This window comes from Thalassovita autumnalis, assembly GCF_001458255.1.
In the GTDB taxonomy this organism is placed as follows: Bacteria; Pseudomonadota; Alphaproteobacteria; order Rhodobacterales; family Rhodobacteraceae; genus Thalassobius; species Thalassobius autumnalis.
Genome location: NZ_CYSB01000035.1, coordinates 1 through 57005, shown reverse-complemented (window position 1 = coordinate 57005; position 57005 = coordinate 1). Strand labels below are relative to the sequence as shown.

Here is a 57005-nt window from a genome sequence, read left to right as displayed (position 1 = left end):
ATGTTGTTGCGCCGTTTCGCCCCGCGGCTTGGCATTATCCTGGCGATGCTGGCCACCGGGGCGCTGATCCATATGTTGCTGGACAGCATTGCGGGTGCAATCCACTGGGGCTGGCCGGTTGCCGGCGCGCCGATCACCCTGGTGGAGGTGCAGCCAACCCACGATCACTGGATCAAATCCTTTCTCAGCCATTGGACGTTCAAAGTGGAAATCGCGATTTGCCTGCTAGCCGCGCTGGTCTGGTGGCGCAGTCGGGCGCAACGCCGGCGCCCTGTCTAAAGACCCAGGCCTGACCAGTTCCGCCTGAGCCACCTTGCCAGAGGAATATGCCGGTCATATAAATTGACCAATTGCATAAAGGTGCCCGATGCCATTTCAGAAAGTTCAGCCCGAAAAACTCTCCACAGCGGTGACGCGACAGATTGAGTTGTTGATTTTGCGTGGGATTTTGCGCCCGGGCGAACGGCTGCCGGCCGAGCGGGAACTGGCAGAGCGGCTGGGCGTGTCGCGCCCGTCCCTGCGTGAGGCAATCTCGGAACTGCAGGACAAGGGCTTGCTCAGCTCCAAGGCGGGTTCAGGGATTTACGTCGCAGACGTGCTGGGCTCTGCCTTCTCAGACGCTTTGGTCAAACTCTTCGCCAACCACGAAGAGGCGGTGTTTGACTACATTTCCTTCCGTCGTGACATGGAAGGTCTGGCTGCAGAACGGGCGGCGCGACTGGCCTCGGACACGGATCTGAAGGTGATCCAGACCGTCTATGACAAGATGGAAGCGGCCCATTCCAAGCGCAACCCGGATGATGAGGCGCAGCTGGACGCCGATTTTCACCTGTCGATCATTGAAGCCAGCCACAACGTGATCATGCTGCATATGATGCGGTCGATGTATCAGCTGCTGCGGGAAGGTGTGTTTTATAACCGCAAGATGATGTTCAAACAGCGCACCACGCGGGACACGCTGTTGATCCAGCACCGCGCGATCAACACGGCTTTGCAGGCGCGTGACGCCGAAGGCGCCCGCGGCGCGGTTGAGGCGCATTTGGATTACGTCCGCACCACCCTGCAGGACCTGAACAAAAGCGAACGAAATGAACGGGTTGCACAGCAGCGGTTTCAGCACGAACAATCCCGCTGAAACCGGCTTAGCGTTGGATCAGCGCCGGGTCAGGAGATCTGGCGAAACCGATCTTCCAGTTGGGTCGCATAAGCAGCGACCCGGGTGTGGAACGTCTTGTTCATCTTGGTGCGCGCCAGCTTCAGCGATTGCAACACCAGACGCGCCGCCAGATTGTTCGCTTCCAGCTCCACATCGATGGAGATGCGGGTCCGCTCAGGAGACATGGCCACCAGATCAACGTCGATCTTGCCCGCCATGCCCTGACCATCGCCGCGGAAACGGATCGCATTGGGGGGATCAAACTCCACCAGGCGCAGTGCCACTTCGCGCAGTTTGCCGCGGTAGTGAAACTTCAGATCCCATTCCATCCCGACGCCGGGCACGCTCAGCATGTCCTGGCGCTGCACTTCGACACCACGGCGCAATGCGGCTGTTTCGAAGCTGGAAAAATCAGTCATCATAGCAAAGACGTGGTCGATGGAGACGTCGACATCTTCTTTGGCGGAAAAATTCATATACTGGCCTGTAGTTAGTCGATTGATCGGATCAAACGTTGGGAGCAATTTGGCGCTATTCCATGCGATCCGCAAGCCAGTTGCGCAATAGGAAATGTGCAATTGCGCCTTTCCGCGCCGGTTTCAGCACCGGATGACGCCCAGCAAATGCCTGCATGATCTCCTCTCTGCTGAACCAACGGGCATCTTCGATCTCATTGGGATCAATGGTGATCTCATCGCTAAGCGCCTGCCCGGCGCAGCCAAACATCAAGGAATTGGGAAAGGCCCAGGGTTGGCTGGCCAGATAGTCAACCGCGCCCACGGTGATGCCGGCCTCTTCCCAAACTTCGCGGCGCACGGCCGCTTCGATGGTTTCGCCCGGCTCAACAAAGCCTGCCAACAGGGAATACATGCCCTCAGGCCAGCCGGGGGAGCGCCCCATCAGAACCTGATTGCCCCGGGTGATCAGCATGATCACCACCGGATCGGTGCGCGGGAAGTGTGAAGCACCACACTTCCCGCAATTGCGTTGCCAGCCTGCCATCGCCATATCGCTGGGCTGACCACATTGGGCACAGAACCGATGGCTGCGGTGCCAGTTGAACAGCGCCCGGGCCGTGGCCACCAGTTCAGCGTCACGCGGGCTCAGCGCGTTCATCACCATCCGCAGTTCAACAAACTGCGCTTCAGGCAGCAAAGGATGCTGTTGGCGCGATGGGTCTGTGAAGGCATTCAACGTCGCATCATCCAGCGCCTCGGGATGCCAGGCCGAAATATCCTGCGCAAAAACCGGACCGGTGTCTTCGATGCCAAGGAAGATCGGCGCGCCCTTGGCCAGCGCCAGCACAGGGTGATCCAGCGGAAGGCGCACCAGCTGTGCCAGGGTGTCAGGTTCCGCGATCAGAGGTTTACCGCGCCAGAGCACCACAACAGTGCCACGCGGGTCTGCCAGCAAATCTGTGACATCCGCGCGCAGCTCTGCCGCGCGGTTTAGGCCTGAGCCACCAAAGGTGACGCTCTCTGCGTTTTTCATAACTGCCCTTCCCACATCCCAAATGGACGCATTTTTGCCGGCGGCATCGGTGCCCTTGGGTTTGCGCGCAGACTAGGCGCTAAGGGTCCGGTGCAAAAGGGCATTTTTTCTATGTCGGGACGGCCCGGCGCACGGCTGCCTGGACCCAGTGTCGGACAGGCGCAAAACTAGACTTTCAATCCACCTTATCCAACCTAAGTTTGCAATTGTCGCTGCCTTGACACCAAGGGTGGTGAAATCTACCCATGGTAGTTGTGCAGGAGTGTTTGAGTGTCCGATTCATTTGTAACCGCACCAATACCCAAGCCCGAAAAGAAGCCCACGGTCGCAGAGGCGCCGACCGGTGAGCTGCGTATTTTGCATACCACAGACCTGCACGGGCAGCTCCATTCCTACGACTACAGCCAGGATAAGACCGGCGTCAATTGTGGCCTGGCGCATCTGACTGACCTGATCCGGCGACAACGCTCTGAGGTTGAACAGAGTTTGCTGTTTGACACGGGGGATTTCCTGCAAGGCAACCTCATCAGTGCACCTGAGGCGCTCAACCGAGTGCCGGCGAACAAACGGCTGCTGGGGGACACTCCGATCGTCGGATTGATGAACCGCATCGGCTATGACGGCGCCACCCTGGGCAATCATGAGTTCGGCATTGGGTTGAGCCTTCTCAAAGGCGTATTGCAGGAGGCGGAGTTTCCCCTGGTCCTCAGCAATCTGCTGCGCGCCGAGGAGGAAGCCGCGCTGCTCACCGAACTGCCACAGGATCTACTGCTGGAGCGACCGATCATCTGCAGCGATGGGATCCCCCGGACCATTCGCATCGGGGTGATCGGACTGGTGCCTGCGCAAACGCCACTGTGGGAATTGCCCAACCACCAACACATGCTGGAGTTTTCCCCTATCATCGCCGCAGCACACGCCCGATCAGAGGCATTGCGGCAGCGCGGCGCGGCGATTGTGATCGTGTTGGCCCACACTGGAATAGCGGCGCCGGGCACCGGGACACCCCCGGACCACAGTGCCTTGGAGATTGCGGCGCTGGAGGCGGTGGATGTGGTCTTGTGCGGGCATCAACACCGGCTCTTCCCAGCGGAGGATTTTGACGATCTTTCTGGGCTCAACCATAGCGCCACCCAGCTGAAGATCGACAGTCGGCGCGGCCGGCTGGCAGGGTGCCCCACGACAATGGCGGGATCCTTTGGCAGCCATCTGGGTCAGATCGATCTGAAGCTAAGCTATGAGCAAAACCGCTGGCATCTGACTGACAGCACATCGCAACTGCTGCCTGCCGAGGAGCCGCCGGTTGAGTTAAAGCCACTATTGGCACCCTACCACAAGGCAGCACGGCAGCATGCCTGCACGCCGCTTGCCCGCATTGATAAGCCGCTACACTCCCATTTCGCACGGTTCACAAATGACCGCAGCGTTCAGTTGCTGGCGCGCGCACAGCTGGCCACCGCCACAGAGCTATTGCAGGGGCGCCCAGAGGCCGCCCTGCCCCTGATCTCTGCCGCGACCTCCTTCCGCACGGGGGGGGCAACGGGGCTGGAGCAGTACCTGAATGTACCTGCGGGACAGCTGGAACAACGCCATCTGGAAGGGCTTTACCCCCACAATGACCTGTTTTGCCTGTCCCGGATCACCGGACGTGACTTGAAGGTCTGGTTAGAAGCAAACGGACGTAATTTCATGCAGATCCAACCGGGGCGTCCAGATCAGCCTTTGCTGGATTACAGCCTGCCTGGCTATCTGTTCGACCACCTGATTGGCCTCAGCTACGCATATGATTTGACGGTGCCCCCCGCCCTGCCTACCGCCTATGCCGCTGACCACCAGATGACACCTAACGCACCCTCTGACCGGGGACGGCTGCAACAGCTGCGCTGGCACGGTCAGGAAATCCTTGATGACCAAGAACTAATCGTCGCTGGCAACAGCTTCCGCCTTGGTGGCGCCGGGGGCATTCCGGGCCTGTCGACATCGCGCTTTGTGCTGCCGCCAACCCTGCCTATGCGTGAGGTTTTGAAAAGGTATCTAACTGCACAGAACCGCAACAAAGTGCCGCCAGAGCCCGAGGACATCTGGCGTATTCTTCCGATCACCGGCACCACCGTGCGGGTGCCCACCGTTGTCGGGGCGCTGCCCCATTTGGAAGATATCAGCCACCTACGCCCCGAAGTGGTGCCCGTTGTCCCGCAGGGCCAGTTTGCCCTGCGGCTGCATCTGTAATCTCCATCACCTGTCACCGCCTCTTGCGCTGCCCAGCGCCGTCGCCTATATCACCCGGTGAGAGGTTGGCGCGGGCGAGCGCCTCGCCAACCCGGTCAGATCCGGAAGGAAGCAGCCGTAACGAGCCCCGCTTGGGTCGTTGTCCAGCCTCTCACCTACCCACCTCTTTTTGCGGCACCTGCGATGGATCCATCAGATCCTGCCGCTATTGCTTGCCCTTGCGCCGAAAACCCGCATGCTGCAGGCCAGTCGAAACCGCCCCTGAAGGATGAGGCCACCCTGTGAGCATCCATAGCCTTGAAGATCTGGGATGGAGCCCGTTTTTCGCCGATCAGCTGACCGCAGATGATTCGGATTTGGTGCCAGTGCGCGCCGCAACGGTGCAGCGCAGCCTGGCCCGCGGCCTTGGCGCCGAGGGTCTGACCCGGTTGATTTTCCCAAATGACATCAGCGCGGCAGATCTGGCCGTGGGCGATTGGCTGCTGATTGAACCCGAAAGCCACATGATCCGCCGGGTGCTGGAGCGTAACTCCAAACTCAGCCGGCGCGCTGCGGGGGTGGAGGCGAAATCGCAACTGTTGGTGGCCAATCTGGACACGCTGTTCATCACCACCTCCTGCAATGAGGATTTCAATCCGGCGCGCATCGAACGGTATCTGGTGCTGGCGCTGGATGCAGATGTCACTCCGGTTCTGGTGCTGACCAAATCTGACCTCACCGATGAGGCCGCGCGTTATCTGGCGGAGGCGCAGGCGATTTCGCCCAAGTTCGCCGATGTCCTGTGCATCAACGCCACGGTCGCCGATGGCGTTGCCACATTGGAACGCTGGTGCGGGACGGGGCAAACGGTGGCTTTTGTTGGTTCCTCCGGGGTGGGGAAATCGACCCTGATCAATTCCTTGACCGAAGCGGCGCAGGCCACCGCTGGTATTCGCGAAACCGATGCCAAGGGTCGGCACACCACCACATCCCGGTCACTGCATTTTGCCAATGCCGGCGGCATGGTCATCGATATGCCGGGCATGCGCGAATTGGGCCTGCACGATGTGGCCGGTGGCATTGCCGAATTGTTTGATGACATCACCGAACTGGCCGCGACCTGCAAGTTCCGCAATTGCGCCCATGTCTCGGAGCCAGGCTGCGCGGTTCTGGCCGCTGTCGACGCCGGCGAGATTTCCGAGGCAAGACTGGACCGCTGGCGCAAGTTGACGGCAGAGGATCAGCTGAATTCGGAAACCATGGGCCAGACCCGGCGCCGCGCCAAGGAAATCACCCGCCAACACAAAGCCACGCTGGAGGCGCAATATCGGATGAAGGGCAAACGCAAGGGCAAGAAACGCTAAGCGTTTCTATGGTTAGAGCTGCCGTGGTTCAGACGCCTTTGGCACCCGGCCGGTGCGCGCCCAAACCATCTGATCGTCGGTTTCAATGGCACAGGGGCGTGTGTGACGCAGCCGTTCCAGCGCGGCATCCGGTTTTTCACCAGCCGCCACCATCAGCCGCATCACCACCATACCCGACCGTCCGCACCCACCTTTGCAATGGACCAGAACACGGCCACCACCGCTCAGCGCAGCAAGGGCGGCTTTGCTGACCTCGGGCCATTTTTCCAAGAACCCGCCATCCGGCAGGCCGAAATCCTCAATCGGCAAATGCACCCAGCGACAGCCTGCATCCTGCATGTCGGCGCCAAGACTGGTCACCTTCGCCGCGACAAACTCCACATCCGTGGTGAGTGAGATCAGCAGCGAAGGTTTCCATTCCTTCAAATGTTCCAGATCCGCGGCATAGTCGCCCCCCTGCCCCGGCAAAGGACAAAGCGCCAGAATGCCGCCGCCCACGGTTAGGGCATGCAAAACAAAATCAGACATGGTTCTTCACATCCCCGGCCATCACAGGCCCCGGCACCCGATTGCGTCACACAAACAGTTCTACCAAATTCCAGTCGACGCAGAAATACGGCCGCCGCCCAAAGCTTCAATTGAGGAAAAGCTTAGGGACAAAGTATCGCGGCGCAAGGATCAAGCCACCAATCCCCGGGGATTCCGGTGGCAACATGGCGTGAATACCACAGGCCACCGGACACTTTGCGCAGCCGGGCTTAACCCAGCCCACCTTCGACCAGCTGACCGGGGTAGCGTTGCCCCCAATCACGCAGGAAGCCCGCCACCTCAGGATCGCCGGCCAAATCAATCGCCTGACGCGGCAGCGCCACCCCATGGGTCAGCGCCATCTCAAGACAGGTGATGTGATCCCGGCTGGCCCGGTTCGGACAGTTCTCAGACCCATGAATGATGGTCGACAGCAAGGTGCCGCCATACCCATTCACATGGCTCAGATCCGGGCTTTGGCTCAGGAAATATCCCATCACCTCGGGCAGACCTTCCCAGCCCGCCAGTTGCACCGGCGGCAGACCTTGCGTATCCGGACGGTCAAACTCCATCCCCAGCGCCACCAGCGCCTGCATATGCGGCAGCTTGCCCTTCAAGCCGACGATATTGTGCAACAGATGGCGGTAGGCCTCTGGCAGCTGCGCCGGGTCGATGTAGCGTCCGTCTGGCACCTCCCCTTTGGCGGCGCGCGCCAATAGATCCTCCAGATCGCTCAACGCGGGGGCGCCGCGGGCTTCCACGGCTGCAGCCAGCGCATCATTGCCAAAGACCCGGCCATAGCCATAGGCCGTGGCCCCCTCGAAGACATCAGCCGGGTCCGCCCCGGCATCCAGCAGGATCTCCACCATCTCACGGTCGCACATGCGCCGGGCCGCCTGATGCAGGGCCGGGATCACCCAAGGTGCCTCCCCCCCGACAGGATCGGGGGCAAATTCGGTCACATCCGCCCCTGCCGCCAGCAACAGGCGCACCGCCTCATGGTCGTTGAAGTCCAGAGCCCGCAGCAGTGCATTGGTGCCTTTCGGGTTGGCCCCGGCGGCCAGTAGCATTTTCAGGCCACGGTGATGGCCCAACTCCACCGAATGGTAGAGGCTCTCGCCATCGTTAGGATCGGCCCCATGATCCAAAAGCCACTGCGCCAGCACCATATTGTCCGCATGCCCCAGCGCCCCGTAGAGCACTGACAGCCCATGCCCATCTGGCCCCGGCAGCGCATCGTTCACATCCGCCCCACCGGCGCGCAGCATCTCCGCAATCTCCAGCATCGCGGCCTCACGCTCGGGCCAGACATGGATCATCTTGGAAAAACACAAGTGCACCATCGGGCTGCGCGGCCCCAGTTGCTTGGTAGCCGCAGCAGGATCGTCCCACAGGGCGGCACGCACCGCCTCCACATCGTAAAGCGCAATCGCACACCCCAAGAGCCCCTCAGCCAGATCCGGCGTCTCCTGCAACAGATGCTGCACCACCACGGTCTGGCCATGGGCCAGCGCCAGCTTCAACCGCTGCTGCCGGGCGGCGCGGTCCAGCCCCATGGTTTCAGCCGCTAGTTTCAACGCGGGCCAGCTGGCAAAGTTCTGTTCGCGCGCAATCACATGCAGATAATCCGCATGGCGCAGCGCCGCACCATCACTGCGGGGGGGATGCACCCGCAGCCGTTCCAACGCATGCGGCACCCCGGCCGCATGATCCTTGCGCAGCCCTTTGGCCGCGCGACGCAACTTGTCCAATGATAGGTTTGTCATCGGCTTCTCCTAAACAGGCCCAGTGGTCGCTCAAACGGGCAGGAAAATCCGAAGATCGGTTTTCGTCATCTCTGAGAGGGAGGCGCAAGCACTTTCCGCGAACCTGGGGGCCGTCCCTGAGCGGCCTTGGCGAGACCCTAACGCGCTGCGCCGCGCAAGACAACCGCCCAGCGCCAGCACCGCAACTTAAGTGAATTTCGCCGATCCGCCAATCCGGTAGACGTGCCCGCCCCCTTCACATACCTTAGCCCGGCAGACGAATCCGCAGGGCGCGTTACCTCCCCTGCGAAGCCCCCGTGAAAGGCCATCATGAGCGACACCGAAACCACCGCCTATCAGGTCCTGGCCCGTAAATATCGCCCGGAAACCTTTGCCGATCTGGTGGGTCAGGATGCGATGGTGCGCACGCTGAAAAACGCTTTTGAGGCGGATCGGATTGCGCAGGCCTTTGTGATGACGGGTATTCGCGGCATCGGCAAAACCACAACCGCGCGGATCATTGCCAAGGGCATGAACTGTATCGGCCCTGATGGCACGGGCGGTCCGACAACCGAACCCTGCGGTCAGTGCGAACATTGCACCGCCATCATGGAAGGCCGCCACGTCGATGTGATGGAGATGGACGCGGCCTCGCGCACCGGGGTGGGCGACATCCGTGAGATCATCGACTCGGTCCATTACCGCGCGGCCTCGGCCCGCTATAAGATCTACATCATCGATGAGGTGCACATGCTGTCGACCAGCGCGTTCAACGCGCTGCTGAAAACGCTGGAAGAACCGCCAGCCCATGTGAAATTCATTTTTGCGACCACCGAGATTCGCAAGGTACCGGTCACCGTGCTCAGCCGGTGCCAACGCTTTGACCTGCGCCGGATTGAACCGGAACAGATGATCGGCCTTTTGCGCAAAATCGCCACGGCGGAAAGCGCTGAAATCAGCGACGATGCGCTGGCCCTGATCACCCGGGCCGCTGAAGGCTCGGCGCGGGATGCGACCTCGCTCCTCGATCAGGCGATCAGCCACGGCGCCGGGGAAACCAACGCCGATCAGGTCCGGGCCATGCTGGGCCTTGCTGACCGTGGCCGGGTGCTGGACCTCTACGATATGATCATGCGTGGTGACGCTGGCGCGGCGCTGGCCGAACTGGGCGCGCAATATGCAGATGGTGCCGACCCGATGGCGGTGCTGCGCGATCTGGCTGAAATCACCCATTGGATCTCGGTGGTGAAGATCACGCCGGAAGCCGCCGAAGACCCCACCGTCAGCCCCGATGAACGCGCCCGTGGTCAGGCCATGGCGGAAAAGCTGCCGATGCGCGCGATGACGCGGATGTGGCAGATGCTGCTGAAGGCCCTGGATGAGGTCGCCAGCGCACCAAACGCCATGATGGCGGCTGAGATGGCGGTCATTCGCCTGACCCATGTCGCCGACCTGCCCAGCCCCGAGGATCTGGTGAAGAAGCTGAAAGATGCAACGCCACCCCCGATGCCCGGTGGTGCGCCGATGGGTCCCGGCGGCGGTGGCGGCTATGCCGGCCAGCCACAAGGTGGCGCGCAGGGCGGCGCAATGACGCAAGCCCAAGGCAGCCCAATGCCACAGGGCGGTGCCCCTATGGGTAGCGGCGGGCCACAGGCAGCGCTGGCGCAGGATGTGCAGGCCGCCTTGGCGCGCTACCCCAGCTTTGAGCATGTTGTCGAGTTGATCCGCGAACACCGCGATATGAAACTGCTGGTGCAGGTGGAAACCTATCTGCGCCTTGCCGCCTATCGCCCCGGTCGGATCGAATATCAGCCCACGCCCGATGCGCCGCAGGATCTGGCCAGCCGTCTGGGTCAGGCGCTGCAGAACTGGACCGGCAGCCGCTGGGCCGTGATCCTCGTCAATGAGGGCGGTGGCGAAACCATTGACGAAAAGCGCAATGCCAAGCTGAACGCCCTGAAGGCCGAAACCGAGGCCCATCCAATGATGCAGGCGATCCGCGCCGCCTTCCCCAAATCGCGCATCACCAAAATCCGCACCCCGGAAGAACTGGCCGCACAGGCGCAGGAAGACGCGCTGCAAGAGGTCGAGGACGAATGGGACCCCTTCGAGGAGGAGTGATCTGATGCCTCCCCGTCAGCGCCGTTTCCTGCAGGTAGATGTGTTTTGTGATGCCCCGGCCAAAGGCAATGGTCTGGCCGTTGTGGTGGATGCGGAGGGCCTCAGCACCCAGCAGATGCAGGATTTCGCCGCCTGGACCAATCTGGCGGAAACCACCTTTCTTCTGCCACCAGAGGATCCCGCCGCCGACTACAAGGTACGGATTTTCACCCCCGCCAAGGAAATGCTCTTTGCCGGCCACCCGACGCTGGGCAGCTGCATCAGCTGGCTGCATTGTGGCGGCGCACCTCAGGTGCCGGGCGTGGTGCGGCAGGAATGCGCCATCGGTCTGGTCGACATTGATGTCAGCGGCCCGCAGCCGGCGTTTGTGGCGCCCTCCACTCAGATTACACCGATGGATTCGGCGGAACGGGACCGTCTGATCGCCGCGATGCAGATTGACCCGTCTTGGGTGAAAAACACCATCTGCCTCAACAACGGCCCGGCCTGGAACCTCTTTGAACTGCACAGTGCCGCGCAGGTGCTGGCGGTTGATGCCAGCCTGACCCGCGCCCCTGATCACGCCGGTCTGTCGCTGATCGGGGCCCATCCCGCAGGGGCGGACTGTGCCTTTGAGGTGCGCAATATCGCCCCCTCCAGCGGCATGTTGGAGGATCCGATCACCGGTTCCCTCAACGCTGCAATCGCCCATTGGCTGGCGGCTGAGGGGCGTCTGCCCACCAAAATGGACCAGCCCATGGTGGTGGCGCAGGGCAGCGCCATCGATCGCCCCGGCCGCATCACCTATGGCCGTGATCCGGACCGCCCCGGTGCGGTGATGATCGGCGGCGCGGTCAATGTGCTGATCGACGGGCAGCTGTACCTCTGACCCGGGGTGGCAGCATAACAGTTTGCCCATCTCCCCCTAAGCCAGCCCACACCCCTGCCGTTGATAGAGGCACGGATAGCCCCAGCTTCTGCCCCACCAAGGGCTTGTCGCAGCGCAGCACAGCCCGTATCTAATGCGGCAACAACACTTCAGGAGAGTCCCCCATGCTGAAAGGTCTCGGCGGTCTTGGTGATATGGCCAAGATGATGAAAAAAGCTCAGGAAATGCAGGGCAAAGTTGCCGAACTGCAGGAAGAGCTGGAAAACATGACCGTCACCGGTGAATCCGGCGCTGGTCTGGTCAAGGCAAGCTGCACCGCCAAAGGTGTGCTGAACGGTCTGGACATCGATCCGTCGATCTTCCACCCGGATGAAAAAGAGGTGGTCGAGGATCTGATCCTGGCCGCCATCAAAGACGCCCAAACCAAAGCCAGCGCCAAGGCGCAGGAAGAAATGTCCAAACTGACCGAAGGTCTGGGCCTGCCGGCGGATGTAAAACTGCCGTTCTGATCCCCTAAGATCAACACCATGCCCCAAGGGTCCGCCGCTGGTGGGCCCTTTTTCATGTCTCAACAAGGGGGGCGCTGCAATCGCCTGTTGTTCTTCTGTTGTTCTCCATCGTATCGTCTGCACATGAGTGATCCTGCCCCCAAAGATATCGACAATCTGATCGAGCTTTTGGCCAAGCTGCCGGGGCTGGGCCCCCGATCAGCCCGCCGTGCCGTGCTGCATATGATCCGCAAACGCGCGCTGCTGCTGACCCCGCTGGCCGACCAGATGCAGCGGGTGGCGGAAACCGCGCGGGAATGCCTGAACTGCGGCAATGTCGGCACCGCAGACATCTGCAACATCTGCGCCGATGAGAAACGCGGCAATGGCATCCTCTGCGTGGTTGAGGATGTCGCCGACCTCTGGGCGATGGAACGCGCCGCCGTGTTCAAAGGGCGGTATCACGTTCTGGGCGGCACCCTGTCCGCGCTGGATGCTGTTGGCCCCGAAGAACTGCGCATTCCGCAATTGCTGGACCGGGTCACCGCCGAAGGCATCGGTGAGGTTATTCTGGCGCTGAACGCCACCGTGGATGGCCAGACCACCGGGCATTACATCGCTGACCAGCTGGAGGGTCAGGTGACCCTCACCTCACTGGCGCAGGGGGTCCCCATCGGCGGGGAGCTGGATTATCTTGACGAAGGCACCATCAGCGCCGCCCTTAACGCACGCCGCCAAATCTAACCGCAGGTCCGCTCACCTAGGCCCGTTTGGTCCATTGACGGCTGGGAAAAAACCTACGGGGGTCATACCCCTCAACAAATTTCACCAGTTCTGCATGCGGCAAGGGCTTGGAGAAGTGGAAACCCTGCAAGACATCGCACCCCAGATGGCGCAGGATCAGAGCATGATCCTCGGTCTCAACCCCTTCGGCAACGATCTTCACATCGATGGTTTTGCCCATCTCCATGATTGAACTCAGCAGGTTGGCGGACTGTTTCGATTTCAGGATCGGCATCACCAGTCGACGGTCAATCTTCATGAAATCAGGCTTAATCTGCATCAGCCCCACGATGGAGGCATGGCCCGAGCCGAAATCATCAATTTCAATCAGATAACCGCGATCCCGGATCTTGTTCAACGCTTCGCGGAACAGGTCGGTCTGATCCTCCAGAAAGACCGACTCCAAAATCTCAAACGCCACCTTGGGCCCGTTTGCTGGCACTTCGCGCAGCTCAATATCATTGGCGAGGGTGCGAATGCGGGCCGCGGTGACGTTGAAAGACACCTTGGGGAAACGCAGGTTGCGCCGCTGCATGTCGCGCGCGACCTTCATACCTTTGCGGAAAATGCACTCATCAATCTCCTCGATGCAGGACATCTGCGCCGCCACCGGCAGGAACACATCCGGCATGACAACGCCCAACTCAGGCGAATGCCAGCGCGCAAGGGCTTCAAAGCCGCAAATCTCACCGGATTGGGCACAGATCTGGGGCTGGAAATAGGGCTCAAACTGCTCCTCCGTCAGGGCGCGCTGCATCAGGATCGAAATCTCACGGTTGAAACACACCGCGTCATGCAGACTGCTGCCGTAGTGCACCACCTGATTGCGGCCGCTCTCTTTGCTTTTGTAAAGCGCGGCGTCGGCACTGCTGATCAGCTCCTCCAGGGGGATCAAGCCATCCAGCGTGGAGGCCACCCCGAAGCTGGCCCCGATCCGCAACGGTTTGCCCTCATAGCTGTGCGGTTCATTGATCTTCTCAAGGATGCGCCGCCCCAGTTTCACCGCCTGATCCGAAGTTGCTCCGGCAGACATCAACACGATAAACTCATCCCCACCAACCCGGGCCGCAATATCGGTCTTGCGGCTGTTTTCCGTTAGGATTTTGGCAATGATCGTCAGGACATAATCGCCTGCGTCATGGCCCATCGTGTCATTGATGTTTTTGAAGTGATCCAGGTCGATCCGCAGCAGGGTGGCATGGGGAACCTCACCTTTGGCGCGCTTTTCCAACTCCTCATTCAGCACCCGACGGTTGGGCAGGCCGGTCAACGGATCATGGCGGGCCAAATGTTCGGTCGCCTTATTCGCGGCGGCCAGATCATCACGTTGCTGACGTTCCATCGTCACATCATGTGAAATCGCCATGAACCCGTAGATCTGGCCATCTTCGCGAGCCAATGGCGTGATGCTGAGCGCAATCCAATAGGGGGTACCGCTTTTGGCATAGTTCAGGATTTCCGCCTTGATCGCCGTGCGCGCCCGCACCGCATGGCTTAGCGCCGCCCGGGTGCCGGGATCGGTATCAGCACCTTGGAGGAAATTGCTTGGCTTGCGCCCACGCACCTCTGAGATTTTGTAGCCTGACAGTGCCTCAAACGATGGGTTGCCCCAGATGATCCGCTGCTCCAGATCGGTCACCAGGATGGCGTCATTGGCATTTTCCGCCACCGCCGCCAATTCTGACAGGTGTTCTTTCTGCTGTTCCAGCGCCTTATGAGGCATCACAATCGTGGCCCGCCCCAACCAGGCAAAGATCGAAAAAGACACCAGCAAGGTGGCGGAGATCGCCGTCATGACGTTGAACAGCAACATGCGCCCGGCCGACGCCGTGGCCTCAACATCCGGGATTGAAACCAGTGACAACTGATCATGTGCCACCGACTCCACCCAATGTCCCAGCGCCTCTTGCTCGGCGACAAACCCCGGATCTGCCGCAGCGACAAAGCTGCGCCGGGTGACATTGTTGGCGGTGAAAACCGCGTCAAAGTCAATATCAACCTCAGCCACCAGCACCCCTTCGGCAAAGCCCCGGTTGAACACGGGCACCGCCATCAACAGATAGGGTGCCTGCGTGTCCTGGATCAGTTTTACCACCGCTGGCGCATATCGGTTCTCGGCTTTGATGGTTTCCTCAAAGGCCGCGATCCATTCCGGCGATTTCACCGCCTCTTTTGGGGCGCCCTGCAGCGTGGCATGGGCCGTCACCTCCTGCAACGCGTCCAGCAGGGTGACAGAAATCAACCCATCGGGGCGCGGCAGCGTTTCGAAGTAATTACTGACGACATCAGCGTTTTCCACATAGCCGATCACCACAGACACAACGTTTTCCTGTGCCGCCACAAACTGTAGCAGCTGCTGATATTGCGCCAGTTCATTGTCAAAGGCCCGGGCTTCTTTTTCAGCCTGATCCTGAATAACCTTGGCTTGGTTGGCCTCCAGAAACGGGGTCGAGGTGAACCAAATGGCCCCGGCGCTGCATAGGATTGTGGCACAGAGCACCATCCCAACAAGGAACCAAAAGCGGTGGCTGACAGACACGCGGTTTCTCCTGCAATTAGGGTATCAATGACGGGTTACGGGGCGTGGATCAGATGGCCCTCGGGCGCAAACCGCGCCATACAAAGATCGCTGCGTCCCAGCGCCTCATGCGCATCGGGGCTGGACACATCATAGGCATCAAAGGGCTTTTCATAGGACCCAAGGATGCCCTCCACCTCAGCCTCCAGGCTTTCCAGTGACAGGCGCACCGCGTCGCGTTTCTGCCCGATCCCGCCGTCCCATGCAGGGGTTTCTGCGGCCTGCGCCACCGCGGCAACAAATATGCGGCCCAGATCATAGCCATGTACAAATCCTGCCGCAGCAGGCACATCCGCCAGTTCAGTCGGTTCCCCCTTGGCATGAGACAGCGCCAGTTGCAGCGCCGCATTGCCGCTCATTTCGCGGGCCAGACCACAGGTCTGCAGCACCTCCAGATCCAAACGGTCGCGGGTGTCCGGCGTGACATGCTGCGCAAATGGCCCGCCCATAATCCCCCAATGGCTGAAGGTCCGGATCGGCTGATCCAGATCGGCCAATACATTCACCACCTGCGCACCATTGTCCCAATCCGCAAGCAAAACAGCGCAGTCAGCACCGCTGCGCCGAACGTCCTCGGCCAGCCGCTTGGCCGTCGCCTGCCCGATCGTCACATCAAAGTAATGGGTCGAGGCCGGGATCATCCCCCGCTGATCCAGCGCCGCCGTCAGGGTTTTGTGATTCGCCCGCCCCCAACCGGTATCAATCAAAATCAGGCTCACCGCCTGACAGCCCGCCTGATCCACCGCGCGCGAAATCAGATAGCCCCCCGCCTTGGTGTCATCCACCGACAGGCGGAACAGCCAGTTTTCACCCCCGCTTTCACCGCGCGTGATAGGCCCGCCCGCGGACCAGGGCAGCAGGAACAACACATCATTTTCATTGATAAAATCGCGGTGCGTCAGATAAGGCGGCGAATGCATACCACCCACCATTGCAATCGCATTGGTGGAGTTCAGGAAATCCTCCATATGGGTGCGCGACCGTTTCACATTGGCCCGGTGATCACGGCGCACCAATTTCAACGTGGTGCCCGCAACCTCATAGCCCGTCTCAGACAGGGCTGAGGCCAAGCCGCTTTCAATCGCCTCCGCCGCATGGGAGGCAATTGAATAATCCGCATCGATATGCACCTCCAGCACCGGCTCAGACGGGGGAACAGGGGCGTTATCGGCGGGGCTCGCGAGGGGCACCAGACTTCCCAAAACACCGATCACGGACATCAACATCAAACGCAGCATGGGCAGGCCTCCTTTTGCCGGATCAGGAAGCCCACGCGCACTTAATGTGGTGTTAATACGGCCAGGTCGAACACCAAGAGTTTTCAGAAATATTGAGGAAAAGCAGCGAGACTTCGGCTGTGAAACATGGTTGATAAACAGCTTAGTCACTGACACGCCGCAGAAATCTCAGGGCCTCACCCGAAGACGGGGCGCCCTCTGCCAACAGGCCCAACCCAACACCGGGAAATAGGTGAAATTTTAGGAACCGCGGGTCTCGGCCACCCAATCCGGCAGCGCCGCACCACGCGCAACAAGGGCGCCCAACCGGCCCAGCTCGTCACTGCATTTGGCACCCCGCCCACTGCCGCCAGTGGCGACGCTGATCCGGTCACTCTGACGTTGCAGCATTGGCTGAATACTGTTGGTGAAGGTTGTGATGCAGGGCGCAATTTTCGTAGACGCGATGGCCAGATCCGGCATCCGCTCCTGCAACCGGGCCAGCAGATGATCGCCAATCTCAGGGTCACCGCCACTGCGGAACCAGGCCCTGCGCTCAGCCTCCCCCGGCAATTCCAGATCCACCGGATCACCGCCGATTTTCAGATAAACGCGGCCATCAGGATAGGCGACCGGCGGCAAGAGGTAGGGATCATTGTCCGGTTCCAGATAGATCAACGGCGGCATCTCGCGCAGGCGATCCTGCTCCGGCGCGGCGACTTCTGCCAGCAACACAGTACGCGCATAGACATGCAGTGGCAGCGGCTCGGGCAGCAACTCATTGGTAAACCCGCCCGCCGCCACCAGAACCTGATCGGCGCTGAGGTGCCCGGCGGTGCTGTCAATCTCCACCCCATCCGCGGTTTCGCGCAGCCCCGTCACCATGGCGGTGATGACATGGGCGCCCAGCTTCTGCGCCGCAACACCCTGCGCCCGCACCATCAGACGCGGGTTGATATGCCCCGCGCCACGCGGCTCAAACAAACCCAACGTGTCTGACGAAAATTGGAAATAAGGGAACCGCCGCTGCAAGGCCTGCCCGCGCAGCGCCTCACAATGAATGTTGTCACGCTGGGCGCCACGTTCCACCGCGCGGATCAGCGGCGTGTGGTCCGGCCCCGCCATCAACAGCCCGGTCTCGGTGAAGAACCCGATGCCGCTGGCGCGCTCAAGCTCACTGTAGCGGGCAATGCTTTCCCGGCTGACCCGGCTCCAGAACGGATAGGGATCCAGCGAACGGGTGATGCGGGCCTCATCATAATGGCTGGCAAAAACGCCCGGGTGGTTGGCGTAATCCTGCGGCTCATCCGGGCCGATCAGCAGCACATCCTCACCCATCAGCGCCAGATGCCGCGCCGCCGCCGCCCCGATCATTCCCTTGCCAATCACCGCGATGACCATCGCCACCTCCCGCGCAACACCACCAAACTCTACGCAGTCAGAGTGGCGAATGCCGCCCCAAATGGAAAGCCCCTCTCAACCGGCGCCTCAGATGCTGCGCGGCGCGCACGGAACAGGGCAACAGGCGCGCGGGCAGACGCGCCGCCCGGCCACCAATCAGCGCGCAAAGAAAAACCCCCACGGGCCGGGCCCGCAGGGGTTTTTGCAATCTTCAAAGACGTGACAGCGCTTAGGGCTGTTCGTCTTCGTCCGATCCGCCGGGGAGGTTGAAGAAGCTATCAGCATCGATGATCTCTTCTTCTTTTTCGTCCTCATCGTCACCGCCAAGGCTAAAGGTCTCCAGACCTTCAATCGCGGTCGGGATCTTCGGCGCTTCTTCTTCCATCGCCAGCGACTGTTCGGTGCTCACCAGCTTGCGGCGCTCATCGTCGCTCATCACGCCACCTTCAGCGGCTTTCTTGGCAACGGCTTTCTGCACCGCCGAATCCAGCTCGGACTGTTTACACAGGCCCAGTGCCACCGGATCCACCGGGGTGATGTTGGCGATGTTCCAATGGGTGCGTTCGCGAATCGCCTGAATGGTCGGCTTGGTGGTACCGACCAGCTTGCTGATCTGACCATCCGACAGTTCGGGGTGGAACTTCACCAGCCAGTAGATCGACGCCGGGCGGTCCTGACGCTTGGACAGCGGAGTGTAGCGCGGGCCACGGCGCTTTTCTTCGCCAACAGCTGCGGCGTTGAACTTCAGCTTCAGCTTGTGCAGCGGGCTTTTCTCTGCCGCATCAATCTCTTCCTGCGTCAGCTGGTTGTTGGCGACCGGGTCAAACCCTTTGACGCCGGGGGCCACATCGCCATCCGCGATGCCCTGAATCTCCAGCTCATGCATGCCGACAAAATCGGCGATCTGCTTGAAGCTGATCGTGGTGTTGTCGATCAGCCAGACAGCGGTGGCTTTGGCCATAATCGGCTTGGACATTGCATGTCTCCTTAACTTACAACTTCCCCGTCGCCTGAAACAGGCTGTCCCGGGACGGAACGGATCACCTTTTAGGGGGAACTTGGCCCCTATATAGTCTTTCAGAGTTGATAAGGAAAGAGAGAATGCATTTGCCCCGCCCACGTCGCAATTCCCGCGTATTTCACCCATTCTTTAAGGGGCTGAGCCGCCTAGCTGGCGCATGCCTTATCGCCCTAACCGCCGCTGCCCCCGCTCAGGCAGAGGGGGAGCGTTCGGGCGTTTTTGACTATTACGTCATGGCGCTCAGCTGGTCGCCGACCTGGTGTGCGCTGGAAGGGGATGCGCGGCAGTCACCGCAATGCGAGGACAACGCCGATCATGGCTGGATCCTGCATGGGCTGTGGCCGCAGTTTCACCGCGGCTGGCCGTCCTACTGCCCCACGACCGCACGCCAGCCGAGCCGCCAGATGACCGCAGGAATGGCCGATATCATGGGCACTTCTGGTCTGGCCTGGCACCAGTGGAAAAAGCACGGCACCTGTTCTGGCCTCTCCGCACGCGCCTATTACGCGCTGTCCCGTCAGGCCTATGGCACAGTGACCCGGCCAGCGGTGTTCCGCAAGTTGGAGAAGACGGTGAAACTGCCCGCGCGTGTGGTGGAGGAGGCCTTCCTGAAAGCCAACCCTGATCTGGAGCCAGACATGGTCACCGTCACCTGCAAATCCAACCGGATTCAGGAGGTGCGGGTCTGTCTGTCCAAAGATCTGGATCCCGTTCCCTGTGGCCGGGATGTGGTGCGCGACTGTCAGATGACAGACGCGCTTTTTGATCCGGTGCGATAAGCGCGGCCTTTGGCCAGCCTTTAGATCGCCAGGTCGTCGGCAGAGGTGCCGGCGGCCAGCGCCGCATTAAACCAATCGGGCCGGCGGCCTTTGCCGGTCCAGGTTTGCGTCGGGTCTGCGGGGTTGCGATATTTCGGGCTGCCTGCCACTTTCATCTTGGGCGCTTTACCGCCAGTCAGCTCAGACAGTGAGTATCCCAATTCCTTGGCTTTTGCTTCCAGCTCAGACAGCGCTTCTTTCTTTTTGCGATCTTCAAAAGTTGCAATTGCTTTTACAACCTTCTTTTCCAGCGATTTCAATTCCGCCAGCGAGAGCGCATCAAAGTCGAATTCAGCGATTGAGATAGTATCAGTCATTTCCAGTACCATTTTTTACGTGGCAAAATCTATGAGAAGTAAAATTGGATAAATCAATTAATGAATAGATAATTCCGCAAAAAAGAACGGGTATCTCGACCTTAGATCGAAATACCCATTTCCGAATTATCGCTGACGCTGCATAACGCTACGTCAATAAAAACATCAAAGATGTCAGATCGTTAAGAAACCTTGAGAACGATCTTACCGATATGACCGCTGGCTTCCATCCGTGCGTGTGCAGCGCTGGCCTCATGCAATGGGAATTCGCTGTCCATCACCGGCGCAATACGACCGGCATTCAATAATGGCCAAACATGTTCGCGCAGGCTATCTGCAATCTTGGCTTTTGCCAGATCACTTTGCGGGCGCAGCGTAGATCCGGTAATAGTCAACCTGCGGGTCATCACCTGTGCAAAATTCAACTCAACCTTCGGACCCTGCAAAAAAGCGATCTGCACCAGCCGTCCGTCATCCGCCAGCGTACGAATATTACGCGGAATATATAGACCGCCGACCATATCCAGGATCAGATCCGCGCCGCCTTCGGCCCGCATCACCTCAACGAAATCTTCATCCTTATAGATGATCGTGCGCTCCGCCCCGAGGGCAGCACAGGCTTTGGCCTTGTCCTGATTGCCCACGGTCACAAAGACCCGGGCACCAAATTCACGTGCCAGCTGAATGGCCGTTGTCCCGATTCCCGAAGACCCACCGTGGATCAAAAACCGCTCCCCGGCCTGTAGCCCGCCACGTTGGAACACGTTGGACCAGACGGTGAAATAGGTTTCGGGCAGGCAGGCCGCCTCTTTCAGCCCCATGCCATCAGGCACCGGCAGACAATGGGCGGCAGGTGTTGCCACATATTCAGCGTAGCCACCACCGGGCAGCAGGGCGCAGACCTGATCGCCGATAGACCAGCCGCTGACACCCGCCCCCAGCGCCACAATCTCGCCCGAGGCCTCCAACCCCGGCAGGTCACTGGCGGTGGGCGGCGGGGCATATTTCCCGGCCCGTTGCAGCGCATCCGGGCGATTCACCCCAGCATAGGCCACCTTGATCACCACCTGCCCCGGCGCCGGCTCTGGCACTGGCCGCTGACAGAGTTTCAACACCTCCGGGCCACCGGCCTCGGTAATCTCCACAGCGCGCATTGGTTCAGCCATGCCGCCCTCCCTCATGTTCATCGGTTATCGATTGTTCAAACTGCCCGGCAGGTCATTTCGCGCACTGCCCGGTGCTTTGATTCGCTCCAGCACCGCCAGCGGCCCCTTCAGCACACCCGACAGCAGCTTGTTGTCCCGCACGCCTGCCTTCAGCTTCTCAAACTGCATCACATTTTCGATGCGGCGCTCCAGAAACTTCCAGCTGGCGGCGTGGTCTTCGCTCTCGTCGCCCAGCCAGTACAGCAATGTGCTGCTGTAAACGCCCGACAGCGTCGCGCGTTTGGTGTACCAATTCACATCGTCCGAATTGTCACCCAGTGCCGTCCAGATGTGATCCACCGTGCCCCAGACCAGCCGGGTGCCCTCCGCCGCGTGATGCGGCAGGGCAAACAGGGTCATGCCACGGCGCACAAGTTCTTTATCTTCAACCACTTCCAGCCGGAACCGCACCGCAGCGGCGATCCGATCGCGAAACCGCATCTCGCCCAGATCTGCCCCGGCCAGCCGGTCCAGCATCAGGGCATCGCCCCTGTGATGATAGGCCACCGCAAGATCCAGCGCCCCGCGCGGACACAGGGCATTGGCCACAACGGGGTTCACATCCACATCCGCCAGCGCCGCCTCCCAGGTCACCTCAGTCCAGCCATCAAAAGGCACATGCATCAATGCCGCATCCAGCAGCAGATCCTTTGGGTCAGGCATTTCAGAACCGGTCATCCGCCGTCATCCTTCTTGAGTGAGCGTCCACTAGACAAATAGAGCCTTCCTTGCTAAAGGACCACCTCCTGCAACTTCATGCAACTTAACTAGAAAGGTGGTGAAAACCACATGCAGGTTTCTGTTCGTGACAACAACGTCGATCAGGCGCTCCGTGCCCTGAAGAAAAAGCTCCAGCGCGAAGGTGTCTTCCGCGAAATGAAGCTCAAGCAGCATTTCGAGAAGCCGTCCGTCAAAAAAGCGCGCGAGAAAGCTGAAGCCGTACGTCGTGCCCGCAAGCTGGCACGCAAGAAAGCCCAGCGCGAAGGTCTGCTCTAAGATCTTCTTCTCAAAGGCTTTTGCTAGCTTTTGAACGGATAAGTTAGAACCCCCGGTCGCCCTGAGCGCCCGGGGGTTTCTTTTTGCCCGCCCGCTTAGGCGCGCGCATCCTCAAGGATCATGTCACTGGCTTTTTCGGCGATCATAATGGTCGGGGAATTGGTGTTGCCCGAAACGATTGTGGGCATCACCGAACAATCCACCACCCGCAGCCCATCGACGCCGCGCAGGCGCAAACGCGGGTCCAGCGGCGCATTATCGCTGGTCCCCATATGAACCGTGCCGGAGGGGTGGAAAATGGTGGTGCCGATGTCCCCTGCCGCGGCGGCCAGCTCTTCCTCGGTCTGGGCGGTGACCCCCGGTTTCATCTCTTCGGGATTGTATTTCGCCATCGCACCCTGTTCCATCACCCGCCGTGCCAGACGGATCGAATTCGCCGCCACTGCGCGGTCGCCTTCGGTGGACAGGTAGTTCGGGGCAATCTTCGGCTTGGCCTTGGGATCCTTCGATGTGATCTCAACCACGCCGCGGCTTTCAGGGCGCAGGTTACAGACCGAGGCGGTCATCGCCGGGAAGTCATGCAGCGGCTGGCCAAAGGCCTCCAACGTCAGGGGCTGCACGTGAAACTCCAAATCCGGCGTTTCCAGATCAGGCCGCGATTTGGCAAAGGCCCCCAACTGCGACGGTGCCATCGACATCGGGCCAGAGCGTTTCATCACATATTCCAGCCCGATCTTTGCCTTGCCGATCAGGCTGTTGGCCATGGTGTTCAGGGTCTTGGCCCCGTCCAGCTTCCAGGCGCAGCGCAGTTGCAGATGGTCCTGCAGATTGCCACCCACCTGCGCCTGCTCTACCTGCACCTCAATGCCATGGTGCTGCAGCAATGCCCCCGGGCCGATGCCCGACAGCTGCAGGATCTGGGGCGAGCCGATGGCGCCCGCCGACAGGATCACCTCGCCACTGGCGCGGGCCTGTTTCACCTGACCCTTTTGTTCATATTCCACCCCGACCGCACGGCCATCTTCGATGATCACCCGGCGGGTGTGGGCATGGGTCTCAACGCTGAGGGCCTGACCTTTGGTGCGCCGCAGGAAGGCCTTGGCGGTGTTCATCCGCCACCCGCGTTTCTGGTTCACCTTGAAGTAACCAACCCCTTCGTTGTTGCCGCGGTTGAAATCCGTGACCTTGGGCAGACCGGCCTGATTGGCGGCCTCCATCCAGTCATCCAGCACATCCCATTGCAGCCGCTGGTGATCCACCCGCCATTCGCCACCTTCGCCATGCAGGTCGTCAGCGCCTTCAACGTAATCTTCGGACTTCTTAAAATAGGGCAGCACATCGTCCCAGCCCCAGCCCACATTGCCAGCCTGACGCCAACCGTCGTAATCCGCCGCCTGCCCTCGCAGGTACAGCATCCCGTTGATCGAGGAACAGCCGCCCAGCACCTTGCCGCGCGGATAGATCAGCGATCGTCCGTTCAGCCCCGGCTCTTCGGCGGTTTTGAACATCCAGTCGGTGCGGGGATTGCCAATGCAATAAAGGTAACCCATCGGGATGTGGATCCAGTGGTAATTGTCGCTGCCCCCGGCCTCTAACAGCAGCACCTTCTTGCCAGCGTCCGCCAACCGCTTTGCCAACACGCATCCTGCGCTACCGGCCCCAACAACGATATAATCCCAGCTCATGCCTCACCCCACTGATCTGCCGCAACACCAAACCGCGTCACGTGGCGCGGAGTGTTGCCTCAAATGTCAGACAATTCAAGAGCCGTAGAGATACGGTAGCCGTCTTTGCAAGTTTTCCCGCTTCAGAGCGGCAACGCGGTTGTCTTAAACACCGTACGCAGGGCAAAGCTGGATTGCATCTGCGCCACCCCCGGAAGACGCGCCAGATGCTGGCGGTGAATGCGGGCAAAATCCTCGGTGCTTTCGGCGACAACCTTCAGAATATAATCTGCAGTTCCCGCCATCAGGTGACATTCCAAAACATCAGGAATACGCGCCACCGCCTTTTCAAAGGCCTCCAGCAACTCATCCGCCTGTCCCTGCAGCGTGATCTCAACAAACACCGTGGTCGACACCCCGATTTTCCGGGGATCCAGCAGCGCAACATAGTCGCGGATGTAGCCTTCTGCCTCCAGCCGCTGCACCCGCCGGTGACAGGCTGAGGCCGAAAGATTCACCGCCTCAGACAGATCAGCATTAGAAATACGACCCTTGCGCTGAAGTACGTTCAGAATACGCTGATCTGTCGCGTCGAGTGACATTTGCACAAAATCCTTCGTCGTTATAGCAGACATATCGAAGATCCTGCCTTTAGTAGCGCTAACATTGCACTGGATTTCAACCCTTTTGCGCCCGAACTGCGACATTCTGTCATCAGAGATGATTTCATGCCTATGAGGAGATGGCGCGATGAAAATCGGATGCCCCAAGGAAATTAAACCGCAGGAATTCCGCGTCGGGATGACCCCGAACGCGGCACGTGAAGCCGTGGCCGCTGGCCATCAGGTGGTGATCGAAACCAACGCCGGTGTCGGCTCTGGCTTCAGCAACGAAGATTACGTCGCCGCAGGTGCCGCCATTCTGGACACCGCCGAGGAGATCTTTGCCACCGCCGACATGATCGTGAAGGTCAAGGAACCCCAGGCCGTAGAACGCAAGATGCTGCGCGAAGGCCAACTGCTGTTTACCTACCTGCACCTGGCTCCCGATCCCGATCAGACCCACGATCTGATCGAATCCGGCTGTACCGCCATTGCCTATGAAACCGTGACCGACCGCAACGGTGGCCTGCCGCTGCTGGCGCCGATGTCCGAAGTGGCCGGCAAACTGGCACCGCAGGTGGGCGCCTGGACCCTGCAAAAGGCCAACGGCGGCCGTGGTGTTCTGATGGGCGGCGTGCCCGGTGTGGCCCCGGCCAATGTGGTTGTGATCGGTGGCGGTGTTGTTGGCACCCATGCGGCCCGTGTGGCGGCTGGCATGGGCGCAGATGTCACCGTGCTGGACATGTCGCTGCCGCGCCTGCGCTATCTGGATGATGCCTTCCGTGGGGAGTTCAAAACCTCCTACGCCTCCAAGGGCAACACTGCCGAACTGGTGGCACAGGCCGATATGGTTGTTGGCGCCGTACTGATCCCCGGCGCCGCCGCGCCCAAGCTGATCAGCCGCGCCCAGCTGTCCGAAATGAAGCCGGGTGCCGCGCTGGTGGACGTTGCAATCGACCAAGGTGGTTGCTTTGAAACCTCGCGTGCCACCACCCACGCCGACCCGATCTATGAGGTGGATGGCGTGATGCACTACTGTGTGGCCAACATGCCCGGCGCGGTTGCCCGCACCTCGACCATCGCGCTTGGCAATGCCACCATGCCTTTCATGATGGCGCTGGCGAACAAAGGCTGGAAACAGGCCTGTGCCGAGGATGAGCATCTGCTGAACGGTCTGAATGTCCACGCGGGCAAGCTGACCTACTACGCTGTGGGCAAGGCGCTGGGAATCGACGTGACCTCGCCCCAGTTGCTGATTAAATAAAGCCTGACATTGCTTTCACGCGGCGGGGTTGCAGCCCCGCCCGTGTTCCCCGAGGCCCGGCCGGATCCTCCTGGTCGGGCCTCACCTTTTTGACTAGGCCGCCTGTTGGGTTCTGACCGCCACCGGCTTGACCCCAAACCGGGATTTGAACGCCCGCGCAAAGGCCTCGCCTGAGCCATAGCCGTACCGCCGCGCCACAGCCTCAACCCGATCGCCGCGCATCAGGTCCTGATGCGCCACTGTCAGCCGCCAGTGGCGCAGATAGGCCATCGGGGTCATCCCCACGGTGGCCCCAAACAGCTCGGCAAATCGGCTGAGCGACAGCCCCGCTTCTTGGGCCAGATCGGCATTGGTCCAGCCATGGCCCGGCCGGTCGTGAATGGCCACCACTGCGCGGGACAAACGTGGATCCGCCAGCCCGGCCAAGACCCCCGGTTCGGTGCTGCCGGCGCTGATCTGATGCCGCAACAGCCGCACCATCAATACCTCACCCAACCGCCGCTGCACGGTTGGCCCACCACAATGGCGGCCTTCAATTTCGCTCTGCAGAAAGGCGATCAACCCGATCAATTCCGGGCTGTCTTGCAACGGCAATTCCACCGCTTCGGGCAACGCCTCCATCAGCGGGTTTGCCTCCCCACCCCAGGTGACCCGCGCGGCAAAAACCACCCGGTCACCACAGCGCCCCCGCGACGCGCCGCGCAGCAGGACGTGGCAGGGCACCCCATCGGGATCGCCCAGCACCAGCAGGTTGGCCGCCGCAGGTTCCACCGGTTCAATCTGCATTTCGAACCGTTCCATCAACGCACTCAGCCGATCCATACCTGCGCCTTTCGGTGTCTTGGTCAGTTTATTCGGGTTTTCCTGACGAAAGATTGGCGCATAACCGCCCCAATGGTCAATCCCTCGCTTTGACCCATCCTAACCAAAAACAGGAGACAGCCCATGCTGATGCCCCGCCAGAAAACCCCGAACCTGACCCTGCCGACGCTGGACCACGGTGACTTTGACCTCTCGGCCCAGAAAACCGAGCGTGGCACCGTTGTATGTTTCTACCGCGGCCTGCACTGCCCGATCTGCGCCAAATACCTGGCCGAGATGGAGAAGCTGGCGGACAAATTCGCGGAACGCGGCATCGACATGATCGCTGTCAGCTCCGACGGTGAAGAGCGCACCCGCGCGATGCAGGAGAAAATCGAAAGCAGCAAGATCAAGTTCGCCTACGACCTGCCGCTCTCCGTCGCCAAGGAATGGGGCCTCTATATCTCCACCTCGCGCGGCAAAACCTCGATCGGTATTGAAGAGCCCGCACTGTTCTCGGAACCCGGCCTGTTCCTGGTGACCGAACAGCAGACCCTGTTCTACGGTTCTGTGCAGACCATGCCGTTTGTGCGTCCGCATTTCTCGGAACTGCTAGGGGCCGTCGACTTCGCCATCGCCAACAACTACCCGGCGCGCGGTGAGTACACCGGCGAAGTGTAAGCAGCACACCTCAGAGAACACAAAAGAAGGGGGCCGCTTGGCCCCCTTTCCCGTTCCAGCATGTCGCCGGATTACTTCTTCAACGCGTCGCGGATTTCCAGCAGCACATCCAGCTCACTTGGCCCGGCGGGCGCTTCTTCGGCCGGGGCCTCTTCTTCCTTGGCTTCAGCGGCCTCTTTCACCTTGTTGACGTAGCGCACCAGCATGAAGACCACGAAGGCCACGATCAGGAAGTTGATCACCGCCATGAAAAACGCGCCATAAGCAAAGACCGCCGCGCCGGCCTCCCGCGCGGCTTCCAGGCTGGTGCCTGCCGCGACCTCACCGGCCAGCACCACAAAGTTGTTGGTGAAATCAACGCCACCGGTGAACAGACCGATAATCGGATTAAGCAGATCCCCCACCATGGATTTCACAATCGCAGTGAAGGCCGCGCCGATGATAATCCCCACCGCCATATCCATGACATTGCCCTTGGCGATGAAGTCCTTGAATTCCTGAAGCATAGTGTTCCCTTTCCCCTGTCCGTTTCAAACCGACTATTTTGGTGTTTCAATGCACACAGACTATGCTTCTTTTTCACAGTCGTGCGACTTTTTGTCTGGGAAAAAGTCCCTATTTTTCCCTCAACACTTGCTGAGGAGCGCACAAATGACTTTTCCCGACGATTTTCTGATCAACAACCGCTGGCCCGCCAAAGACCCTTCGGTCATCCAGCTGTATTCCTTCCCCACCCCGAACGGCGTCAAAGTTTCCTTGATGCTGGAAGAAACCGGCCTGCCCTATGAGGCGCACACCGTGACGCTGTCGGATGCGGACGTCAAAAGCCCCGAGTTTCTGTCGCTGAACCCAAACAACAAGATCCCAGCGATCATCGATCCCTCCGCTGAGGGTGGCCCGATTGGGGTGTTTGAATCCGGCGCGATCCTGATTTACCTGGCCGAGAAGTCGGGCAAGTTCCTGTCCACCGACCCCGCAAAACGGGCCGAGACCCTGCAATGGCTGATGTTCCAGATGGGGGGCCTGGGCCCGATGTTTGGTCAACTGGGCTTCTTCACCAAATTCGCTGGTGCTGAGATTGAGGATCCGCGCCCGCGTGAGCGTTACATCAACGAAGCCAAGCGTATCCTGAACGTGCTGAACGGCGCGCTGGAAGGCAAAGACTGGATCGTGGGCGAATATTCCATCGCCGATATGGCCATCGCCCCCTGGCTGACCGCGCTGGATTTCTACGGCGCCAAAGAGGTGCTGGACTACGCCAGCTTTGAAAACGTGGTGGCCTATGAGCAGCGCTTCCTGGCACGCCCGACCGTGCAGCGCGCCCGCAACATCCCGCCGCGCCCCGAATAAACCCGGCGACATGAAACAAAAAGGGCGTGCCAAACGGCGCGCCCTTTTTTGTTTGTAGGATCGATATCCGTCAGCCCTTTGGCCGCATCGACTGGCCGTTGTGGAACAGATGCACCTTGCTGGGGTCGACCGCCATCTGCACCTCTTGCCCGCGCAGGCCTTTGTGGATGCCGGGGAGTTTGGCGATGACGCCATCGTCACCGGAGGCGCCATCGAAATAGAGCAGCGTCACCTCGCCCAAGGCCTCGGTATAGCTGACCGTGCCACGGTAGAGCGCCTCACTTTCGGTAGGCACCATATCCTCGGGACGGACGCCGATGTTGACCTCCTTGCCCAGATCCCCCTCACGGGTGGGGATGGTTGAGACGGCTTTGCCGCCACCTGTGAGTTCGACATGGGTTTCCTGACCCGTCGCCGTGATCTTACCGGGCAGGAGATTCATTGCGGGCGACCCGATGAACTGGGCGACAAATTCATTGTCGGGGGTTTCATACAGTTCCAGCGGGGTGCCGACCTGCGCGATGCCTTTGTTGGCCAGCACCACAATCCGGCTGGCCAGTGTCATCGCCTCCACCTGATCATGGGTCACATAGATCATGGTGCGATCTGGCATGGCCTCTTTCAGGCGGGCGATTTCAATCCGTGTGGCCACCCGCAATGCTGCGTCGAGATTGGAAAGCGGTTCGTCAAACAGATAGACCTGCGGATCGCGCACGATGGAGCGGCCGATGGCCACCCGCTGGCGCTGCCCACCTGACAACGCCTTGGGCAGGCGATCCAGATAGGGTTCCAGCTGCAGCACCGCCGCGGCCTTGTTCACGGCTTCATCAATCTCAGCCTTGGATTTTTTGGCGATCTTCAGGGCGAAGGACATGTTTTCGCGCACCGTCATATGCGGATAGAGCGCATAGGACTGGAACACCATCGCAATGCCACGCTGCGCCGGGGGCACGTCATTCATCCGCTGACCATCGATGGTCAGCTCCCCCCCGGTGATTTTTTCCAGCCCTGCAATCATCCGCAAGAGCGTGGACTTGCCGCAGCCAGAGGGGCCGACAAAAACGATCAGCTCACCGGCTTCGATGTCCAGGTTGATGTTGTTGAGCACATTAACGCTGCCACCGTAGGTCTTCTCAACATTGCTGAGTTTAAGCTCTGCCATCGAATCACGCCCCCTTGGCCAAAATGCTATAGCCCCATGCCGGCAGCGTCAGGTCACGCCCCGCGGGTGCCACCGCGCCGCGCAGCCCTGTGCCGAGGGGCGTCCAATTGCCAATTGGCAAGTCCAGCTTTTCTTCTGCGTTGCCAAGGTTGAAGGCGCAAAACAGCACCTCATCCCCGTGAACCCTTTGGAAGGTCAGCAGATTTCCCTTAGCGGTAAGGCCGGTCTGTTCACCATTTCGCAACGCTTCGCTGCTCTGACGCAGGGCAACGGCGGCGCGATAGTGGTGCAGCATCGCCTCCGGATCGGCCTCCTGCCGGTCGACCGCCATCGCGGCCTGTTCGGCGCTGACCGGCAACCAGGGTTTGCCATCGCCAAATCCCGCATGTTCCGATTGGGTTTCCCACACCATCGGGGTGCGGCAGCCATCGCGCCCCTTGAACTCAGGCCAGAATTCGATGCCGTAAGGATCCTGCAGGTCCTCAAAGGCGACATCCGCTTCGTGCAGGCCCAACTCCTCACCCTGATAGAGGCAGGCCGAGCCACGCAGGCTCAACAACATCACCGCATGGGCGTAAACCGCTGCCTCGGACAGGTTCCAGCGGCTGGCGTAACGGGGCACATCGTGGTTGGAAAACGCCCAGCAGGCCCAGGCATCTGGTGCCACACGCTCCAACTCCTCAAACACTTCAACCACCTTCTGGGCAGTCGCCGGTTGGCTTTCAAGGAAGTCGAAGGCGTAGCACATGTGCATCCGCTTCTCACCGGCGGTGTATTCGCCCATCACTTCGACACCGCGCTGCGCCTCGCCAACTTCCCCCAGACAGGCGCGGGCGCCATATTCATCGGTCAGCGCGCGCAACCGTTCCAGGAAGGCGATGTTTTCCGGCTGGGTCTTGGAATAAAGGTGCAGCTGGTGGTTATAGGGGTTCACCTGCGGCGCGATGGAGGCGTTGCGCTCCGCCTCAGGCAGCGGCGGGTTCGAGCGCAGCTGCGCATCGTGGAAGTAGAAATTGATGGTGTCCAGGCGGAAGCCATCAACGCCGCGTTCCAGCCAGAACCGGGCCACATCCAACAAGGCGTCCTGCACATCGCGGGTGTGGAAGTTCAGATCGGGCTGTGAGGTCAGGAAGTTGTGCAGATAGTACTGTTGACGCCGGGTGTCCCATTGCCAGGCCGGCCCGCCAAAGATCGACAGCCAGTTGTTCGGCGGGGTGCCGTCGGGCTGTGGGTCGGCCCAGACGAACCAGTCGGATTTGGCGTTGTCGCGGCTCTGGCGGCTTTCCTTAAACCACGGGTGTTCGTCCGAGGTGTGGCTGAGCACCAGATCGATCATCACCTTCAGGCCAAGACCATGGGCGGTTTTCATCAGGGCGTCAAAATCGGCCAAGGTGCCGAACATCGGGTCCACGTCGCGGTAATCGCTGACGTCATAGCCGAAATCCTTCATCGGGGAGGTGAAGAAAGGCGAAATCCAGATCGCATCCACCCCCAGTGAGGCGACATAGGGCAGACGCTGGGTGATGCCGGCCAGATCACCGATCCCATCACCGTTGCTGTCCTGAAAGCTGCGCGGATAGATCTGATAGATCACCCCACCGCGCCACCAGTCATCGCCACGCGCAGGCGGTTTCAGGGAAGTTTGGTTGGATTGAGCGTTCATGAGCGAGGTCCTATTTAACCGAGCCAGCCAAAAGGCCGCGCACGAGGTATTTCTGCATTGTGAAGAAGACGAGAAGCGGCACCGAGATCGAAACGAAGGCGGCGGTGGCAAGAATTTCCCAATTGCCACCACGGGTGCCCAACAGCTCGACGATCTGGTTGGTCATCACCGTGGTCTGGCCTGAACTGTCGATCAGGAAAACCTTGGCCACCAGCAGGTCGTTCCAGGTCCACAGGAACTGGAAGATCGCAAAAGAGGCCAGCGCCGGGAAGCTGAGCGGCAGGATAATCCGGGTGAAGATCTGGAAATCGCTGGCACCGTCCACGCGGGCGTTTTCGATGATGTCGCGCGGCAGCCCGGCCATGTAGTTGCGCAGCAGGTAGATCGCCAGCGGCAGACCAAACCCGGTATGGGCCAGCCAGACGCCCAGGTAGCCTTTGCCAATACCAATGCCGAGGTGCAGCTTCAAAAGCGGGATCAGCGCCAGCTGCAGCGGCACCACCAACAGGCCGACGATGACGGCAATCAGAATCGCCCGACCTGGGAAATCCATCCAGGCCAGCGCATAGGCGGCAAAGGCCGCGATCAGGATCGGGATCACAGTGGCGGGGATGGTGACGGTGAGCGTGTTGAAGAAGGCTTTGACCATACCGTCTGAGGTTTCTTCGCTCAGCAGCATGTTCTGATAGTTTTCCAACGTCAGCTCGGCCGGGGTCAGCGCAGTGACAAAGATCCGCTGGCCACGCTTGCCGGTGAACTCTTCCGTGTTTTCCGCGCGGTAGCTGCCATCAGCATTCACTGTGATGGTGCCGCCTTTTTTCAGCTCGGCCACTTCGCCGGGTTGATAGGCGTCAATCGCGCGGGAGGAGATGCCCCAGACCGAAATGTCCAGATCCTCCTCAGCGAGGCGGCCCTCAATCACATAGAGGTCGCCCTGTTGCACCTGCACCTCCGGTCCGGCAGCGCGCAGTTTCAGGTTCTGTTCGGTGGCAAACGGGGCCTTCCACCAGCCGCTGGCCGCGATCTGATCCGCCGTCCGGAAGGAGGAGATCAGCAAGCCCACGGTGGGAAACAGCCAGAGCACCACCAGCACCACAACTGAGATATTCACGACCCATGACAGGGTAGATTTGGTTCCTGCGATATTGTCCATGATCCGGCCCCCTCAGCGCATTTCGCGGCGCGCGTTGCGCACGTTCCAGACAAGGATCGGCATCACCAGGAGCATGATCACCATGGCCGCCGCCGACCCGCCGCCCCAATCGTTGGCGCGGAACAGTTTGTCATACATGTAATTGGCCAGCACCTGCGTCTCCCACTGGCCGTTGGTCATGGCAAAGACGATGTCGAACACTTTGAGCACGGTGATGGTGATCGTGGTCCAGACCACCAGAATGGTTGTTTTAATCTGCGGCACCTTGATCTTGAAAAAGATCTGCAAGGGGCTGGCGCCATCGACGATGGCCGCCTCGATGGTTTCTTCCGGGATGCCGCGCAGGGCAGCGGACAGGATCACCATGGCGAAGCCGGTCTGGATCCAGATCAGCACCACCATCAGGAAGAAGTTGTTCCAAAACGGGATGGTCAGCCAAGTGTTCGGTTCAGTGCCGCCAAACCAGATGTAAAGCGCATTCAGCACGCCGATCTGATCGGTGCCGGCGGGGCGGGCATCATAGACCAGTTTCCAGATCACCGAGGCGCCGACAAAGGAAATCGCCATCGGCATAAAGATCAGCGATTTCGCGATATTGCCCCATTTGATCCGATCGGTCAGTTGGGCGGCCAACAGGCCAAAAGCGGTGGACATGGCGGGCACCACGATGAGCCACAGCATGTTGTTTCGGATGGCTTCCCAGAACTTCGGCTCACTCAGCATCTGGCCGTAGTTGTCCAGACCAACCCACCTGTAACCACCGCCCGGCACGCGTTCAGTCAGCGACAGGCGCAGTGTCTCGACCACCGGGTAGGCCAGATAGAGCCCCAACGCGAAAAGCGCGGGAAACAGGAACAGCCAGGGCCGGATCAGATTAGCGCGGTTGATGTTGCGGCCCGCATTGGGCCCGCGCGCCGGAAACAGCACTTTGTCCAGAAAGAGGTTAGAAAGGTAGAAATATCCGACACAGCTCGACACACCAATTGTGATGGTGATGAGCCCCAAGAGCGCTGGATGCATGATGTCCCCCGATCCATGAGGCCTGTCAGGCTGGCCTCAGGTGTCCTTGCGGTATGCGTGGGCGACCCGGTCCATACGGCACCGGATCGCCCAGATTGTCAGTGAGGTCGCTTACTTCAGCGCGTCCCAGCTGGCCTGAATTTCCTTGGCCACATCTTCGGCGGATTTGCCGCCGGTGTAGTCCACCATCCCGGTCCAGAAGCTGCCAGCGCCCACGCCACCCGGCATCAGGTCAGAGCCGTCAAAGCGGAAGGTGGTTGCGCCCAGCAGGATCTCACCCAGACCACGCAGGGTGTCGTCCTTGTAGGCATCAACGGACGCACCATTGTGCGGGGTCAGGAAGCCGGTCTGTGCCATCATGATTTCATGCGCAATCGGCTGCTTCAGGAAGTCCATCAGCACGTTGGTTGCATCCGAGGGATCGGTGATCGCCATCAGCGTACCACCGCCCAGAACCGGGTTGCCCAGATCCTTATCCGCGTAGGACGGCATGTAGAAGAAATCGGTGTCTACACCGAACTCCACATCTTCGGGGAAGAAGGCCGGCACGAAGGACGCCTGACGGTGCATGTAGCACTGCGGCGGCGAGGAGAAGAGGCCTTTGGGGCTGTCGCGGAAGTCGGTTGAGGCCACAGCCCCGGCCCCGCCGGAGACTTTGGCGTCATCACGGGCGAACCAGCCGAACTCTTCAATGGCGGCGATCACACGCGGATCGTCAAAGGCCATTTGGTTGGTGGTCCAGGCGTCATAGACCTCAGGCGGCTGGGTGCGCAGCATCATGTCTTCGACCCAGTCGGTCGCCGGCCAGCCGGTGGCCGCGCCGGATCCCAGACCGATGCACCACGGCACTTCGCCGTCGGCCACGATCTGTTCGGTCAGTGCTTTCAGCTCTTCCATTGAGGTCGGCACGTCGTAGCCTGCGTCCTCAAAGTTTTCCGGGCTGTACCAGACCAGCGATTTGACGTTCACGTTGTAGAAGAAGCCGTACATCTGATCGGCGCCATTGGCATCTGCATAGGTGCCCAGATCCACCCAGGATTGACCGGCGGCATAGTTGGTGCGCACCCAATCGGCCATGTCATCCGCCAGCGGATACAGCTGCCCCTTGGAGGCCATGACAGCCGCCAGACCCGGCTGCGGGAACACGGCGACGTTGGGGGCTGATCCGGCCTCAGCATCAATCACGATCTGCTGCTCAAAACTGTCCGACCCGGTGTAGATCGCGTCAGCGCCAGTAGCGGCCTCAAAGTAAGCCAGCATGTTATTGAAGAAGCCATCTTCGGGCTGCAGCCAAGGGCCGGCAATGGTGACGGTCTGGCCGCTCAGGTCTGGCGCGCTTTCGGCCCAGGCGTTGTAGCTGTCCCAGCTGAACGGACCTTCGCCCGGCTTAAAGGCCAGATGACCATCTGCCGATGCCATACCTGCGCTGAGGGCGAGCGTTGCAACACCCGCGTAGAATGCATGTTTCATTTAGATATTCCTCCCATGTGATCCCCTGTCGGCGCTGCTGGGCCTCTACTGCCCGGGCCTGACACGGTGGTTCCGACTCGCCTTTCAAAGCGCTTTGGATGGCGTATTTGTAATGCTAAACAGGGTCGAACTGTCAACGGTAAATATGTTTGATCCCTAAAATTAAATGTAAACCCTTTACTGCGCTAAGGATTGCGGTGTGGGTCATGGCTTGACCAGAGCAAAAAATCTCTTCACATATAAAGAAAAATTGAAAGCGCTTTGAATGGCAATGAACCTGAAACAGCTGGCCGAGGAATTGGGCCTATCGCAGACCACGGTCAGCCGGGCCCTGAACGGCTACCCTGAGGTCAGCGAAGGCACCCGTCGGCGTGTTCAGGAGGCCGCAGAGCAGCACAATTACCGCCCCAATACGCGGGCGAAGGGTCTGGCAACCGGCCGGTCTATGATGATCGGCCATGTGATCCCAGCCTCCACCCAACATGAAATGGTGAACCCGGTGTTTGGGGATTTTGTTGCCGGCGCATCCATCGCCTGTGCCAATCGGGGCTATGACACGATGTTTACCCGGGTGGATGATGGCGATGAAGAAGCCGCCTACCGTAGCCTGATGGGCAAAGGATCCGTGGACGGGGTAATCCTGCAGGTCCCCAAGATCCACGACAGCCGGATTGCTCTGCTGAAGAGAATTGGCCTACCCTTTGCCGTGCATGGGCGGTCCAGCGATGTGACCGATAGCTATAATTGGGTTGATGTAAACAACACCAGCGCCTTCCGCCGGGCCACCGAGTTTCTGATCGATCTGGGCCACCGACGCATTGCCTTGATCAACGGTCTGGAAATCATGGACTTCGCCAAACGTCGCCGCGACGGCTACACCAGCGCATTGGAGGCCGCGGGGATCGCCGTGGATCCAAGCCTGATGAGCAGCGAAGAAATGACCGAGGTTTCGGGCCATCACCAGACCCGTGATTTGCTAGAGTCCGCGACGCCGCCGACGGCTATTCTGGTGGCCTCAATGATTTCAGCGCTCGGCGTGCGCCGCGCCATTGAGGAGGCCGGGTTGAAGATGGGCAAGGACATCTCGGTCATCACACATGACGATGATCTGTCCTATCTGAAAAACGGTCAGGACGTGCCGATTTTCACCGCAACACGCTCATCTGTCCGCAACGCAGGCAGTATTTTGGCTGAGATCCTGATCGACAGTATCGCGACGCCGCTCAGCCCGCCGCGCCACAAGCTGCTGGAGGCTGAATTGGTAGTGGGGCGTTCCACAGGACCGGCGCCCGCTTGACGCCCCACTCTGCACCGCAGAAAATCCGGCCAGAGGTGCATCCAATGCTAGCGCAAACATTCAGCACTGATTAGGATGCGCCGCGACACGTCAGGGCGAGTCGGCCCAGACCAACTGCGCCCCGACCGCGACCCGATCGGGAAAGGAAAGACCGGATGCCAGAGCACAGCCTCCTCGCTGCCGATATCGGCGGCACAAACGTACGCCTTGGGGCCTACCAGGGTGACAGGCTGATGGCGCGGGCCCAGTTTTCCACCAAACGTGACGGTGCCTTGCTGGACCTGATCAGCGGATTTGCCGCTGAGATGGACCTGCCGCCCGAAGTGGTGGTTGTGGCCGCCGCGGGTCCGGTTGCAGACAACCGGGTGGAACTGACCAACGCCAAGCAATCGCTTTGCGGGGCTGAACTGCGGGCCGCAACCGGGGCTGGCGAAGCGCAGATCATCAATGATTTCGCGGCCGCTGCCTGGGCATCGCTGTCCCCCGCCCCTGAGGATCTGGTCACCCTGCAAGGCGCCAGTACTCCGCCCGAAGGCACCCGCCTGGTGATCGGCCCCGGCACCGGCCTTGGAGTTGGCGCGTTGGCCCGGGTTGGCAACAGCTATGCCTCCGTCCCCGGCGAAGGTGGACACATCGGCATCAGCCCGCGCAGCCGCGCCGAGGTTGAGGTGTTTGAAGCCCTGAAACCCATCTGGCCCGAGATTTTCTACGGCGACGCCTTGGCGATTGAGGCCGAAGGCATGCTCAGCGGCACCGGCCTGCCCTACCTGTACCGGGCGGTGCAATCCGTGCGCGGTGGCGGAAGTGAAGCGCCTGATGCGGCTGAGATCATGCAGCGCGCCAAATCGGCAACGGATCCGGTCGCGGTTGAGGTGATTGCGATGTTCAAAAGCCACCTGGCGCAGGTGGCCGGGGACCTTTGCCTGGCCTTCGGCGCCGAGGGCGGCGTGTTCATTGTGGGCGGCGTGGCAATGAAAAACGCCTGGCTGTTTGATGAGGATTTCCTGCGCGCCTTCCGCGCGGGGGGCCGGTTCACCGAAGAACGCGCAAACCGCAGCCTCTATCTGCTCAACGTCGAAAACTTCGGCCTGTTGGGCGCCCAGACCTACGCAAAACAGCTGACAAAATAGAAAGCCGGCCCCGAAGGACCGGCTCATCTGGACGTCAGGGTCAGAGCTTGGGAGGAGAGAGCCCTGACCGATGGTCCGTGGCTTACAGGCCGCGTTCCAGTTCTTTCAGAACACCGGTCTGGATCGCTGCGAAAGATGCGTCGTCTTCGTCCAGGCTCTCGATCACATCGGCAGCTGCGGCGATGGCGTCTGCGTCAACCAGGGTCAGGTCGAAACCCGGGGCGTAGTGGCGCACCTGTGCGGCGTCGTAGCCCGAAACCTCAGCGGTCATGGCGGAAGCGGCACCGGTCAGAGCGATCAGGGCGGCGGCGGAAGCAGTTACGATACGTTTCATGTCTAAGTCTCCAATTGTCAGGGTCAGATCAGGGGAGCTGATCAAGTGCTGCCCTCATTTGGCAGCTTTGGGGGGAGGATCTGGGATCTCGGCGTCAGACGCTCCGATCCCTCCGGTCCTCGTGTGGGGTGAGGTCCGTGGCTTAGAGGCCGCGTTCCAGTTCTTTCAGAACACCGGTCTGGATCGCTGCGAAGGATGCGTCATCTTCGTCCAGGCTCTCGATCACGTCGGCAGCTGCGGCGATGGCGTCTGCGTCAACCAGGGTCAGGTCGAAACCCGGGGCGTAGTGGCGCACCTGTGCGGCGTCGTAGCCCGAAACCTCAGCGGTCATGGCAGAAGCAGCACCGGTCAGAGCGATCAGGGCGGCGGCGGAAGCAGTTACGATACGTTTCATTTTAGTCTCCTAAGTCAGTGTGGGGATCAATCAGGGAAGCTGATGATTTGTTTGTTTGGGGCGTCAGCTGCGTCGCTGACAAAACACCAGATAGGAGGGCAAATCCGCGGTTTAAACTCACGGAAGCGTCACGTGTGTTCACACAAATCTGTCTTGAAAACAGCGACGGAAATACAGACCGCTGTGTAGGGTTACACAGCCAATGTGCAGCGTTTACTTTCAAACACTTAGGGAATTTCACACGTCACAGATTGAGCCGTTTTATGTGAGCAAAACGCGGCATTTTTCGTGCCTCCAATCGCTACACAAAAATGTGTAACTCGCTTTTTGTCAGCAGCAGTCAGCACGGATAGCCAGAGGGGCTTATATGCGTGCATTGCGGCCCTATTTAGGAGGGTTCAGCGCAGGGGAACTGCGCAGAAATTCATCGTAAAAGTTGAATTGAAACCATCGGTCACTCGCATCTGGCCGCCAGCCATCCGGTGACGGCCGCGCGATCAGCTGGCGTGCACGGCGATATCGCGCATTTTGCCCCAGAGATGGCCCAGCGTCGGCTTCTGATTGTCGCGATCCCGGTAGAGCCGCACCTCAAGCGGGCTGGTGAAACTGTCATCCCCCACCACCTGCAGGCTGCCATCGGCCAATTCGTCTTTGCACAGCTCACGCGGCAGCCAGCCCATGCCGAAGCCTTCCATGATCATCGCCTTGACCGAGATCGCCAGCGCATTCTGATTGACCACCAGAACATTCGGCCGTTCGATCTGTTGATGCAGCATGTGATCCAGCACCGAGCGCAGCGCCGAGGCCGAACCATAGGACAGGAGAGACACCGGTTTGTTCTGCCCGCGCTTCAACTCATGCATCGGTCCATTGGGCCCCACCTTGGCCACCGGCAGCAGTTCATCCCGGTCCAAAGTGATGTAATCGCATTGGCTGACCTCCAGCGGGGCCAGGAAATCCATCGCCGGGTGCCAATAGGTCAGGATGACATCGCAATAGCGCTGCTGCAGCGCGGTGACGAACTGATCAGCCGCCCATGAGGTTGAGTTCAGATCGATGTCCAGCCCGCCCGCCTGCACCAAGGGTGCGATGTGCTTCTTATAATGGGTCATGTAGATCGACTGCGAGGTGGCAAACCGGATGACGTTTTCCCCCGCAGCATCGATCACCTGACAGCGTTCCAGCGTTTCATGATAGGTGCGCAGCATCAGCCGCGCCTGGCTGAGGAACACCTCACCCGCGGGGGTCAGCGACAGGGGCAGGGTCTGGCGATTGATCAGCTTGACGCCCACCTCATCCTCAAGCGCGCGGATCCGGCGGGAAAAGGCCGGCTGGCTGACGTTGCGCTCCTCAGCTGCGCGCGAGAAGTTCTTCTGCGCCACCAGAGCCTCAAAATCTTTGAGCCAAAGAATATCCAATCCGGGGTCCGTCCTACCTGGGTCTATGGTCGTCTAAAATTGCGCTCTGCTCTGTCACTCAATCCACCCGCCCCTCTTCAACAGCGTGACAGGCCACAAGGCTGCCATCGCGCTGCTGCTGCGGGCGCGGTTTTTCAACCCTACACCGCTGATCGGCATATGCACAGCGTGTTTCAAAGGGGCAGCCCTTTGGTAAAGTGATGGGTGTCGGGATTTCCCCTTTCAGGCGGATGTGGTCCGGCATGCCGTCCCGCATCTGTGGCACCGCAGAGAGCAGCGCGCGGGTGTAGGGGTGTTTGGGGGCCGCAAAGAGCGTGGCCGTGTCGGCCAATTCGCAGACCGTCCCAAGATAGAGCACAGCCACACGGGTGCCGAAATGCTGCACAACACTCAGGTCATGGGTGATGAAGAGGTAGGTGAGCCCCCGCGCAACCTTGGCCTCCAGCATCAGGTTCAGCACCTGCGCCTGGATCGAGACATCCAGCGCCGCCAGTGGTTCATCCGCGATGATAAACTCGGGATCCACGGTCAGCGCACGGGCGATGGCAATACGCTGACGCTGGCCGCCGGAAAACTCATGCGGATAGCGATCGCGCCATGAGGGATCGACCCCCACCGCCTGCATCACCTCCAGCACTTTGGCGCGCACATCAACCGGCGCCAGATCGGGGTTGTGGTAGCGCACCGGTTCCTCAAGCGCCTGCGCGATGGTCATGCGTGGGTTGAGTGAGGCATAGGGGTTTTGAAAGATCATCTGCATCCGGCGCCGCAAGGGGGCCAGATCGCGGCGGCTTTGATTATCAATGCGCGCGCCGGCGTAACGCACCTCCCCCGCGGAGGGGGCCAGCAGCCCCGCCACCAACCGGGCCACGGTGGACTTGCCGCAGCCGGTTTCGCCAACAACGCACAGGGCCTCCCCCCGATTGACGGTCAGCGAGACATTGTTGACGGCATGCACCTCACGGCGGTCCATGCGCAGGCGCCCGTCGCGAAAGCGCAGCCGCTCCAGCAGACTTTGATCGAGGGCAAAGCGTTTTTCCACGCCGCGCAACTCCAGCAGTGGGGGTTCGGGCGCTGTCATCGTGTCTTTCATCGCCCTTCCTCCAGCAAGAGGTCGCTGTGCAGACGGTTCACCTCATGGCAAGCGACCTCACTGCTGCCCTGCTGCATGATCTGCGGCAGCAGGCGGCGACATTCGGCCAGCGCGAAGGCACAGCGCGGGCTGAACGGGCAGCCGGGGGGAATATCCGTCAGAACCGGCATGGCACCGGGGATCTGTTTCAGCATCTGCCCCGGCAGGGTCTGCTGCGGCAGGGCGTTGATCAGCCCTTGGGTATAGGGGTGCTGCGGGTCATTGATGATTTCACGGGTTTTGCCTGCCTCCACAATGCGGCCGGCATACATCACCAGGGTGCGTTCGGTCAGCTGGCTGACCACGCCAAGGTCATGGGTGATCAGGATCAGCCCCACCTTATTGGCCTGACAGAGCTTCAGCAGCAGCTCCATGATGTCAGCCTGGATGGTCACATCCAATGCGGTTGTCGGCTCATCCGCGATAATCAAGTCAGGATCCAGCAATAGTGCCATAGCGATGATAATGCGCTGCCGCATACCGCCGGACAGCTCATGAGGATATTGCTTCAACCGCAACTCCGGCGCTGCGATCTGCACCTCGCGCAGTTTGGTCAGGGCGATTTCCTGTGCGTCGCGCCGGGACAGTTTGCGGTGGGCGCGCAGGGTCTCCACCATCTGCTGGCCAATGGTCAGCACCGGGTTCAGGGTGACCATCGGATCCTGAAACACCATCGCGATGCGGTTGCCGCGGATCTGGCGCATCTGCGCCTCAGGCGCTTGGGTGATGTCGGTGCCGTCAAATTGGATCGTGCCGCTGTCGATGTAGCCCGGTGCGCTGAGCAGCTTCATCAGCGCAAAGCCGGTGATTGATTTGCCCGCCCCGGATTCGCCAACGATGCCCAGCCGCTCGCCACGGGCCAGATCAAAACTGATCTGATGCAGCGCCGTCACCGTCTGGCTGCGCATGGCAAATTTCACCGTGAGATCGCGAACGGACAACAGGGACATCGCTACACCTTATAAAGCCGCGGGTTCAGCGCGTCGCGCAGCCAATCCCCCAGCAGGTTGATCACCAGAACCAGAACCACCAGAACCCCGCCGGGCAGCGCAGTGATCCACCAGCTGCCGGCAAAGATATAGTCAAACCCCGAGGCAATCAGCGCCCCAAGCGAGGGCTGGCTGGCCGGCAGCCCCAGCCCAAGGAAGCTGAGCGAGGCCTCAGCGATGATGGCATTGCCCACCTGCACGGTGGAGATCACAAAGATCGGCGACATTGCATTGGGCAGGATGTGGCGCAGCATGATGCGCAGCGGGCCAAAGCCCAGCACCCGCGCGCTGTCGACATATTCCTTCTGCCGCTCGGCCAGAACCGTGGCCCGCAGGGTGCGCGCATATTGCGGCCACTCAGCCAGTCCGATCACAGCGATAACCGCCACCACAGCATAGCGGTCAAAAACCGCCGCGCCCCACATGGCATGTGTCACCGCCAGCACCACAATCGCCAGCATCAGGGTCGAAAAACTCAGCTGAATATCTGCAAGCCGCATCAGGAGGCTATCCACCCGCCCGCCCAAGTATCCAGCAGCCAGGCCAATCGCGATGCCCAGCGTCGCCTGCAGCGCAACCGCCGCCAGCCCGATCATGAGCGACAGCCGGGTGCCATAAAGGATCGCCGACCACATATCGCGGCCCTGATCGTCACTGCCCAAGACAAACTGCGGTTCTGCCCCGGGGATCCAGAACGGCGGCAGGTCCGAGTTCATGATATCGATCTGGGTGGGGTCATAGGGGTCAAAGGGCGCGATCACCGGCGCCAGCAGGGCCAGCACCACGATCACGGAAAACACCAGCAAGGCCACCAGCGCCACCGGATTGCCACGCAGGCTATCGCCCAGCGGTGAGGCCCAGAACCGGGCCCAGCGCGACGGTGGCGGGGTGATCAGCAGGTTGCTCATGCGCCCATCCTCGCCAGTTTGACGGTTGGATTGACCAGCGCGTAGATCAGATCAACAAGGGTGTTGGTCAGCACAAAGATCAGCCCCACCACAATCAGGTAGGCCACAATCAGGGGCGTATCCGCGCGGTTTACAGCCTCAAGGAACATGAAGCCCATGCCGGGCCACTGAAACACCGTTTCGGTCAGGATCGTATAGGCCACCATCGTTCCGATCTGCACACCGCCCAGCGTGATCACCGGCATCAGAGTGTTCTTCAGCGCATGTACATAATAGATACGCAGCGGGTGCAGCCCCTTGGCGCGGGCATATTTCACATAGTCACTTTGTAGGACTTCCAGCATCTCAGCCCGGATCAGCCGGATGAACATCGGCAACATGATCGCGGCCAGCGCCACCGAGGGCAGCAGGATATGTGACAGCCCATCAAGGCTGGCGAAGTTCGTTTCCCAATAGCCCCAGACCGGCACCGCATCGCCCCGCCCAAAGGCAGGCAACCAGCCATAGCCCACCGAAAAGACCGAGATCATCAGGATGGCGGTCAGAAACACCGGGGTCGAAATGCCCAGCACCGATAGCCCCATGATCACCCGGCTGAGGATCGCATGGGGCCGAATGGCAGTGTAGACGCCCAGCGGCACCGACAGCAGCACGATGATCACCGTTGCGGCAAAGACCAGTTCCAGCGTGGCGGGCAGCTTCTTCAGGATCACCTGCAGCGCCGGTTCGTCAAAGAACAGGCTGGTGCCCAGATCGCCCTGCATCACACGGCCCAGAAACCTGACGTATTGCGCCCAATAGGGATCGTCCAATCCAAGATCCTGACGCAGCTGTTGCTGCGCGTCCTGACCCAGCGACTGGCCCACAAGATCGCGCAAAGGATCACCCAGATGACTCTGGATCGCAAACCCAAGGGCGGAGATGACCAGCATCACCGCAATCCCTTGGACCAGCCGTTTGACCAGATAGGCGATCATCGTTTCAACACGCCCCTTTATTGTTCAGGCACAGGGTCATTCATTCACCACCAGATCCCCGAAATAGGGGAAGTTCAGCGCGTTCACGATGGCCTCGGCCCCGATCCCCTGACCGGCGCCCCATGCAAGGTTCTGCCAATGCAGCGGGATATAGGCCGCATCGTGATAGAGGATGCCTTCGAGCTGTTGCAGCATCTCGGCCCGTTTCGCACTGTCCGTTTCCGCCGCGGCGGCCTGCAGTAGGGCATCAGCCTCCTCGCTGCAATAGTGCCCGCCATTATACTGCCCATACCCCGTCTCAGCATTGGGGCAGGCGGTCAGGAACTGGTGGAAGTTGGCCGAATCCTCAGTATCGGAATGCCAGCCGATCATCATCATATCGGCCGCGCGGGCATCATAAAGCGGCCAGTATTGCGCCTTGGGGAAGGTTTGCAGATCCACATTGATGTTGATCTTGGCCAGCATTGCCGCAACCGCGCGGGCAATCTTGTCATCATTTATGTAGCGATTGTTTGGCGCCATCATGGTGATTGTGAACCCGTCGGCATAGCCGGCCTCGGCCATCAGGGCCTTGGCTTTGACCAGATCAAACCGCGCCTTCAGATTGGGATCATGGCCCGGGTAGCCCTGTGGACTGGCCTGCGCCGCAACGGTGGCAAAGCCCCGCATGATCCGATCCACGATGCCTGCGTTGTTCACCGCATAATCGATGGCCCGGCGCACCCGGACATCGCGAAAGGCCGGCACCCGGTTCTGATCCATCTGGAAGGAAATGATACGGGTGCCCGGCGTGGTGATCAATTTGGTGCGCGGGCTTTGATCCACCCGCGGCAGGGAATTGGGCGGCACCGGGAAGATGAAATCCACGTCCCCCGCCAACAGCGCCGCCACCCGTGTGGCATCCTCTTTGATCGGGGTCAGGCGGATCTGATCTACATTCCCCGGCGAAGCCTGATCCCAGTGATCCGCAAACCGCTGGAAGGTGACCTTGACCCCCTGTTCCCGCGCGGTGACCACAAAGGGGCCGGTGCCCGACACATGGCGTGAGGCAAAGCTGTGGCCATGTTTGACCAGTTGGGCCTTATCCTGCCCCTTCTCGGTCAGGCCGCTGTAAAAGGCGCGGTCCATCGGGAAGATGTAGGTCGCATTGTGCAGGACCAGCGGATAGGGCTCCGCCGTGATCAGATCGAGGGTCAGCTCATCCCTAACCTCAACCCCAACAAAAGGGGCAAAGACCCCTTTGAAATCCGGGCTGGTCTGCAGCCGCTCAAACGTCCAGGCCACATCAGCGGCGGTCAGCGGATTGCCGGAATGAAACCGCACGCCCTCGCGCAGATAGAACCGGGTGGTGGTGGCATCGATCTGTTCCCAGCGTTCGGCAAGCCGCGGCTCAAACTGCAGATCCTGCGTCCAGCGCACCAATGGGTCAAACAGCAGATGCGACATCTGCAAGGTGCCACCTGAAAGTTGCTCATGCGGGTCGAGTGAGACCGGATCGGCATCCAGCGCCACCCGCAGCGTCACCTCCGCCGAAGCATTGCCGCCAAACGCCAGACAGAGGGCCGCAATCGGGCCAAGGCCCCGTATCCCTATCCTGCTGCCTAGCGTTGCCAGTTGCATCTGTGTCTCCTCCCGCTGGCGCGCGCCCTCCCCATGGCCCGCACCCCGAACAGACTAATGGCACAGTAGGGGCGCAAACCAATGCTGATTTCAAATCACCCATGCGTTCCTGGAATAGAGGGGTTTTCCGGTTACAGATCATTGCCTTGCCGCCGCCTCAAGCGCGAAACGCCCCCGACCTGATGGGCCGGGGGCGCTGTCTTTGCCAATGATCTGCCTGTCGAATCGCGCCGCTTAGCGGAACGGCCGCCCGTCGGCCGCGTGATCGCGCAGGATCTGGGGTGGGGCGAACCGGGGACCGTAGGCGGCGGCAAGCTCTTCGCAGCGCGCCACAAACCGGTCGAGGCCATAGGTGTTTACATATTGGATGTAGCCGCCAGTGTGGACCGGGGCGCCAATTCCCATGATGGAGCCGATATTGCCATCAGCGACCGACCGCAGCACGCCCTCCTCCAGACAGCGCAGGCTTTCCAGCACAGGGCGGAACAGGATGCGGTCCTGAATATCGCGGTCACTGATCGTGGCCTCCGGATCGCGCCAGTGCTGCAGGCCCTCCCAGATCACTTTGGCGCCATCGGCGTAGTCATAAAACCCCTTGCCCGTCGCGCGGCCTACACGGTCATGATCGTCCAGCATTGCGGCCAGCATATCGCGCGCTTTGGGGTTCTGTTCCTCCGCCGGATCCAGAAGGCCCATGCCGACCTGCGTACGGTAGATATCGGTAACCAGCTTGATCTGCACCTCATCCAACAGGCTGAGCATCCCTGTTGGCATCCCTGTCAACCGGGACAGGTTATCGACGCGAATGGGATCATGCCCTTCGGCCACCAGTTCCACCGCTTCGATGATCTTGGTGCCAATGGTGCGTGAGGTGTAAAAGCCCGTTTTATCCCCCACAATAATCGGTGTCTTGCGGATCTGCTGAGCAAAATCAAAGGCCCTTGCCAAGGTTTCATCCGAGGTGTCCTGCCCCGCAATGATTTCCAGCAGAGGCATTTTATCGACGGGGGAGAAGAAATGCAGGCCAACGAAATTGGCGCGGTTCGCAGCCTTGCTGGCCAGACGGGTGATCGGCAGTGTGGAAGTGTTTGAGCCCCAAACGCCCCCCTCACCCAGCAGTGCCTCACACTCAGCCAGCACCTGATCCTTGACCTCAATCTTTTCAAACACGGCCTCAATGATCATGTCACAGCCGCGCAAGGCTTCAGTTTCGGCAACCGGGATGATGCGGGCCAGAACGGCAGCTGCCTCCGCCTCAGTCATCCGGCCGCGTTTCACCCGTTTGGTCAGCAGCGCCTCGGTGTAGGCTTTGCCGCGCTCTGCGGCATCTTGCGTCATGTCGCGCAAGACAACCTCAATCCCCGCCATCGCCGCGGAATAAGCAATGCCCTGCCCCATCATGCCCGCGCCCAAAATCCCCAGCCGCTGTACCTTGCTGCGCGGCACGTCCTTGGGCCGGCTGGCCCCGCCTTTGACCTGATTGAGGCCAAAGAAGAAGGTGGAGATCATGTTCTTCGCCTCAGGCGAAATCACCAGCGAGACGAAACGGCGGGTCTCATAACGCAGCGCAGTGTCGAAATCCAATTTGCCACCTGCCTCAACCATAATGTCGAGGATCTTTTTCGGGGCGGGCAACAGCCCTTTGGTTTTCTGAAACAGCATCGCCGCAGCGCCAGCAATACGCGGTGCCATTTTGGGGCTGTTGGACCCACCACCGGGAATGCGGTGCCCCTTCTGATCCCAAGGTTGGGTGGCCGCATCAGCATCGCCCTGCACCGACAGGATCCAGTCCCGGGCGCGGGTCAGCAGATCCTCGGGCGCGACAACCTCATGGATCAACCCAGCCTTCAGCGCCGCCTCGGGCGCCAATTGCTTGCCCTCCATCACAAAGGGCATGGCCGGCTCCAGACCCAGCAGATGCACCAGACGCACCACGCCGCCCGCCCCGGGCAGGAGGCCAAGCGTGACCTCTGGCAGGCCGATTTTGGTCTTGGGGTTGGATGCGGCAATGCGGTGGTTGCAAACCAGGCACAGCTCAAACCCGCCGCCCAGCGCCGCCCCGTTGATGGCGGCCACCACCGGCACCGGCAGTTTCTCCAGCCGCCGCATATCGGCCTTCATATCCTCAACCTCGGCAAACAGCATCTCCGCCTGATCCGGGGTGATGGCCAGCAGGCGTTTCAGATCGCCACCAGCAAAAAACGTGTCTTTGGCTGAGGTCAAGATCACCCCTGTCAGGCCCTCTTCGGCCTCCAGCCGGTCGACCATCTGTTTGAAGATCGGGCCGAATTCGGCGTTCATCGAATTAACGGGGCCCTCCATATCCATGGTGACCGTCACGATGCCTGCGGCATCTTTGCTATAGGAAAACTCTTTCATCACGCGGCCCCCTTACACACGCTCAATCAGGGTCGAAATGCCCATGCCGCCACCGATACACAGCGAAATCATCGCCCGTTTGGCCTGCCGCCGTTCCAACTCATCCAACACGGTCGAGACCAACATGCCCCCTGTCGCCCCCAAGGGGTGGCCCATGGCAATTGCGCCGCCGTTCACATTGGTGATCTCATGCGATATGCCCAGATCCTTCATGTAACGCATCGCGACCGAGGCGAAGGCTTCGTTAATTTCCCAAAGGTCGATATCGGCCACGGTCAGCCCTGCCTTGGCCAGGCATTTCTGTGCTGCAGGACCGGGGCCGGCCAGCATGATCACAGGATCGCTGGCGATCACCGTGGTGGCCACAATCCGACCGCGCGGGGTCAGCCCCAGATCACGGCCCGCCCGTTCAGACCCCACCATGACCGCTGCCGCCCCATCCACAATCCCAGAGGAGTTGCCGGGCGTGTGCACATGGTTGATCTCACTGACCTGCGGGTATTTGGCCAAAGCCATGTCGTCAAACCCGTAAGCCCCCATCTGCGCAAAGCTGGGGTTCAGCGCACCAAGCTTCTGCATGTCGGTGCCGGGCTTGATGAAATCATCGCGCTTCTGAATGGTGATGCCGTTTTCATCGCGCACCGGAACCACAGATCCGTCAAACCAACCGCTGTCGCGCGCGTGGGCGGCGCGGCGTTGGCTTTCCACAGCAAAGGCATCAACGTCTTCACGGCTATAGCCATCCAAAGTGGCAATCAGGTCAGCGCCAATGCCCTGCGGTGCTGAATTGTTGTCGATGACAAAATCCGGATCAAAAAACATCGGCCCGCCGGAGGATCCAATGGGCACGCGGCTCATCGCTTCCAGCCCGCCGGCCACCACCAGATCCTGCTGGCCCGAACCCACCTTGGCCGCCGCCATATTCACCGCCTCAAGCCCCGAGCCACAGAAGCGGTCCAGCTGCACACCCGGCACAGCCTCATCCCAGCCCGCAGACATCACCGCTGCTTTGGCGATACAGCTGCCCTGATCCATCAGGGGGGCCACACAGCCCAGCATCACATCCTCAACCTTGGCCGTGTCGAGGTCATGACGCTGTTGCAGCTCCTCCAGCAGGCCAGCGGCCAGCCGCACGGGCTTCACCTCATTCAAGGTGCCCCCGGCCTTACCTTTGGACCGCGGGGTCCGGATGGCGTCATAGATATAGGCGGCTGTCATGGTGGGCTCCTCCTTTGACACGCGGATCTCAGATCACGGGGATCTGCAAAACAGTGGACATTTCGGCGGCAAGGTGACAATCACAAAACCAAACAAAAAACAGACAAAACTTTACAACACGCCAGACAACGCTGCTGACCATGCCCGCCCTGCCCTCGATCCCCAATGCCCTGACGGCCAACCTGCTGAGCGGGGCCCGGGCCGCCGGGATCAGCCTTGAGCCGGTGTTGCAGCGGGCCGGGCTGGTGCCGCAGCCGGACAGCCTGACCATAGCAGATTTTGTGCAGCTGATGCGGGCGGTCACGCTCACGATGGATGACGAATACGCGGGGCAGGTCCTACGCCCCCAGCGTATTGGCACCTTTGCGATCACCGCCGCGCATATGTCACACGGTGCCACCCTGCGCGACGCGTTGGAACGCTTTGCCGCCTTTACCAATATGCTGGACAACAGTTTCCACGTAACCTTGCGCCGCGGGGCTGAAACCACGCGGCTGCATCTGGAGCGTACAGACCCCGCCTATCCGATCACCGAGTTGGGGGCGGAAATGGTGCTGGTGCTGCCGCATCGACTGCTGGCCTGGATGGGGGGCGGCTGGCTGCCCCTCCGCGAAGCCTGGTTTGACTATCCCCGCCCCACTCACCACGCGATCTACGGCCAACTGTTTCCAAAGGCGCGGTTGAGTTTCCAACGGGCCAGCTGTGGCTATGCGATCCCCAGCGCCGCGCTGGATGCCCCCGTCATCCGCAGTGAAAAACAGGCCGCCGATTGGGCCCGCCGCACGCCGCTGGATGCATTTTTGCCAGTCAGCCTTGAGGATGGTCTGCCGCTGCGGGTGGCGCAACGCATTGCACATGCGATTGAGGCGGGGCAGCCGCTGCCCTCCATGCAGGCGATCGCGGATGCTTTGCAGCTGCCCGTGCACACCCTGCGCCGCCGCCTGAAACGTGAGGGCCGCGATGTGCCGGAAATCCGCCGCGCGGTGCGGCGCGATCATGCGCTGCGGCTGCTGGGTGAAGGGGATCTGCGCATCGATGCCATTGCGCTGCGGCTGGGTTATTCTGAAACCAGCGCCTTCGTCCGTGCGTTCAAAGACTGGACCGGCGTCACCCCCCGCGCCTACCGGCAATCCGGCGAACCGATCCCGGCCGCAACGTCATTTCGCGGCGAAGTTGACAAAAGCTGACATCGCCCACTAGCCCTAAGGCCAAGCAAGCCGCGCCGCTGCGCGCGCAGGGAGAGGACAGATCATGACGCTATTTTCGCCATCCGCCGCCTGGGTTCAGGACGAACACAAGATGTTCGCCGACAGCTGCGCCCGTTTCTTTGACGATGAAATGGTGCCCCGGCTGGAGGCCTGGGTTGATCAGGGTGTGGTCGACCGCGAATTTTGGAACAAGGCCGGTGAGGCTGGCATCATGGCCGGCGCCATCCCTGAGGATCTGGGCGGCGTGGGCGGCGGCATCAGCTTTGATGCGGTGACCGTTTATGAACAGGCCCGCAAAGGGGACATCGGCTGGGGCTACGGCATTCAGTCAATCGTCATGCACTACATCAACGCCTATGGCACCGATGCGCAGAAACAGCGCTGGCTGCCAAAGCTGGTCTCGGGTGAGATGGTGGGCGCGATTGCGATGACCGAACCGGGCACCGGATCGGACCTGCAATCGGTGCGCACCTCGGCCACCAAAGAGGGCAACGGTTATACCATCAACGGCTCAAAGATCTTCATCACCAACGGCCAGAGCGCGGACCTGATCATTGTGGTTGCCAAGACCGACAAGGACGCGGGCGCCAAAGGTGTATCGCTGATCGTCGTGGAACCGGCCGAAGTCGAAGGATTCAGCCGTGGCCGCAACCTCAAGAAAATGGGCATGAAGGGCAACGACACCTCTGAGCTGTTCTTTGAGAACGTCAAGGTGCCTGCCGACAATCTGATCGGCCCGGAGGAAGGCCAGGGGTTTTATCAGCTGATGAAACAGCTGCCCTGGGAAAGGTTGATGATCGCTGTGATGGCGCTGGGGGCGATTGACTTCGCCATTGATGAAACCCTGCGCTACGTCAAGGAACGCAAGGCCTTTGGCAAACGGGTGATGGATTTCCAGAACACCCGTTTCAAACTGGCCGAATGCAAAACCAAGGCCGAGGTGCTGCGCAGTTTCGTCAATGACTGTATCGCCCGTCTGGATGAGGGCACGCTGGATGCCGCCACCGCCTCAATGGCGAAATACTGGGGCTCTGAGGTGCAAAATGAGATCATGCACGAATGCCTGCAGCTGCACGGTGGCTATGGCTACATGATGGAATACCCCATCGCCCGCCTCTATGCCGATGCCCGGGTACAGATGATCTACGGCGGCACCAATGAGATCATGAAAGAGCTGATCGCGCGCTCTTTGGACGACTGATCTACCAGCAGACCCAACAAAGAAAGGCCGCCGATTACGGGGGCCTTTTTTACGTGCGATCGCTCAAGACAACAAAAATTCCGGCGCGCAATACGCGTCAAAAGCCGTGACATTTGTGGAAAATGGCAGGGGCACCAGGGCTCGAACCCGGGACCTACGGTTTTGGAGACCGTCGCTCTACCAACTGAGCTATACCCCTACGGTGAGCGATTGAGTATGCCAGCGCGGGCCGGAGATCAAGGGGATTTTTCACCAGACCGAAAGGAAAACCCACGGGGTGAGCAGCCCCCCGCGGGTTCGGTTCTTATCGGTGCGATTTTGTCGCCTATCGGGGCGAATGCACCCGTTATTTTGCCGGGCGCAGCCGGTCAAACGGATCCACAGCCTGTGACTTGCGGCCAAACAGCCGTGCGAGGCCCTGCCCCAGCATCCGCTGCAGTGTGAAGATGCCGATCCAAATCAGAATCACCGGTGACATCATGACGGCCACGAACATGGCACCGGGCACAAATTCCGACAGAATGCCCAAGCCAAACAGCGCGGCGATGACCAGATAGATCAGCTTCTTCGGGGCTCGGGCTGCGCCCGGCTTGGGCTGTTCACTGGCATATTGGAAACCCTGATAGGCCTCAGACCGGCTGCGCGGCGGTGTGATATGCGGCTGGGTGACCTCTGCCTGCTGCGGGGCCTGCATTTCAGGGCGCAGCTCAGGGCGCAGGTCAGACTGCTGCGGCTGTTGGCGACGACGCGCGGTGCGGCGGCCCAGTTTTGCATCCGGCGTGGCAATGGGTGAGTTGGCAAAAAGATCCGCTGCGGCGCCTTCAACCGGGGTGGTTTTCGCCAGCTGGCGACGGCGCAGCACCAGCTTGATCAAGCCAAAGACCGCAATGGCTGCCGCGATCTGCCAGCCGATCAACCGCACATCATCCGGGGTGTTGGCGCGGGTTAGCCCGGCCTCCCGTCCCTGCCAGAACGGTTTAAGGAAAATGAACTCTGGCCCGGCCTTCACACCCAGTTCTTCCATCGACCCATAGACCAGTTTGGAAAACCCATCAGTGCGCGACGCCTTGCCGTTGATGCTGAGGCCCAGCGGCAGGCTGCGCAGCGCGCTATGTTCCGGCGTTCCGTCACCCACTGCCAGCTCAGACAGGTTAAACGCTGAAAGCTGCCACAGAAGATCGGCGTAGGCCTCTTCCTCCGCCGGGGTCATAATGATGGCGGCGCGGACCGTTTTGGTGTCAGCACCATCCTGCGGGCCATACATCAGATACATGAAGCGGCGGGATTTGGTGACACCATTGGTCTTTTTCACCAGCTCATAAGACTGTTCGAAATTGACCCAGCCGCTGACATTCACTTCGCCAACGTCACTGCGGTCGGCGTCGCGGTCAAAACTGTTCAGATCCACCAGCGGCGGCGCCGGCTGGGCCAGCGCGGCGGTATGACGCTGCTGCAGGTCCTGTTCTTCCTTGTAGAAGAACTCCGTAGCCCCGACGACAAGGGCTGCCAAAATCAAAAAACCCCACCAGGGCATGCGAAGAAGGGCGACAATCGCGTTCATGACTTAATTCCTACTGCTCAATAAAATTGAGGGTAGGTTGGCAGGCTGACGTGGCGGAAATGGGGCGGGCGTGGGGCGCCCGCCTGACGGTTCAGATCAGGGCAACGCCCATGATCAGCATGCCGACCCAGCCGACCGTGAACATGGCAGAGCGCCAGAAAAACACCCCGCGCAGGTACAGTGGCAGGTAAAACAGCCGGGCCAGAACAAAGATCATCGCGCCCATGGTGGCCAGTGCCATATCCGCGCTAGGCACCACAAAGGCCAGGATCCCAAGCGCCATGAACGGGGCATAGTTTTCCTCAAAATTACGGCTGGCGCGGTTGGCGCGGCCGTGCAGAGCGTTAACCTCGGGATCCTCATCGCGGGTGCCAAGATAGCCGCCGATCCCAATGCCTGAGATCAGAAAGAGCGACGGCAGATACGCCGTCAGCAGGTACAAAACGGTGCCAAGTAGCAGCCAGGTGAGCATGGTCATCTCCTCGTGATTTGCCTTTGTCACAGGGCTATGGCAGCCAAGGAATTGGCTCAATTCCCTTGCAGGGAATAACAATGCGGCAGGAGGAACAGATGAACACTTTTGGCACAGCGCTTAAAACCATGCGGGCCGAATTGGGCCTGTCGCAGCTGGATCTGGCGGCAGAGATCGGAACAACCCAGCGTCATGTCTCTTTCCTTGAGACCGGGCGATCCCAGCCCAGCGGGGACTTTGTCGGCAGGCTGGCCACCGGGCTGGAGCTGTCGCTGACACAGCGGGCGGCGCTGTTTGATGCGGTGGCCGGGCGCAACCCCTACCGGCGGGCGGATTTCGATGCCGATCAGGTCAAGGCGGTTCTGGACATGCTGGAAAGCCGCGCCCTCAGACACTGGCCGTTTCCGGGCTACGTGATGGATCACAACTGGACGATCCTGCGCGCCAATGCGCCCGGCTGGGCCATGCTGGAAGGTTTCGGCGGCGGGAACCAGGCGCTGTCGATGTATGAGGTGTTCCTGTCGGATGCCTTTTTCGCCCGGGTGCAGAACTGGGAGGAGATCGCCATGGTGTTTTACTTCCGCATGCAGGCCGCAGCAGCGCGATCCACATCGGTGGCGAGACTGTTTGAACAGGCCCGTGCTGCCGGGCGCTTTGCCGGCGTCGCCGAGCGGCTGACCGGTGGGGCTGAGGTGCCGCCCTACATTCCGGCAGTGCTGTCCGGGCCAGAAGGGGTGCAGCTGCAGATGTCGAGCCTTGTTGGCCAGCTGGCCTCCACCCATGAGGCGGCGATCGAGGGGCTGGAAGTGGAGCTGATGATCCCTGTCGATGAGGCCACCGAGGCCTGCCTGCTGGACGCCTACGGACGGTAGCATCGAATGCAAAAAGGGCCGCCGAAAGGGCAGCCCTCTCTGAAAGTTCGATCCCGCCTTAGAGCGCGATTTTGAAGCGGGCGAAGCCGTCGGGGCCTTCGCCTGCCGGGGTGATCTCCATCCCCGAAACGCTATCAGCATAGCCCGCCGCCTTGGGACCGGTGTCAAACAGCACCGAGGTGCCGGGCATCGGGGCAAAACGCCAGTTGGCATCGGCGGAGGGGCTGATGGTGCCCTGTTCAACGATGTAGCGCACGATGACGTCGCGGTTGGTGTCCGGCGCTTCCAGAATGATCGTGTCACCCTTGGCGCCCGGGAAGCTGCCGCCACCGCTGGCACGGTAGTTGTTGGTGGCGATGACGAACTGCTGATCCATATCCAGCGGCTGGCCCTGATAGGTCAGGTTCACGATCCGGTTGGCCGAAGCATCCAGCAGGTTGCCCTTGGGATCAAACTTGGACGGCTGGCTGAGGTCGATCTGATATTCCACCCCATCGATCACATCGAAGTTGTAGCTGGGGAAGGACCGGTTCAGCAGCACCTGATCGCCGCCACCGGGGGTGATCTGGTTGAAGATACCGGCGGAGCGTTCCAGCCAGTCCTTGACCTGCTGGCCGGAGACCAGAACCGCACGGGCGGTGTTGGGGTAAAGATAGAGGTCAGCAACGTTTTTGATCGCCACATCCCCTGCGGCCACGTCGGTGTAATACTCCGGTCCGCCGCGCCCCCCGGCCTTGAACGGTGCGGCGGCTGACAGGATCGGCAGGCCCGCGTATTCGGAGCCTTTCAGCATTTCCTCAACATACCATTTCTGCGCGATCGAGACGATCTGCACCGAAGGGTCATCCGCCACGAGGGCAAAGTAGCTGTGCAGCGGCGCATCGGTTTTACCAACTGCACGGCGCACATAGGCCAGGGTCTCTTCGTGGTCTTTGCGCACCGAATTCAGCACGTTTTCATCATCGCCGACCAATGCAGTGATGGACCGGTCCTCATTGCGTTTCGAGATCGGGCGTGCCTCAGACGCCGAGGTCACAACGCGCCATTCGCCGCCTTCTTGTTCCAGCATCAGGTCAATCACACCCAGATGGCTGCCCCAGAATCCGCCCATTGCGGCCGGTTTGCCGTGGATGGTGCCCTTTTCAACGTCCACTGCGGCGTAGTCCTTGTAGGTCGGCGAGGGGAAGACAAGGTGGCTGTGGCCGGTCATCACCGCATCCACACCGTCGATCCCTGCCAGCGGAACCGAGGCGTTTTCCATCCCGTCAGCGGCATCGGCAGAGCCGATCCCCGAGTGCGACAGGGCGATGATGATATCGGCACCGGCCTCTTTCATTTCCGGCACATAGGCCTCAGCACTGGCGACGATATCACGGGCGACTACGTTGCCCTCCAGATGGCGGCGGTCCCAGTTCATGATCTGCGGCGGGGTGAAACCGATGATACCGACCTTGATCATATGTTTGTTGCCAGCACCGTCGGTGATTTCACGATCCAACAGCGCATAGGGTTTGAACAGGGTTTCATCGTCGCGGATGTTGCCGGCCGCGTTTTTGGCAACGTTGGCCAGCACGATCGGGAACTTGGCGCCAGCGGCGGATTTCATCAGGAAGTCGAGGCCGTAGTTGAATTCGTGGTTGCCCACGGTGGCCGCGTCATAGCCAAGCGCGTTCATCGCGGTGATCACCGGATGGCTGTCGCCTTCTTTCATACCGCGCTCATAGGCGATGTAATCGCCCATCGGGTTGCCCTGCAGGAAGTCGCCATTGTCCACCAGCATGGAGTTGGTCGCCTCAGCCCGGATATCGCCCACAATCGAGGCGGCGCGGCTGAGGCCCACCGTGTCGCGCGGCTTGTCGGCATAGTAGTCATAGGGGAAGACGTGAACGTGCAGGTCCGTTGTCTCCATGATGCGCAGATGCGCCTGATTCGTTGCCGCACGGGCCGAAAACGGATGCAGCGCGATCAGACCAGCACCGGCAGACGCGCCCAGAAAACCACGACGTGACAATTGGATAGGCATAGATTAATCTCCCTGAAAATGAATCGTTCATTCGAATTGATCGGATGACGATAACAGGGAAATGACCAATCGGTAAAATTGCTGTGCCGCAGGTGGGCTCACCCCTCGGGATACACCCCACCGCCCACGGCCATATCCGGCGTGCCTGCAAAGTCAGCGCGGAAGAAATCATGTTCTTTCAGCATGTCCAGTAGCGCTGGGTCTAAGGCTGCAATCTGCTCTTCGGTCTTCACCCGCGTCAGCTGCAGGCAGGCCAATTCGCGGCTGGCCGGCGTCCAGTCATATTCATCAACCAGATCCCCACGCCGAAGGGCCTGTTTCATCAGAACCGCATCCAGTTGGGCGTCCGCTGCAGCCAGATGCGCGCGGGCTATGGCTTTGTCAGGGGCAATCACCGCTTCGAAGATCCGGAACACTTCACCGGACCGGGTGTTTTGCATCCGCCGCTCCGCCACCCACCAGTGTTGAGCGGGCAGGATGTCAGGAAGCGGGGTGCCCTCCGGAGGGCGGGAAATGAGACGTTTGAGGATGTTCATCAGGGTCCTTTCACTGCCGCTGACCTTATAGCGGCGAAACCCACCTGCCAAATCTCTGATTAGGCAAGAAGCTTCGCTCGTTCGCTAGGCGCCCGATGCAAAAAGGGCGCCCCTTGGGACGCCCTTCTCGTAGATCAAATCGTCGAGATTACTCGATGATTTTGGAAACAACACCGGAACCAACGGTGCGGCCGCCTTCAC

The 57005-nt window shown here is 60.5% G+C and carries 52 protein-coding genes, 1 tRNA gene and 1 other RNA gene (1 of these 54 running past the window's edge); 19 read left to right on the top strand and 35 right to left on the bottom strand.

Going from position 1 to position 57005, the window contains the following annotated elements:
- Both TL5118_RS13295 and TL5118_RS13290 read left to right on the top strand, forming a co-directional pair.
- Positions 1 to 279, top strand: partial view of a metal-dependent hydrolase gene (locus tag TL5118_RS13295; RefSeq protein WP_058245249.1) — the 3' portion only. 210 nt of this gene lie to the left of the window's left edge; only the last 279 of its 489 coding nucleotides appear in the window; its start codon lies off the left edge, out of view; it ends in the stop codon at positions 277 to 279.
- A gap of 88 nt (positions 280 to 367) precedes the next feature.
- The gene (locus tag TL5118_RS13290) at positions 368 to 1135 is read left to right on the top strand and encodes a FadR/GntR family transcriptional regulator (protein ID WP_058245250.1); all 768 of its coding nucleotides are present in this window, start codon (positions 368 to 370) and stop codon (positions 1133 to 1135) included.
- A gap of 29 nt (positions 1136 to 1164) precedes the next feature.
- On the opposite strand, the gene TL5118_RS13285 is transcribed toward TL5118_RS13290, so the two are convergent.
- Positions 1165 to 1632, bottom strand: a complete 468-nt coding sequence (locus tag TL5118_RS13285; protein WP_058245251.1) for an SRPBCC family protein — start codon at positions 1630 to 1632, stop codon at positions 1165 to 1167.
- A gap of 55 nt (positions 1633 to 1687) precedes the next feature.
- Positions 1688 to 2647: an NAD(+) diphosphatase gene (gene nudC / locus TL5118_RS13280; RefSeq protein WP_058245252.1), complete on the bottom strand. Its 960-nt coding sequence runs from the start codon at positions 2645 to 2647 to the stop codon at positions 1688 to 1690.
- Positions 2648 to 2917: 270 nt separating this feature from the next.
- On the opposite strand from nudC, the gene TL5118_RS13275 reads away from it, so the two are divergent.
- From TL5118_RS13275 to rsgA, 3 genes are all read left to right on the top strand, one after another.
- Positions 2918 to 4876, top strand: coding sequence for a 5'-nucleotidase C-terminal domain-containing protein (locus tag TL5118_RS13275; protein ID WP_058245253.1), 1959 nt, complete (start codon positions 2918 to 2920; stop codon positions 4874 to 4876).
- A gap of 58 nt (positions 4877 to 4934) precedes the next feature.
- Positions 4935 to 5033, top strand: an RNA gene (gene ffs, locus TL5118_RS20925) — signal recognition particle sRNA small type.
- 124 nt (positions 5034 to 5157) lie between these two features.
- Positions 5158 to 6219: a ribosome small subunit-dependent GTPase A gene (gene rsgA, locus TL5118_RS13270; RefSeq protein WP_058245254.1), complete on the top strand. Its 1062-nt coding sequence runs from the start codon at positions 5158 to 5160 to the stop codon at positions 6217 to 6219.
- A 12-nt stretch (positions 6220 to 6231) separates the two neighbouring features.
- Here the strand turns inward: rsgA and TL5118_RS13265 are convergent, their stop codons facing one another.
- Positions 6232 to 6747, bottom strand: a complete 516-nt coding sequence (locus TL5118_RS13265; protein ID WP_058245255.1) for a protein-tyrosine phosphatase family protein — start codon at positions 6745 to 6747, stop codon at positions 6232 to 6234.
- Positions 6748 to 6977: 230 nt separating this feature from the next.
- Positions 6978 to 8513, bottom strand: a complete 1536-nt coding sequence (locus TL5118_RS13260; RefSeq protein WP_058245256.1) for an ankyrin repeat domain-containing protein — start codon at positions 8511 to 8513, stop codon at positions 6978 to 6980.
- Positions 8514 to 8822: 309 nt separating this feature from the next.
- Between TL5118_RS13260 and TL5118_RS13255 the strand changes: the two genes are divergently transcribed.
- The 4 genes from TL5118_RS13255 to recR all read left to right on the top strand — a co-directional run bounded on the left by TL5118_RS13255 (position 8823) and on the right by recR (position 12713).
- The gene (locus TL5118_RS13255) at positions 8823 to 10613 is read left to right on the top strand and encodes a DNA polymerase III subunit gamma/tau (protein WP_058245257.1); all 1791 of its coding nucleotides are present in this window, start codon (positions 8823 to 8825) and stop codon (positions 10611 to 10613) included.
- A 4-nt stretch (positions 10614 to 10617) separates the two neighbouring features.
- A complete protein-coding gene (locus tag TL5118_RS13250; RefSeq protein ID WP_058245258.1) occupies positions 10618 to 11481 on the top strand; it encodes a PhzF family phenazine biosynthesis protein in 864 nt (287 codons plus the stop codon).
- A 164-nt stretch (positions 11482 to 11645) separates the two neighbouring features.
- Positions 11646 to 11990, top strand: coding sequence for a YbaB/EbfC family nucleoid-associated protein (locus tag TL5118_RS13245; protein WP_058245259.1), 345 nt, complete (start codon positions 11646 to 11648; stop codon positions 11988 to 11990).
- 123 nt (positions 11991 to 12113) lie between these two features.
- Positions 12114 to 12713, top strand: coding sequence for a recombination mediator RecR (gene recR / locus TL5118_RS13240; protein WP_058245260.1), 600 nt, complete (start codon positions 12114 to 12116; stop codon positions 12711 to 12713).
- Positions 12714 to 12729: 16 nt separating this feature from the next.
- On the opposite strand, the gene TL5118_RS13235 is transcribed toward recR, so the two are convergent.
- The 4 genes from TL5118_RS13235 to TL5118_RS13220 form a co-directional block, all read right to left on the bottom strand.
- On the bottom strand, positions 12730 to 15291 hold the full coding sequence (locus TL5118_RS13235) for a putative bifunctional diguanylate cyclase/phosphodiesterase (RefSeq protein WP_058245261.1): 2562 nt from the start codon (positions 15289 to 15291) through the stop codon (positions 12730 to 12732).
- A 35-nt stretch (positions 15292 to 15326) separates the two neighbouring features.
- Positions 15327 to 16568: an ABC transporter substrate-binding protein gene (locus TL5118_RS13230; RefSeq protein ID WP_058245262.1), complete on the bottom strand. Its 1242-nt coding sequence runs from the start codon at positions 16566 to 16568 to the stop codon at positions 15327 to 15329.
- Between the two features lie 240 nt (positions 16569 to 16808).
- Entirely contained in the window at positions 16809 to 17948 is a 1140-nt protein-coding gene (locus TL5118_RS13225; RefSeq protein ID WP_058245263.1) for an NAD(P)/FAD-dependent oxidoreductase, read from the bottom strand.
- A gap of 229 nt (positions 17949 to 18177) precedes the next feature.
- Positions 18178 to 18924, bottom strand: a complete 747-nt coding sequence (locus tag TL5118_RS13220; RefSeq protein WP_058245264.1) for a DUF1013 domain-containing protein — start codon at positions 18922 to 18924, stop codon at positions 18178 to 18180.
- Positions 18925 to 19049: 125 nt separating this feature from the next.
- Between TL5118_RS13220 and TL5118_RS13215 the strand changes: the two genes are divergently transcribed.
- Positions 19050 to 19748, top strand: coding sequence for a ribonuclease T2 family protein (locus tag TL5118_RS13215; protein ID WP_082626435.1), 699 nt, complete (start codon positions 19050 to 19052; stop codon positions 19746 to 19748).
- Positions 19749 to 19768: 20 nt separating this feature from the next.
- Here TL5118_RS13215 and TL5118_RS13210 read toward each other — a convergent pair whose 3' ends face one another.
- The 3 genes from TL5118_RS13210 to TL5118_RS13200 form a co-directional block, all read right to left on the bottom strand.
- Positions 19769 to 20104 carry an H-NS histone family protein gene (locus TL5118_RS13210; RefSeq protein ID WP_058245265.1) on the bottom strand — a complete coding sequence of 112 codons (336 nt, stop codon included), beginning with the start codon at positions 20102 to 20104 and terminating at the stop codon, positions 19769 to 19771.
- 182 nt (positions 20105 to 20286) lie between these two features.
- Entirely contained in the window at positions 20287 to 21270 is a 984-nt protein-coding gene (locus TL5118_RS13205) for an NAD(P)H-quinone oxidoreductase (RefSeq protein ID WP_058245266.1), read from the bottom strand.
- 24 nt (positions 21271 to 21294) lie between these two features.
- Positions 21295 to 21987: a COQ9 family protein gene (locus TL5118_RS13200; RefSeq protein WP_106404216.1), complete on the bottom strand. Its 693-nt coding sequence runs from the start codon at positions 21985 to 21987 to the stop codon at positions 21295 to 21297.
- Between the two features lie 111 nt (positions 21988 to 22098).
- Here TL5118_RS13200 and rpsU point away from each other — a divergent pair, with 111 nt between their 5' ends.
- A complete protein-coding gene (rpsU, locus tag TL5118_RS13195; protein ID WP_043871123.1) occupies positions 22099 to 22305 on the top strand; it encodes a 30S ribosomal protein S21 in 207 nt (68 codons plus the stop codon).
- Between the two features lie 95 nt (positions 22306 to 22400).
- On the opposite strand, the gene TL5118_RS13190 is transcribed toward rpsU, so the two are convergent.
- Together TL5118_RS13190 and TL5118_RS13185 are read right to left on the bottom strand one after the other, a co-directional pair.
- Positions 22401 to 23990, bottom strand: coding sequence for a GMC family oxidoreductase (locus TL5118_RS13190; RefSeq protein WP_058245267.1), 1590 nt, complete (start codon positions 23988 to 23990; stop codon positions 22401 to 22403).
- A gap of 122 nt (positions 23991 to 24112) precedes the next feature.
- Positions 24113 to 24571: an Lrp/AsnC family transcriptional regulator gene (locus TL5118_RS13185; protein WP_058245268.1), complete on the bottom strand. Its 459-nt coding sequence runs from the start codon at positions 24569 to 24571 to the stop codon at positions 24113 to 24115.
- Between the two features lie 148 nt (positions 24572 to 24719).
- Between TL5118_RS13185 and ald the strand changes: the two genes are divergently transcribed.
- Complete coding sequence (gene ald / locus TL5118_RS13180; protein WP_058245269.1) at positions 24720 to 25835, top strand: alanine dehydrogenase; 1116 nt, start codon at positions 24720 to 24722, stop codon at positions 25833 to 25835.
- A 93-nt stretch (positions 25836 to 25928) separates the two neighbouring features.
- Here ald and TL5118_RS13175 read toward each other — a convergent pair whose 3' ends face one another.
- Positions 25929 to 26657 carry a helix-turn-helix transcriptional regulator gene (locus TL5118_RS13175; RefSeq protein WP_058245270.1) on the bottom strand — a complete coding sequence of 243 codons (729 nt, stop codon included), beginning with the start codon at positions 26655 to 26657 and terminating at the stop codon, positions 25929 to 25931.
- Between the two features lie 123 nt (positions 26658 to 26780).
- Between TL5118_RS13175 and TL5118_RS13170 the strand changes: the two genes are divergently transcribed.
- On the top strand, positions 26781 to 27317 hold the full coding sequence (locus TL5118_RS13170) for a peroxiredoxin-like family protein (protein ID WP_058245271.1): 537 nt from the start codon (positions 26781 to 26783) through the stop codon (positions 27315 to 27317).
- A 71-nt stretch (positions 27318 to 27388) separates the two neighbouring features.
- Here TL5118_RS13170 and mscL read toward each other — a convergent pair whose 3' ends face one another.
- Positions 27389 to 27823 carry a large conductance mechanosensitive channel protein MscL gene (mscL, locus tag TL5118_RS13165; protein WP_058245272.1) on the bottom strand — a complete coding sequence of 145 codons (435 nt, stop codon included), beginning with the start codon at positions 27821 to 27823 and terminating at the stop codon, positions 27389 to 27391.
- Positions 27824 to 27968: 145 nt separating this feature from the next.
- Between mscL and TL5118_RS13160 the strand changes: the two genes are divergently transcribed.
- Positions 27969 to 28667, top strand: coding sequence for a glutathione S-transferase N-terminal domain-containing protein (locus tag TL5118_RS13160; protein ID WP_058245273.1), 699 nt, complete (start codon positions 27969 to 27971; stop codon positions 28665 to 28667).
- Positions 28668 to 28737: 70 nt separating this feature from the next.
- Here TL5118_RS13160 and TL5118_RS13155 read toward each other — a convergent pair whose 3' ends face one another.
- The 5 genes from TL5118_RS13155 to TL5118_RS13135 form a co-directional block, all read right to left on the bottom strand.
- A complete protein-coding gene (locus TL5118_RS13155) occupies positions 28738 to 29829 on the bottom strand; it encodes an ABC transporter ATP-binding protein (protein ID WP_058245274.1) in 1092 nt (363 codons plus the stop codon).
- Between the two features lie 4 nt (positions 29830 to 29833).
- Positions 29834 to 31492 (bottom strand): alpha-glucosidase, encoded by a 1659-nt coding sequence (locus TL5118_RS13150; RefSeq protein ID WP_058245275.1) that lies wholly within the window; start codon positions 31490 to 31492, stop codon positions 29834 to 29836.
- A gap of 10 nt (positions 31493 to 31502) precedes the next feature.
- The gene (locus TL5118_RS13145; protein WP_058245276.1) at positions 31503 to 32645 is read right to left on the bottom strand and encodes a carbohydrate ABC transporter permease; all 1143 of its coding nucleotides are present in this window, start codon (positions 32643 to 32645) and stop codon (positions 31503 to 31505) included.
- A gap of 12 nt (positions 32646 to 32657) precedes the next feature.
- Positions 32658 to 33665 carry a carbohydrate ABC transporter permease gene (locus tag TL5118_RS13140; RefSeq protein WP_058245277.1) on the bottom strand — a complete coding sequence of 336 codons (1008 nt, stop codon included), beginning with the start codon at positions 33663 to 33665 and terminating at the stop codon, positions 32658 to 32660.
- A gap of 111 nt (positions 33666 to 33776) precedes the next feature.
- Entirely contained in the window at positions 33777 to 35135 is a 1359-nt protein-coding gene (locus TL5118_RS13135) for an ABC transporter substrate-binding protein (RefSeq protein ID WP_058245278.1), read from the bottom strand.
- Positions 35136 to 35406: 271 nt separating this feature from the next.
- Here TL5118_RS13135 and TL5118_RS13130 point away from each other — a divergent pair, with 271 nt between their 5' ends.
- Positions 35407 to 36432: a LacI family DNA-binding transcriptional regulator gene (locus TL5118_RS13130; RefSeq protein ID WP_058245279.1), complete on the top strand. Its 1026-nt coding sequence runs from the start codon at positions 35407 to 35409 to the stop codon at positions 36430 to 36432.
- A gap of 155 nt (positions 36433 to 36587) precedes the next feature.
- Positions 36588 to 37562, top strand: a complete 975-nt coding sequence (locus tag TL5118_RS13125; protein ID WP_058245280.1) for a glucokinase — start codon at positions 36588 to 36590, stop codon at positions 37560 to 37562.
- Positions 37563 to 37644: 82 nt separating this feature from the next.
- Here the strand turns inward: TL5118_RS13125 and TL5118_RS13120 are convergent, their stop codons facing one another.
- The 10 genes from TL5118_RS13120 to TL5118_RS13075 form a co-directional block, all read right to left on the bottom strand.
- Complete coding sequence (locus TL5118_RS13120) at positions 37645 to 37896, bottom strand: hypothetical protein (protein ID WP_058245282.1); 252 nt, start codon at positions 37894 to 37896, stop codon at positions 37645 to 37647.
- 142 nt (positions 37897 to 38038) lie between these two features.
- Entirely contained in the window at positions 38039 to 38290 is a 252-nt protein-coding gene (locus TL5118_RS13115; RefSeq protein ID WP_058245282.1) for a hypothetical protein, read from the bottom strand.
- 497 nt (positions 38291 to 38787) lie between these two features.
- Positions 38788 to 39708 carry a LysR family transcriptional regulator gene (locus TL5118_RS13110; RefSeq protein ID WP_058245283.1) on the bottom strand — a complete coding sequence of 307 codons (921 nt, stop codon included), beginning with the start codon at positions 39706 to 39708 and terminating at the stop codon, positions 38788 to 38790.
- A gap of 58 nt (positions 39709 to 39766) precedes the next feature.
- Positions 39767 to 40801, bottom strand: a complete 1035-nt coding sequence (locus tag TL5118_RS13105) for an ABC transporter ATP-binding protein (protein WP_207383452.1) — start codon at positions 40799 to 40801, stop codon at positions 39767 to 39769.
- Positions 40798 to 41790 carry an ABC transporter ATP-binding protein gene (locus tag TL5118_RS13100; protein ID WP_058245284.1) on the bottom strand — a complete coding sequence of 331 codons (993 nt, stop codon included), beginning with the start codon at positions 41788 to 41790 and terminating at the stop codon, positions 40798 to 40800. The genes TL5118_RS13105 and TL5118_RS13100 overlap by 4 nt, the downstream gene beginning before the upstream one ends.
- Positions 41791 to 41792: 2 nt before the next feature.
- Complete coding sequence (locus TL5118_RS13095; RefSeq protein ID WP_058245285.1) at positions 41793 to 42737, bottom strand: ABC transporter permease; 945 nt, start codon at positions 42735 to 42737, stop codon at positions 41793 to 41795.
- Positions 42734 to 43714, bottom strand: coding sequence for an ABC transporter permease (locus tag TL5118_RS13090; RefSeq protein WP_058245286.1), 981 nt, complete (start codon positions 43712 to 43714; stop codon positions 42734 to 42736). The genes TL5118_RS13095 and TL5118_RS13090 overlap by 4 nt, the downstream gene beginning before the upstream one ends.
- A gap of 36 nt (positions 43715 to 43750) precedes the next feature.
- Positions 43751 to 45334, bottom strand: a complete 1584-nt coding sequence (locus TL5118_RS13085; RefSeq protein ID WP_058245287.1) for an ABC transporter substrate-binding protein — start codon at positions 45332 to 45334, stop codon at positions 43751 to 43753.
- A gap of 234 nt (positions 45335 to 45568) precedes the next feature.
- Entirely contained in the window at positions 45569 to 47713 is a 2145-nt protein-coding gene (locus TL5118_RS13080; protein ID WP_058245288.1) for a 3-hydroxyacyl-CoA dehydrogenase NAD-binding domain-containing protein, read from the bottom strand.
- A 12-nt stretch (positions 47714 to 47725) separates the two neighbouring features.
- Positions 47726 to 48931 carry an acetyl-CoA C-acetyltransferase gene (locus TL5118_RS13075; RefSeq protein ID WP_058245289.1) on the bottom strand — a complete coding sequence of 402 codons (1206 nt, stop codon included), beginning with the start codon at positions 48929 to 48931 and terminating at the stop codon, positions 47726 to 47728.
- Between the two features lie 140 nt (positions 48932 to 49071).
- Between TL5118_RS13075 and TL5118_RS13070 the strand changes: the two genes are divergently transcribed.
- Positions 49072 to 50118 carry an AraC family transcriptional regulator gene (locus TL5118_RS13070; RefSeq protein WP_058245290.1) on the top strand — a complete coding sequence of 349 codons (1047 nt, stop codon included), beginning with the start codon at positions 49072 to 49074 and terminating at the stop codon, positions 50116 to 50118.
- A 64-nt stretch (positions 50119 to 50182) separates the two neighbouring features.
- Positions 50183 to 51340 (top strand): acyl-CoA dehydrogenase family protein, encoded by a 1158-nt coding sequence (locus tag TL5118_RS13065; RefSeq protein WP_058245291.1) that lies wholly within the window; start codon positions 50183 to 50185, stop codon positions 51338 to 51340.
- 123 nt (positions 51341 to 51463) lie between these two features.
- Here TL5118_RS13065 and TL5118_RS13060 read toward each other — a convergent pair.
- From TL5118_RS13060 to TL5118_RS13050, 3 genes are all read right to left on the bottom strand, one after another.
- A tRNA-Trp gene (locus TL5118_RS13060) sits at positions 51464 to 51539 on the bottom strand.
- A gap of 147 nt (positions 51540 to 51686) precedes the next feature.
- Positions 51687 to 52901 carry a hypothetical protein gene (locus tag TL5118_RS13055; protein WP_058245292.1) on the bottom strand — a complete coding sequence of 405 codons (1215 nt, stop codon included), beginning with the start codon at positions 52899 to 52901 and terminating at the stop codon, positions 51687 to 51689.
- Between the two features lie 91 nt (positions 52902 to 52992).
- Complete coding sequence (locus TL5118_RS13050; protein WP_165590049.1) at positions 52993 to 53373, bottom strand: MAPEG family protein; 381 nt, start codon at positions 53371 to 53373, stop codon at positions 52993 to 52995.
- A gap of 98 nt (positions 53374 to 53471) precedes the next feature.
- On the opposite strand from TL5118_RS13050, the gene TL5118_RS13045 reads away from it, so the two are divergent.
- Positions 53472 to 54245 carry a helix-turn-helix domain-containing protein gene (locus TL5118_RS13045; RefSeq protein WP_165590048.1) on the top strand — a complete coding sequence of 258 codons (774 nt, stop codon included), beginning with the start codon at positions 53472 to 53474 and terminating at the stop codon, positions 54243 to 54245.
- Between the two features lie 58 nt (positions 54246 to 54303).
- Here the strand turns inward: TL5118_RS13045 and TL5118_RS13040 are convergent, their stop codons facing one another.
- Positions 54304 to 56268 carry a bifunctional 2',3'-cyclic-nucleotide 2'-phosphodiesterase/3'-nucleotidase gene (locus tag TL5118_RS13040; protein ID WP_058245295.1) on the bottom strand — a complete coding sequence of 655 codons (1965 nt, stop codon included), beginning with the start codon at positions 56266 to 56268 and terminating at the stop codon, positions 54304 to 54306.
- Between the two features lie 98 nt (positions 56269 to 56366).
- A complete protein-coding gene (locus TL5118_RS13035) occupies positions 56367 to 56804 on the bottom strand; it encodes a hypothetical protein (protein ID WP_058245296.1) in 438 nt (145 codons plus the stop codon).
- Between the last annotated feature and the right edge of the window lie 201 nt (positions 56805 to 57005).

Bases quoted from the DNA above. Each gene is read 5' to 3' on its own strand.
- TL5118_RS13290 (WP_058245250.1), top strand. From the start codon at position 368: ATGCCATTTCAGAAAGTTCAGCCCGAAAAACTCTCCACAGCGGTGACG.
- TL5118_RS13285 (WP_058245251.1), bottom strand. From the start codon at position 1,632: ATGAATTTTTCCGCCAAAGAAGATGTCGACGTCTCCATCGACCACGTC.
- nudC (WP_058245252.1), bottom strand. From the start codon at position 2,647: ATGAAAAACGCAGAGAGCGTCACCTTTGGTGGCTCAGGCCTAAACCGC.
- TL5118_RS13265 (WP_058245255.1), bottom strand. From the start codon at position 6,747: ATGTCTGATTTTGTTTTGCATGCCCTAACCGTGGGCGGCGGCATTCTG.
- TL5118_RS13260 (WP_058245256.1), bottom strand. From the start codon at position 8,513: ATGACAAACCTATCATTGGACAAGTTGCGTCGCGCGGCCAAAGGGCTG.
- TL5118_RS13255 (WP_058245257.1), top strand. From the start codon at position 8,823: ATGAGCGACACCGAAACCACCGCCTATCAGGTCCTGGCCCGTAAATAT.
- TL5118_RS13250 (WP_058245258.1), top strand. From the start codon at position 10,618: ATGCCTCCCCGTCAGCGCCGTTTCCTGCAGGTAGATGTGTTTTGTGAT.
- TL5118_RS13245 (WP_058245259.1), top strand. From the start codon at position 11,646: ATGCTGAAAGGTCTCGGCGGTCTTGGTGATATGGCCAAGATGATGAAA.
- recR (WP_058245260.1), top strand. From the start codon at position 12,114: ATGAGTGATCCTGCCCCCAAAGATATCGACAATCTGATCGAGCTTTTG.
- TL5118_RS13230 (WP_058245262.1), bottom strand. From the start codon at position 16,568: ATGCTGCGTTTGATGTTGATGTCCGTGATCGGTGTTTTGGGAAGTCTG.
- TL5118_RS13225 (WP_058245263.1), bottom strand. From the start codon at position 17,948: ATGGTCATCGCGGTGATTGGCAAGGGAATGATCGGGGCGGCGGCGGCG.
- TL5118_RS13220 (WP_058245264.1), bottom strand. From the start codon at position 18,924: ATGTCCAAGCCGATTATGGCCAAAGCCACCGCTGTCTGGCTGATCGAC.
- TL5118_RS13215 (WP_082626435.1), top strand. From the start codon at position 19,050: ATGCATTTGCCCCGCCCACGTCGCAATTCCCGCGTATTTCACCCATTC.
- TL5118_RS13210 (WP_058245265.1), bottom strand. From the start codon at position 20,104: ATGACTGATACTATCTCAATCGCTGAATTCGACTTTGATGCGCTCTCG.
- TL5118_RS13205 (WP_058245266.1), bottom strand. From the start codon at position 21,270: ATGGCTGAACCAATGCGCGCTGTGGAGATTACCGAGGCCGGTGGCCCG.
- TL5118_RS13200 (WP_106404216.1), bottom strand. From the start codon at position 21,987: ATGACCGGTTCTGAAATGCCTGACCCAAAGGATCTGCTGCTGGATGCG.
- rpsU (WP_043871123.1), top strand. From the start codon at position 22,099: ATGCAGGTTTCTGTTCGTGACAACAACGTCGATCAGGCGCTCCGTGCC.
- TL5118_RS13190 (WP_058245267.1), bottom strand. From the start codon at position 23,990: ATGAGCTGGGATTATATCGTTGTTGGGGCCGGTAGCGCAGGATGCGTG.
- TL5118_RS13185 (WP_058245268.1), bottom strand. From the start codon at position 24,571: ATGTCACTCGACGCGACAGATCAGCGTATTCTGAACGTACTTCAGCGC.
- ald (WP_058245269.1), top strand. From the start codon at position 24,720: ATGAAAATCGGATGCCCCAAGGAAATTAAACCGCAGGAATTCCGCGTC.
- TL5118_RS13175 (WP_058245270.1), bottom strand. From the start codon at position 26,657: ATGGATCGGCTGAGTGCGTTGATGGAACGGTTCGAAATGCAGATTGAA.
- TL5118_RS13170 (WP_058245271.1), top strand. From the start codon at position 26,781: ATGCTGATGCCCCGCCAGAAAACCCCGAACCTGACCCTGCCGACGCTG.
- mscL (WP_058245272.1), bottom strand. From the start codon at position 27,823: ATGCTTCAGGAATTCAAGGACTTCATCGCCAAGGGCAATGTCATGGAT.
- TL5118_RS13160 (WP_058245273.1), top strand. From the start codon at position 27,969: ATGACTTTTCCCGACGATTTTCTGATCAACAACCGCTGGCCCGCCAAA.
- TL5118_RS13155 (WP_058245274.1), bottom strand. From the start codon at position 29,829: ATGGCAGAGCTTAAACTCAGCAATGTTGAGAAGACCTACGGTGGCAGC.
- TL5118_RS13150 (WP_058245275.1), bottom strand. From the start codon at position 31,492: ATGAACGCTCAATCCAACCAAACTTCCCTGAAACCGCCTGCGCGTGGC.
- TL5118_RS13145 (WP_058245276.1), bottom strand. From the start codon at position 32,645: ATGGACAATATCGCAGGAACCAAATCTACCCTGTCATGGGTCGTGAAT.
- TL5118_RS13140 (WP_058245277.1), bottom strand. From the start codon at position 33,665: ATGCATCCAGCGCTCTTGGGGCTCATCACCATCACAATTGGTGTGTCG.
- TL5118_RS13135 (WP_058245278.1), bottom strand. From the start codon at position 35,135: ATGAAACATGCATTCTACGCGGGTGTTGCAACGCTCGCCCTCAGCGCA.
- TL5118_RS13130 (WP_058245279.1), top strand. From the start codon at position 35,407: ATGAACCTGAAACAGCTGGCCGAGGAATTGGGCCTATCGCAGACCACG.
- TL5118_RS13125 (WP_058245280.1), top strand. From the start codon at position 36,588: ATGCCAGAGCACAGCCTCCTCGCTGCCGATATCGGCGGCACAAACGTA.
- TL5118_RS13120 (WP_058245282.1), bottom strand. From the start codon at position 37,896: ATGAAACGTATCGTAACTGCTTCCGCCGCCGCCCTGATCGCTCTGACC.
- TL5118_RS13115 (WP_058245282.1), bottom strand. From the start codon at position 38,290: ATGAAACGTATCGTAACTGCTTCCGCCGCCGCCCTGATCGCTCTGACC.
- TL5118_RS13105 (WP_207383452.1), bottom strand. From the start codon at position 40,801: ATGAAAGACACGATGACAGCGCCCGAACCCCCACTGCTGGAGTTGCGC.
- TL5118_RS13100 (WP_058245284.1), bottom strand. From the start codon at position 41,790: ATGTCCCTGTTGTCCGTTCGCGATCTCACGGTGAAATTTGCCATGCGC.
- TL5118_RS13095 (WP_058245285.1), bottom strand. From the start codon at position 42,737: ATGAGCAACCTGCTGATCACCCCGCCACCGTCGCGCTGGGCCCGGTTC.
- TL5118_RS13090 (WP_058245286.1), bottom strand. From the start codon at position 43,714: ATGATCGCCTATCTGGTCAAACGGCTGGTCCAAGGGATTGCGGTGATG.
- TL5118_RS13085 (WP_058245287.1), bottom strand. From the start codon at position 45,334: ATGCAACTGGCAACGCTAGGCAGCAGGATAGGGATACGGGGCCTTGGC.
- TL5118_RS13080 (WP_058245288.1), bottom strand. From the start codon at position 47,713: ATGAAAGAGTTTTCCTATAGCAAAGATGCCGCAGGCATCGTGACGGTC.
- TL5118_RS13075 (WP_058245289.1), bottom strand. From the start codon at position 48,931: ATGACAGCCGCCTATATCTATGACGCCATCCGGACCCCGCGGTCCAAA.
- TL5118_RS13070 (WP_058245290.1), top strand. From the start codon at position 49,072: ATGCCCGCCCTGCCCTCGATCCCCAATGCCCTGACGGCCAACCTGCTG.
- TL5118_RS13065 (WP_058245291.1), top strand. From the start codon at position 50,183: ATGACGCTATTTTCGCCATCCGCCGCCTGGGTTCAGGACGAACACAAG.
- TL5118_RS13055 (WP_058245292.1), bottom strand. From the start codon at position 52,901: ATGAACGCGATTGTCGCCCTTCTTCGCATGCCCTGGTGGGGTTTTTTG.
- TL5118_RS13050 (WP_165590049.1), bottom strand. From the start codon at position 53,373: ATGCTCACCTGGCTGCTACTTGGCACCGTTTTGTACCTGCTGACGGCG.
- TL5118_RS13045 (WP_165590048.1), top strand. From the start codon at position 53,472: ATGAACACTTTTGGCACAGCGCTTAAAACCATGCGGGCCGAATTGGGC.
- TL5118_RS13040 (WP_058245295.1), bottom strand. From the start codon at position 56,268: ATGCCTATCCAATTGTCACGTCGTGGTTTTCTGGGCGCGTCTGCCGGT.
- TL5118_RS13035 (WP_058245296.1), bottom strand. From the start codon at position 56,804: ATGAACATCCTCAAACGTCTCATTTCCCGCCCTCCGGAGGGCACCCCG.